Annotated in this window: 54 protein-coding genes; 35 read left to right on the forward strand and 19 right to left on the reverse strand. The window is 34.3% G+C overall.

The annotated features are described in order from the left end of the window. The first annotated feature begins 92 nt into the window (after positions 1 to 92). The 4 genes from ACK3CR_RS06680 (at position 93) to ACK3CR_RS06695 (ending at position 2,589) form a co-directional block, all read left to right on the forward strand. Positions 93 to 503, forward strand: coding sequence for a hypothetical protein (locus tag ACK3CR_RS06680; protein WP_488975086.1), 411 nt, complete (start codon positions 93 to 95; stop codon positions 501 to 503). 568 nt (positions 504 to 1,071) lie between these two features. Next, on the forward strand, positions 1,072 to 1,905 hold the full coding sequence (locus ACK3CR_RS06685; RefSeq protein ID WP_488975087.1) for a helix-turn-helix domain-containing protein: 834 nt from the start codon (positions 1,072 to 1,074) through the stop codon (positions 1,903 to 1,905). Between the two features lie 145 nt (positions 1,906 to 2,050). After that, positions 2,051 to 2,479 carry a MerR family transcriptional regulator gene (locus tag ACK3CR_RS06690; protein WP_488975088.1) on the forward strand — a complete coding sequence of 143 codons (429 nt, stop codon included), beginning with the start codon at positions 2,051 to 2,053 and terminating at the stop codon, positions 2,477 to 2,479. A 38-nt stretch (positions 2,480 to 2,517) separates the two neighbouring features. Next, the gene (locus ACK3CR_RS06695; RefSeq protein ID WP_488975135.1) at positions 2,518 to 2,589 is read left to right on the forward strand and encodes a hypothetical protein; all 72 of its coding nucleotides are present in this window, start codon (positions 2,518 to 2,520) and stop codon (positions 2,587 to 2,589) included. A gap of 292 nt (positions 2,590 to 2,881) precedes the next feature. Here the strand turns inward: ACK3CR_RS06695 and ACK3CR_RS06700 are convergent, their stop codons facing one another. Beyond that, positions 2,882 to 3,217 (reverse strand): SPW repeat protein, encoded by a 336-nt coding sequence (locus ACK3CR_RS06700; protein WP_488975089.1) that lies wholly within the window; start codon positions 3,215 to 3,217, stop codon positions 2,882 to 2,884. Between the two features lie 360 nt (positions 3,218 to 3,577). Then, positions 3,578 to 4,888, reverse strand: coding sequence for an FAD-binding oxidoreductase (locus tag ACK3CR_RS06705; protein ID WP_488975090.1), 1,311 nt, complete (start codon positions 4,886 to 4,888; stop codon positions 3,578 to 3,580). A 998-nt stretch (positions 4,889 to 5,886) separates the two neighbouring features. Here ACK3CR_RS06705 and ACK3CR_RS06710 point away from each other — a divergent pair. Next, positions 5,887 to 6,096: a hypothetical protein gene (locus ACK3CR_RS06710; RefSeq protein WP_488975091.1), complete on the forward strand. Its 210-nt coding sequence runs from the start codon at positions 5,887 to 5,889 to the stop codon at positions 6,094 to 6,096. Between the two features lie 103 nt (positions 6,097 to 6,199). On the opposite strand, the gene ACK3CR_RS06715 is transcribed toward ACK3CR_RS06710, so the two are convergent. The 3 genes from ACK3CR_RS06715 to ACK3CR_RS06725 form a co-directional block, all read right to left on the reverse strand. Next, complete coding sequence (locus tag ACK3CR_RS06715) at positions 6,200 to 6,577, reverse strand: hypothetical protein (protein WP_488975092.1); 378 nt, start codon at positions 6,575 to 6,577, stop codon at positions 6,200 to 6,202. 909 nt (positions 6,578 to 7,486) lie between these two features. Continuing rightward, positions 7,487 to 8,194 carry a vanadium-dependent haloperoxidase gene (locus ACK3CR_RS06720; RefSeq protein WP_488975093.1) on the reverse strand — a complete coding sequence of 236 codons (708 nt, stop codon included), beginning with the start codon at positions 8,192 to 8,194 and terminating at the stop codon, positions 7,487 to 7,489. A gap of 637 nt (positions 8,195 to 8,831) precedes the next feature. Then, positions 8,832 to 8,975 (reverse strand): YjcZ family sporulation protein, encoded by a 144-nt coding sequence (locus tag ACK3CR_RS06725; protein WP_488975136.1) that lies wholly within the window; start codon positions 8,973 to 8,975, stop codon positions 8,832 to 8,834. 565 nt (positions 8,976 to 9,540) lie between these two features. On the opposite strand from ACK3CR_RS06725, the gene ACK3CR_RS06730 reads away from it, so the two are divergent. Together ACK3CR_RS06730 and ACK3CR_RS06735 are read left to right on the forward strand one after the other, a co-directional pair. Next, positions 9,541 to 10,137 carry a DUF6944 family repetitive protein gene (locus ACK3CR_RS06730; RefSeq protein WP_488975094.1) on the forward strand — a complete coding sequence of 199 codons (597 nt, stop codon included), beginning with the start codon at positions 9,541 to 9,543 and terminating at the stop codon, positions 10,135 to 10,137. A gap of 390 nt (positions 10,138 to 10,527) precedes the next feature. Then, positions 10,528 to 10,890, forward strand: coding sequence for a CotD family spore coat protein (locus tag ACK3CR_RS06735; protein WP_488975095.1), 363 nt, complete (start codon positions 10,528 to 10,530; stop codon positions 10,888 to 10,890). 412 nt (positions 10,891 to 11,302) lie between these two features. Here ACK3CR_RS06735 and ACK3CR_RS06740 read toward each other — a convergent pair whose 3' ends face one another. Together ACK3CR_RS06740 and ACK3CR_RS06745 are read right to left on the reverse strand one after the other, a co-directional pair. Continuing rightward, a complete protein-coding gene (locus ACK3CR_RS06740; protein ID WP_488975096.1) occupies positions 11,303 to 11,662 on the reverse strand; it encodes a transporter in 360 nt (119 codons plus the stop codon). Between the two features lie 407 nt (positions 11,663 to 12,069). Next, the gene (locus ACK3CR_RS06745; protein WP_488975097.1) at positions 12,070 to 12,618 is read right to left on the reverse strand and encodes a DUF3967 domain-containing protein; all 549 of its coding nucleotides are present in this window, start codon (positions 12,616 to 12,618) and stop codon (positions 12,070 to 12,072) included. A gap of 207 nt (positions 12,619 to 12,825) precedes the next feature. Between ACK3CR_RS06745 and ACK3CR_RS06750 the strand changes: the two genes are divergently transcribed. From ACK3CR_RS06750 to ACK3CR_RS06765, 4 genes are all read left to right on the forward strand, one after another. Further along, positions 12,826 to 13,149, forward strand: a complete 324-nt coding sequence (locus ACK3CR_RS06750; RefSeq protein WP_488975098.1) for a helix-turn-helix domain-containing protein — start codon at positions 12,826 to 12,828, stop codon at positions 13,147 to 13,149. A gap of 166 nt (positions 13,150 to 13,315) precedes the next feature. Next, a complete protein-coding gene (locus ACK3CR_RS06755; protein WP_488975099.1) occupies positions 13,316 to 13,495 on the forward strand; it encodes a hypothetical protein in 180 nt (59 codons plus the stop codon). Positions 13,496 to 13,869: 374 nt separating this feature from the next. Beyond that, positions 13,870 to 14,181 (forward strand): hypothetical protein, encoded by a 312-nt coding sequence (locus ACK3CR_RS06760; RefSeq protein WP_488975100.1) that lies wholly within the window; start codon positions 13,870 to 13,872, stop codon positions 14,179 to 14,181. A 519-nt stretch (positions 14,182 to 14,700) separates the two neighbouring features. Further along, positions 14,701 to 15,585, forward strand: coding sequence for a hypothetical protein (locus tag ACK3CR_RS06765; RefSeq protein ID WP_488975101.1), 885 nt, complete (start codon positions 14,701 to 14,703; stop codon positions 15,583 to 15,585). Between the two features lie 470 nt (positions 15,586 to 16,055). Here the strand turns inward: ACK3CR_RS06765 and ACK3CR_RS06770 are convergent, their stop codons facing one another. After that, on the reverse strand, positions 16,056 to 16,769 hold the full coding sequence (locus ACK3CR_RS06770) for a glycosyltransferase family 2 protein (protein WP_488975102.1): 714 nt from the start codon (positions 16,767 to 16,769) through the stop codon (positions 16,056 to 16,058). A 298-nt stretch (positions 16,770 to 17,067) separates the two neighbouring features. Here ACK3CR_RS06770 and ACK3CR_RS06775 point away from each other — a divergent pair, with 298 nt between their 5' ends. After that, complete coding sequence (locus tag ACK3CR_RS06775; RefSeq protein WP_488975103.1) at positions 17,068 to 18,138, forward strand: glycosyltransferase family 4 protein; 1,071 nt, start codon at positions 17,068 to 17,070, stop codon at positions 18,136 to 18,138. Between the two features lie 13 nt (positions 18,139 to 18,151). Here the strand turns inward: ACK3CR_RS06775 and ACK3CR_RS06780 are convergent, their stop codons facing one another. The 5 genes from ACK3CR_RS06780 to ACK3CR_RS06800 all read right to left on the reverse strand — a co-directional run bounded on the left by ACK3CR_RS06780 (position 18,152) and on the right by ACK3CR_RS06800 (position 22,919). Continuing rightward, a complete protein-coding gene (locus ACK3CR_RS06780) occupies positions 18,152 to 19,048 on the reverse strand; it encodes an NAD-dependent epimerase/dehydratase family protein (protein ID WP_488975104.1) in 897 nt (298 codons plus the stop codon). Continuing rightward, positions 19,045 to 19,872 carry a dTDP-4-dehydrorhamnose reductase family protein gene (locus ACK3CR_RS06785; protein ID WP_488975105.1) on the reverse strand — a complete coding sequence of 276 codons (828 nt, stop codon included), beginning with the start codon at positions 19,870 to 19,872 and terminating at the stop codon, positions 19,045 to 19,047. Before ACK3CR_RS06785 ends, ACK3CR_RS06780 begins: the two co-directional genes overlap by 4 nt. Continuing rightward, a complete protein-coding gene (locus tag ACK3CR_RS06790; protein ID WP_488975106.1) occupies positions 19,873 to 20,859 on the reverse strand; it encodes a polysaccharide biosynthesis protein in 987 nt (328 codons plus the stop codon). Continuing rightward, positions 20,852 to 21,943 (reverse strand): non-hydrolyzing UDP-N-acetylglucosamine 2-epimerase, encoded by a 1,092-nt coding sequence (gene wecB, locus ACK3CR_RS06795; protein WP_488975107.1) that lies wholly within the window; start codon positions 21,941 to 21,943, stop codon positions 20,852 to 20,854. Before wecB ends, ACK3CR_RS06790 begins: the two co-directional genes overlap by 8 nt. A gap of 289 nt (positions 21,944 to 22,232) precedes the next feature. Beyond that, positions 22,233 to 22,919: a DUF1796 family putative cysteine peptidase gene (locus ACK3CR_RS06800; RefSeq protein WP_488975108.1), complete on the reverse strand. Its 687-nt coding sequence runs from the start codon at positions 22,917 to 22,919 to the stop codon at positions 22,233 to 22,235. A gap of 260 nt (positions 22,920 to 23,179) precedes the next feature. Here ACK3CR_RS06800 and ACK3CR_RS06805 point away from each other — a divergent pair, with 260 nt between their 5' ends. The 4 genes from ACK3CR_RS06805 to ACK3CR_RS06820 all read left to right on the forward strand — a co-directional run bounded on the left by ACK3CR_RS06805 (position 23,180) and on the right by ACK3CR_RS06820 (position 26,586). Further along, on the forward strand, positions 23,180 to 24,409 hold the full coding sequence (locus ACK3CR_RS06805) for a glycosyltransferase family 4 protein (RefSeq protein WP_488975109.1): 1,230 nt from the start codon (positions 23,180 to 23,182) through the stop codon (positions 24,407 to 24,409). A 201-nt stretch (positions 24,410 to 24,610) separates the two neighbouring features. After that, on the forward strand, positions 24,611 to 25,237 hold the full coding sequence (locus ACK3CR_RS06810; RefSeq protein WP_488975110.1) for a DUF1796 family putative cysteine peptidase: 627 nt from the start codon (positions 24,611 to 24,613) through the stop codon (positions 25,235 to 25,237). 238 nt (positions 25,238 to 25,475) lie between these two features. After that, positions 25,476 to 26,276 (forward strand): ParA family protein, encoded by an 801-nt coding sequence (locus tag ACK3CR_RS06815; RefSeq protein ID WP_488975112.1) that lies wholly within the window; start codon positions 25,476 to 25,478, stop codon positions 26,274 to 26,276. Next, a complete protein-coding gene (locus ACK3CR_RS06820; RefSeq protein ID WP_488975113.1) occupies positions 26,242 to 26,586 on the forward strand; it encodes a hypothetical protein in 345 nt (114 codons plus the stop codon). Before ACK3CR_RS06815 ends, ACK3CR_RS06820 begins: the two co-directional genes overlap by 35 nt. Positions 26,587 to 26,984: 398 nt before the next feature. Here the strand turns inward: ACK3CR_RS06820 and ACK3CR_RS06825 are convergent, their stop codons facing one another. Both ACK3CR_RS06825 and ACK3CR_RS06830 read right to left on the reverse strand, forming a co-directional pair. Then, positions 26,985 to 28,145 (reverse strand): S8 family peptidase, encoded by a 1,161-nt coding sequence (locus ACK3CR_RS06825; protein ID WP_488975114.1) that lies wholly within the window; start codon positions 28,143 to 28,145, stop codon positions 26,985 to 26,987. 163 nt (positions 28,146 to 28,308) lie between these two features. Then, positions 28,309 to 28,791, reverse strand: a complete 483-nt coding sequence (locus ACK3CR_RS06830) for a spore coat protein (RefSeq protein WP_488975115.1) — start codon at positions 28,789 to 28,791, stop codon at positions 28,309 to 28,311. Between the two features lie 410 nt (positions 28,792 to 29,201). Here ACK3CR_RS06830 and ACK3CR_RS06835 point away from each other — a divergent pair, with 410 nt between their 5' ends. From ACK3CR_RS06835 to ACK3CR_RS06845, 3 genes are all read left to right on the forward strand, one after another. Next, entirely contained in the window at positions 29,202 to 29,660 is a 459-nt protein-coding gene (locus ACK3CR_RS06835) for a hypothetical protein (RefSeq protein WP_488975116.1), read from the forward strand. Between the two features lies 1 nt (position 29,661). Continuing rightward, positions 29,662 to 29,868, forward strand: coding sequence for a hypothetical protein (locus ACK3CR_RS06840; protein WP_488975117.1), 207 nt, complete (start codon positions 29,662 to 29,664; stop codon positions 29,866 to 29,868). 141 nt (positions 29,869 to 30,009) lie between these two features. Beyond that, positions 30,010 to 30,288 (forward strand): hypothetical protein, encoded by a 279-nt coding sequence (locus tag ACK3CR_RS06845; protein WP_488975118.1) that lies wholly within the window; start codon positions 30,010 to 30,012, stop codon positions 30,286 to 30,288. A gap of 270 nt (positions 30,289 to 30,558) precedes the next feature. On the opposite strand, the gene ACK3CR_RS06850 is transcribed toward ACK3CR_RS06845, so the two are convergent. Next, positions 30,559 to 31,152 (reverse strand): MerR family transcriptional regulator, encoded by a 594-nt coding sequence (locus ACK3CR_RS06850; protein ID WP_488975119.1) that lies wholly within the window; start codon positions 31,150 to 31,152, stop codon positions 30,559 to 30,561. Between the two features lie 236 nt (positions 31,153 to 31,388). Between ACK3CR_RS06850 and ACK3CR_RS06855 the strand changes: the two genes are divergently transcribed. From ACK3CR_RS06855 to ACK3CR_RS06865, 3 genes are all read left to right on the forward strand, one after another. Further along, the gene (locus ACK3CR_RS06855; protein ID WP_488975120.1) at positions 31,389 to 31,973 is read left to right on the forward strand and encodes a recombinase family protein; all 585 of its coding nucleotides are present in this window, start codon (positions 31,389 to 31,391) and stop codon (positions 31,971 to 31,973) included. A gap of 400 nt (positions 31,974 to 32,373) precedes the next feature. Next, positions 32,374 to 32,832, forward strand: a complete 459-nt coding sequence (locus ACK3CR_RS06860; RefSeq protein ID WP_488975121.1) for an AraC family transcriptional regulator — start codon at positions 32,374 to 32,376, stop codon at positions 32,830 to 32,832. Between the two features lie 592 nt (positions 32,833 to 33,424). Then, positions 33,425 to 33,937, forward strand: a complete 513-nt coding sequence (locus ACK3CR_RS06865; protein ID WP_488975122.1) for a DUF3231 family protein — start codon at positions 33,425 to 33,427, stop codon at positions 33,935 to 33,937. A 537-nt stretch (positions 33,938 to 34,474) separates the two neighbouring features. Here ACK3CR_RS06865 and ACK3CR_RS06870 read toward each other — a convergent pair. Then, positions 34,475 to 35,233 carry a YqcI/YcgG family protein gene (locus tag ACK3CR_RS06870; RefSeq protein ID WP_488975123.1) on the reverse strand — a complete coding sequence of 253 codons (759 nt, stop codon included), beginning with the start codon at positions 35,231 to 35,233 and terminating at the stop codon, positions 34,475 to 34,477. Between the two features lie 246 nt (positions 35,234 to 35,479). Here ACK3CR_RS06870 and ACK3CR_RS06875 point away from each other — a divergent pair. Further along, a protein-coding gene (locus ACK3CR_RS06875; protein WP_251459252.1) for an IS3 family transposase occupies positions 35,480 to 36,636 on the forward strand; the annotation gives its coding sequence in 2 pieces (ribosomal slippage) (positions 35,480 to 35,750 and positions 35,750 to 36,636; 1,158 coding nt in all). 143 nt (positions 36,637 to 36,779) lie between these two features. Here the strand turns inward: ACK3CR_RS06875 and ACK3CR_RS06880 are convergent. Next, positions 36,780 to 37,193: a hypothetical protein gene (locus ACK3CR_RS06880; RefSeq protein WP_488975124.1), complete on the reverse strand. Its 414-nt coding sequence runs from the start codon at positions 37,191 to 37,193 to the stop codon at positions 36,780 to 36,782. Positions 37,194 to 37,749: 556 nt separating this feature from the next. Here ACK3CR_RS06880 and ACK3CR_RS06885 point away from each other — a divergent pair. Further along, complete coding sequence (locus ACK3CR_RS06885) at positions 37,750 to 37,908, forward strand: glycine zipper domain-containing protein (RefSeq protein ID WP_488975125.1); 159 nt, start codon at positions 37,750 to 37,752, stop codon at positions 37,906 to 37,908. Positions 37,909 to 38,695: 787 nt separating this feature from the next. Here ACK3CR_RS06885 and ACK3CR_RS06890 read toward each other — a convergent pair. Further along, positions 38,696 to 39,658, reverse strand: coding sequence for a helix-turn-helix transcriptional regulator (locus ACK3CR_RS06890; protein WP_488975126.1), 963 nt, complete (start codon positions 39,656 to 39,658; stop codon positions 38,696 to 38,698). Between the two features lie 111 nt (positions 39,659 to 39,769). Between ACK3CR_RS06890 and ACK3CR_RS06895 the strand changes: the two genes are divergently transcribed. The 11 genes from ACK3CR_RS06895 to ACK3CR_RS06945 all read left to right on the forward strand — a co-directional run bounded on the left by ACK3CR_RS06895 (position 39,770) and on the right by ACK3CR_RS06945 (position 46,631). Continuing rightward, positions 39,770 to 40,249 carry a GyrI-like domain-containing protein gene (locus ACK3CR_RS06895; RefSeq protein ID WP_488975127.1) on the forward strand — a complete coding sequence of 160 codons (480 nt, stop codon included), beginning with the start codon at positions 39,770 to 39,772 and terminating at the stop codon, positions 40,247 to 40,249. Positions 40,250 to 40,271: 22 nt separating this feature from the next. Beyond that, positions 40,272 to 40,736 (forward strand): DUF8821 family protein, encoded by a 465-nt coding sequence (locus tag ACK3CR_RS06900; protein WP_488975128.1) that lies wholly within the window; start codon positions 40,272 to 40,274, stop codon positions 40,734 to 40,736. A 183-nt stretch (positions 40,737 to 40,919) separates the two neighbouring features. After that, on the forward strand, positions 40,920 to 41,393 hold the full coding sequence (locus ACK3CR_RS06905; protein ID WP_411250403.1) for a DoxX family protein: 474 nt from the start codon (positions 40,920 to 40,922) through the stop codon (positions 41,391 to 41,393). Positions 41,394 to 41,586: 193 nt separating this feature from the next. Then, positions 41,587 to 42,015, forward strand: a complete 429-nt coding sequence (locus ACK3CR_RS06910; protein WP_488975129.1) for a hypothetical protein — start codon at positions 41,587 to 41,589, stop codon at positions 42,013 to 42,015. A 592-nt stretch (positions 42,016 to 42,607) separates the two neighbouring features. Then, positions 42,608 to 42,922 (forward strand): PadR family transcriptional regulator, encoded by a 315-nt coding sequence (locus ACK3CR_RS06915; RefSeq protein ID WP_411250399.1) that lies wholly within the window; start codon positions 42,608 to 42,610, stop codon positions 42,920 to 42,922. A gap of 13 nt (positions 42,923 to 42,935) precedes the next feature. After that, positions 42,936 to 43,574 carry a hypothetical protein gene (locus ACK3CR_RS06920; RefSeq protein WP_488975130.1) on the forward strand — a complete coding sequence of 213 codons (639 nt, stop codon included), beginning with the start codon at positions 42,936 to 42,938 and terminating at the stop codon, positions 43,572 to 43,574. 20 nt (positions 43,575 to 43,594) lie between these two features. Next, on the forward strand, positions 43,595 to 44,209 hold the full coding sequence (locus ACK3CR_RS06925) for a DedA family protein (protein ID WP_411250395.1): 615 nt from the start codon (positions 43,595 to 43,597) through the stop codon (positions 44,207 to 44,209). 358 nt (positions 44,210 to 44,567) lie between these two features. Beyond that, entirely contained in the window at positions 44,568 to 44,726 is a 159-nt protein-coding gene (locus tag ACK3CR_RS06930; protein WP_488975131.1) for a glycine zipper domain-containing protein, read from the forward strand. A gap of 694 nt (positions 44,727 to 45,420) precedes the next feature. Further along, positions 45,421 to 45,582 (forward strand): hypothetical protein, encoded by a 162-nt coding sequence (locus tag ACK3CR_RS06935; RefSeq protein ID WP_488975132.1) that lies wholly within the window; start codon positions 45,421 to 45,423, stop codon positions 45,580 to 45,582. Positions 45,583 to 45,700: 118 nt separating this feature from the next. After that, entirely contained in the window at positions 45,701 to 45,856 is a 156-nt protein-coding gene (locus ACK3CR_RS06940) for a hypothetical protein (RefSeq protein WP_488975133.1), read from the forward strand. A gap of 472 nt (positions 45,857 to 46,328) precedes the next feature. Beyond that, a complete protein-coding gene (locus ACK3CR_RS06945; RefSeq protein WP_488975134.1) occupies positions 46,329 to 46,631 on the forward strand; it encodes a hypothetical protein in 303 nt (100 codons plus the stop codon). Positions 46,632 to 46,662 lie beyond the last annotated feature (31 nt).

Here is a 46,662-nt window from a genome sequence, read left to right on the forward strand (position 1 = left end):
TCGAAAATTCATTATGCAGTGGAACAAAACACAAAAACTTTAAACAATTTATATGCGAGTATTGAAAAAGCAGTTGGAGAAATTGAAGAGCTATGAGTACCAAACGACGAATGATTACCTTAGACGAGGAAACGGATCAGTATCTTCAAGACTATATGGCAGAACATAAACTTCGTTTTCCAGGCGAGGCCATTATGGATATTTGTCAAAAGTATCGAGCAGAAGAAAAGAAAGAATGGTCCTTGGAGACGATTAGTGAAATCGTGAGTCAAAACCTTCATGATGTCTTACGAGAAGAATTAAAAAAGATTCGACTCGGTGTGAATCAAACCGATAAGCATGCTCAAGTTTTACTCGAATTGATGAACGGATTGTACTTTCATGAGGGGTATAAAGGTATCGTGACCACAGGTTTAGGAGAACTGGATGAGATCAAGTATGCGCGTGAAGAGGTAGAAAAGCGCATTCAAAAGCAACGACAAAAGCGACTCGATCGAGCGTAGTACTTAAAGAACAATAGAAGAACAGCCTTCAGGCTGTTGGGTGGCTATAGCCTATATGCATCTTGTTATGAATATTGGTTATATTCGTATCTATTTATCTTTTTAATTTGGGTGGCTGATTTGGTTGGTATGGAAAAATGAAGGATAAGAAGGAGTAACAAGTATATGCTATAGCCGTTATGACGGTTATAACGGCTAGTAACGAGGAAGAGAAGAAGTAATTTTTTTTAGAGTTATTTATGACAGGGAAAAATTAACTTGATATCCACTTAGCAAACCATTAAAATAGTAAACAAATAAAAGAACGCAAAATAAAAAGAAGCCATACAGGCCAAGTAATCGGACTGCAATCCTTTTACTTTGGTCGTCTCACCTACACTGAGACAACAGCTGACCTACATAACTTCTTTGTACTACTTTAGTTTTTTATGTGTACATTCTACCGTAAATTTAAAGTAGATTCAAGGGAATATTTTGGCGAACTCTCTTTCTTTTTCGTCGAACAAAGGCGTTGTTGTCCATCTTCGAGACAACAGCGTCTTTTTGTTTGCTAAAAGGAGAGGGAAAAGTGGCTAAAAAAGCTATCGAAATCATAGCAGGCGAAGATACATACAAAAACCTATCAACCTTTGAAAATATTGATCAGTTAAATAAAACAGTACGAGCACACAAAGAAACATTTAATGATGAATTAAATAAAACTCAAATTGCTGTACTGGATCTACTCCATCGTTACTCTGCAAAATACAAAGGTGTATCCTTCTTAACCAAGAACAAAATAGCAGATTTATTAGGGAAAAGCCGTCGCACTATTATTCGTGTATGTAATCGTTTAGAAGAACTTAGTATTATTCGCCAGCATGAAATGAAACGTAGCAGCGATATGCAACAGACATCTAATGCTATTGTAATTCAACCTGTAGATCAACCTGTGGAAAATAACCATAGCATAGCGAGTGACACACAAGAAACTGTTAAAATGTCACACCAAGAAAACAATATCTTTTTAAAACAACTACATAATATAAATACAATACGTAAAGAAGATACATATGAAGAAAGCTATCCATCCTTTATTCCAAATAGCTTTATTACACGTGTTAAACCATTATTTCCTAACGTAAAAGAAGTATATGAGTTATATGGTAAAGTAAGATTAGCACACCTAAAATCTAACCTTGAATGCCCACTAGAAGATTTAGAGACTATTACTATTACGGCTATATCAGATGCTATGTCAGCTCTTAAGCTTCGTCGAATTAAGAAAGGCTATTCTTATGAGGCTCTAAAAGCTTATCTGTATGGAACAGCTCATCGTTTATTCTTGGAAGAAAAACGTCGCGAAAGTGTGCGCAAGGATCCAAGCTTACTTTTCAACTTTTTAAAAACAAGAAAGAGTTAACTAGTTCAACATTTAGAGGAATTAAGTGTAGAGTGGTAGAGGTAAAGAACACAGGCAATTGAGATAGTTTTACGTTTTTTTAAAAGGAGTTAATTCTTTGCTGAAGAACTGTTAACGTATCATGGATATGTCAAGGAGGGGTGATATGTCAAGTGATACAGGGGCAAGAAAAGTTTATTCAGCCAAAGAAGTCTCAGTCCTTTTAGGTATACAAAATACAACAGTCAGAAAGTACTCACAACTATTAGAAAAAGCAGGTTACCATATACATAAAAATGAACTAGGACATAGAGGCTTTTTTGACAAAGATGTTATAGTCTTACGCAAAATCATAGAGTTAACCAAACAACCTGATATGTCGTTAGAAAATGCAATAAACGTAGTTGTATCAACGGATGAAGGGATAGACATATCAAAGTGTGACACGCAAAAATCGAAGTTATATCGGGAGGTACTGGAAGACAATCAAAGGTTGCTTAAGGAGTTCGAAGACTTTAAAAATCAACAATTAGAGTTTAATAAAGAACTGTTACAACAACTAAAAAACGTGATGATTATATTGCAACAAAGTTAGAGCAAAGAGATCAAAGTTTAATCAATACTATAGGGGAAATGCATGACACACAGAAATTAATCGCGACAACAAAGCAACCCAGCAAAAAATGGTGGGAGTTCTGGAAATAGTACTTGCATAAAACCCATGATTTTTATGCACTCTTTTTCTACTGTGTAATAGAAGAAAGATTGCTACATCAATGATGTATAAAATCTTACATAATGAGAAAAGGGGGAGGTTTGAAGTTCTTGCCTTCCAATGAATGGAGGAAAGACCAACTCTATTAAAGATACATTATGTTAACTAAAAGTGAAGATCTTATACATTATAAAAATAGAAAAAACCTATTGTTTAGTGGACAGTAGGTTTTTTCTGTAACGCATATGCTAGTACTTTTGAATAATGCTATTCATTTTACTTTTAACCTACAGCTTCTTCGTTCGAATTAGTTCCTAGGTTCCATAAGCTAAATACAATTGTGATTAAACCAAGAATTACACTTGACCAAACCTCTCCATTTGTTAACGAATAGATAAATGGGAAAATTACAAACCAGACACCAGTAATCACTGAAATCCAATTTTGCCATGAATTCCAACCGGGTTTGTCACTTCCCCACAATGACACGATAATCTGAATGATTCCAAAAATTATGCTTGACCACAAAGCTCCTGATTGATCTGAAAAACCAATAACCCAGGGTGCGATAATAAACCAGACACCAATTAATGCGTTTAAATAACCCCTTGTTTTCACAATTCCACCTCCTCAAAGTTTATGAAATCCTTAAAGATTTCATTATTGAATTATATGCTTAAAAATTATCAAGATTAATCAAAATAAGATTATATGCTGGGGGGGATAAAAAAGAAAAATCAATCCGGGGGAGATGGATTGGTTTTTTTAGAAATATCAGGATTATAGTTCCTGACATTTTATGTCTCTTATTTGTGTTATTACTACCTAGAAGAACTATTATGTTAACTAGATGTGCATAGAGTATACATTCTATAAAATAGAAAAACCTATACGCCTAATTATTAATTTTTTTCTTGCAATTGGGGTGCAGTTCAAAACTCAAAGGGGTTATTTTGTTTTACAAAGCGAATAAACTATTTAACGGGATGGTGGTATGCTTTGTGGGAAACAAAATAAATTTTCGGGATCATATTTCGCCTTTATTTTTCGAAGTCTTGCAAAGTTTGCACCATAATATTCTTTTCCGAAATTTTCAATGTTTTGGTCCGGAACATTAACATATGAACCTGCTACATATGGTTTCATCAGCTGACGTACTCTTTCAACTGATGCAAGATCCGAAGCTTCTTGTGATTTATTTACCCAACTAGCATTCCATTCCGTATAAAACAATGGACGGCGCCAAAAAAAGGCTGTTTCGTCTTTAGGTACTCTACTTATGGCACCACCCCAATTTATAAAAAAGAAATTGGATTCTGTTCCAGTGGCCTCTTCTAAAAATTTCCTCATGATTGAAATGGGTTCTTGAGGCCAAAGTTTATGGCCCCAGGCCGAGGAAAATTTAACACTCTGATCGCTTCTACCAGGGATTGGTTCATCGGGATCTAAGAAATCTATAGCATATGGATAAGGTAATGTTTCTATATCTGTTCGTGTTGGAGTTCCAGTATTTAATAAAGGTTTTAATAATTTAATCAGTTCATCTTTTGGACCCAGGAAAATTCCTTCTGCACGACATAAGCCATTTACTTTGCTGAATATTTCAAGTATGTACCCTAATCGTTCATCTACAAAAGGCGCCCATTTTTGCCAAGCTTTGAATACCGTTGCAGCTTTAGGAGCACGACGAATTTTAAACGTGTATTCGGTATTGTATCCAAAATTACCGCCGCCTCCACCTCTAGAAGCCCATAGTAAGTCCTCATTACAAGATTGATTTGCTTGAATAATATTCCCTTTTGCATCTACCGTTTCCAGTGCAAGAAGGTTATCACTTATAAGGCCAATTGCTCGTGAGAGTACTCCAAATCCACCGCCCGTTGTAATCCCTCCGATTCCAACGGTTGGGCTATCTCCAAACGGAGCCATAAAACCTTCCCGAGCTAATCCTTTTACAAGGGGGCCGACATGCACTCCTGTTTGAACGGTTGCAATTGCCTTTTTTTCATCTATATCTAAATGAATTTTATTCATGTCACTCATATCAATAACAATTCCTTCATTTACTACTGAAAGGTTCTTATCTAGAGCATGGCGACCACTTCTCACACGCAAGGGCACTTTATTCTCACGAGCCCACTTAATAGCATTACTTACATCGTATGCATTTTGTGCAAAAACAAAAACATAAGGATACACATCAACATAAGGGTTCCAATTCTTAATTGCACTGTTATAGCCTGGGTCCCCTTTGAATATTACTCGTCCCGTTAACTTTGTTGATCCCATATATTTCACTCCCAATAAACATTTGATTCCGAATACTAGTACGTGTAGGACTTAGACAAATTATCTACCAACCTAAAAATATGCAAATACAGGCTAAAGATATACCTTTTACAGATTAATACATGTAATGAAAAGGTAACTGCAAGTGCTAAAATTATTGATGGTGATCTTCGGATGGGTTTAAATAATAAAGTTTTCAAATATAAGGAAACGATAAAAACAAACTAAATGGTAGCGAGTTTTAAAATTAAGAAAAAACCCCTATCTGCACAATAGGGGTTTTTTCTATGATAAATCTAGAATGCAAATTTCTTATATAAGAGATTTTACTTCTTATAAGACTCATTATGTTAATTAACTTTGTATAGAGTATTCATATTTCAAATGATGATTTATTGCAAGATCATTTTCGTAAGACACCAAAGAACAGAGAGGTTGCGGAGGGATCTCTCTGTTCTTTGGTGTCTTTTACTGTACTCAACTTCGATGTATTTATGGAGATACTCTCATTATATGTATTACTTTCAAAAATGAACATCTTTCCTGTGATAAATAAAAAAACGCACGGTTTACCTGTGCGGTATGAGGAGTATCTGAAAATTTTAATTCCATTGCTTCTATCCTATGTCACTATGAAAATTATATTGATTAACAATATAAATGATATTCATATAGAAATAGAAAAAAGTATTTCTTTCTTGTCAGTCTCGTACATTTGTAATAACAGGCAGTTTAATTATAACTCTTAGGTAATTTTACGAATTATGTCTAAAAAGGCCATAGACTAGGACAAATTTCTAGTAATTTGAATATATAAGTACTGGAGGGAATGTAAGAGTTTCTTGTAAATCCAATCAATCACCCTCCTTTTAATAAGATTTTCGTATTGTTTAGTGAAATATTTTAAGTGTGTTGATTAAAATATCCACTCAATGATGAAAATCTTTGAATAATCATATTTAGTAATAAAATTTTAAAGGAAAGGACTGTTTTATATTATGGAAAATGGTAACGGACCTATTTTTGAGCTGTTGAGAACATTGAATCCAGGTACAGATGTTGAGGATGTTTTCATTAATGGATTAGAGGAAGCTGTAGATGCTTTTGCAGCTTTTAATCCTGACACAGGAATTGCTACTTTCACAAAAGCAAACGGTGAAGTTCTAGTTGTTGATTACCGTAGAATCGACGCTCTTGAATTTAACTAATAAATAATGTTTGTAAACATTACTAGGGACTCAGGGTTTATCTCTGAGTCTTTGGTAATTAAATTAATAGTTAGACTATGGATATATAGTGAGCTTGTGTAGGTCATATTGTTATTGAATATATTCTATCTGTATTAACGGCTAATACGTTAGAATCCTCAAGAAGAAAAGTCGATATATTATTGAGTAAATTATAATTAATAAAGCGTTCCGTATGAACACTAGTTCCGGAAATATTAATCCTTCTAATTTTTTTTCCTGGAAACAAATTGTACATTAAATGACTCATTGGATTTTTCAAGTTTTTAATCTTTAGGATTTCTTCTATTTGTTCTATGGAAGAGAATGAGTTGTGTTTTTGAATTAAATCATATTGTTTATATAATTGTTCTTGTATTTTGTCTATTTGTTTTTGCTTAGTATAGTAAAAACTCTGGTATCCAGTATTTTTGGGTTTCTCTTGATTAAGCCAGACATTCATCGGGATACTCCTTCACTAAAACAATAAATATAAATACATAATACATAGGTTTATGTGGCAGGATAAATTATTGTGCATGACTTCTTATTTTATATTTTTTGAATTCTGCAAATACGACCCCCGTTCTAAAATAGAACGGGGGTCTTTTGGAAGGTGAAGGGGAAAGAGGGTGTCGTAAGACAGTCAGTCCCTTTCTCCTTCACTTTTAAGTAACCGAAGGGCGGTAGTCGTAACCAGTGAAACTGGCGGAGAGGACAAGGAAACATGGCGAAGCTTTGTTGCGATTTGTCCGACTCTAAAATGATGCGAAGCATTCATTTTCAAGCACAGCGAAGCGGGTATTTGCAACGCAAATACGGTGCTTGTACTAGTAGAATATGTAGCTCAATGAAAAGCGTTTGGACATGTTGAGATAAAAAAAAGCCGTTGGAATTATTAATTCCAACGGCTTTTTTTCCGATAACAAGGATTATGCTAACTAAGTTTTTATGTATTGGTACGACAAGGGTGGTTGTGGTAGGTGTGGGGGTATTTTCCATTTGAGAAGAAGGGAGGAAAACAATATGAATAGCTCCCTTTTTATATAAGTGAAAAGTAAATAAGCGACAAGGGGATTTGTGGCAAATGTAGGGCATACTCCCACAAGATTATAGTAGTTATTGTAATGGAAACACACAAATATAGGCTCAAGTTTTGCAATTATCTTCTGTTTTGCAGAGCATAAGCATACTCCATTAAATGCAAAACTTGAGTCCTATAATAAGGATTATGTTAATTAAATTTGTATATGATACACACTGTTTTTTGAAGGACATACTTATAAAGGTATTATACATGAAAAATTTATATAAACCATTCATATAGTTTAGTAAGAAGGGATAGCATGAAAGGGAAAAAAGAAAGAATGATTTATCCATTATTTTGAGCTCTTAATAGCTGTACTACCATTTCTCCTACTTGTCTACCAAGTTTTAAACCTTCATCATTATCAACTTTAAAATGTACTCCAGCATATAAACGAGATTGAGCGCTTTGTTTCATCAATTGACTCATTGTAGAGGACTCCTGAGGGAAGAAATAATTTATTATTACTTCTGAGCATCCTGCAATTGTTGCATGTGCAGAAGGGTAAGCTGGAAAATGTGGAGTAAATAGAACGCTGGATATATTTCTGTTGTATTGATTTGGACGTGCTACATCCCAGAGATATTTTAAAAACCATGTTATAACACATACGTCATTTATGGAAGCATGAAAATAACCTAATATTTTAGCAGTATATGGGGAACCCATTCTATACTTTTCAGCGAGACTATATATCATAGGGGTAATTTTAGAAGTTAGTTCACCTGTACCCCAGTATCGTGCGATTTGAGCCTGTTGCGATGTTAAGGAAGCCAATGTTTGCTCTACAATCAGCAATTCTCTGTCCCAATCAATAGTCTCAGGGTTTCTAATGTTCCAATTGATACGGCGCTGAAATGGATCTAAGAAATTGTTATTTTCTTCTCTTTTTATAAAAAACATAGGCCAATATCCTGCTTCAGGTGAGCCTTTAGGAAGGGCTTGTTCCCCTGGATAGGGATGTTCTGTCCATCTTCTATAAGGTGTCCGCATAAACTCCAACTCCCTACGTAATATTCCTTTTGTTTCTTATGACTAAGTATAGAGAGATATGACAATTCATTGGAGTGTACTATGTTAACTAACCTCGGGAAACATTGCTTGTATGATTGTCCCTATGTAAAAAAACGTTGAAATCTTTATATCCAACAGCTTTCCTTCTGATAACACTCATTATGGTAATTGGAAATATATATAGTTTTCATGCAGGATATGTTGCTAATTAAGAATTATTTTTGCTTGTACTAATAACTAAAAATAGTTATTAGTACAAGTATATTTTTTAAAAAAACGTATAATAAATTACAACTCATTTCTCATTTTAGGAGTGGTAATTTATGAATTGGAATGAATTTATGTTTGGTAAACGTAATAAGAGAGATCAATATTATGAAGAAGAAAAATATGAGGATAAATACGAAGATGAATATGAGGAATGTGAGGAATAAATGTTGCTATAGAAGAATTGTTTGTGTACGTGTCACTATATAAAAATCCGTTGGAACTAGTGATTACAACGGATTTTATTTCCGATAACAAAAATTATGTTAACTAATAATGTATATGGTATACAGTTTAAAAAGAGAAAAAACTCCTGTTCTTAGATCAGGAGTTTTTGAAGGTGGATGGATTATCCCTTATAACCGGAGAAAGCACATGCACCAATAATGATTAGTAAAATAAACAGTACTACTATAATCGCGAAATTATCACATCCACCATGGTGATCACCACATCCATATCCATAAGCGGGAGCAGTATATCCGGGAGACATAGCAGGTGAGAAAGGGACATTTTCTCCAGAAGCAAATGGTGCGTTTACGTTATTATACATTTTCACAACTTCCTTTCGTTTGTAAAGTTCGGTGATTATCTATATTAGTAGTTATAGCTATCAGTGTAGAAGTCACCCCTTCAATAACAAGGACGAACTCCACGACAGCAAAGAGTACGAGGGTGAAGATAAGGCTGTGGATAGTAGTGTGATTGTTGTCTATAAAAAGTATCACCATGATGAAATTGTTAAAAATTGTTAGAGGTTACTTTAGGTTGATAATAATTGGACAAGCTAATTTTTCTTTTTGCTTTTCCCTAATACACTACTATATGTTTGAAGGAATAATGGATATGGACTTATACCTAGGAAAATAAGCCTGATTTTAGGTATTCAAACTAAGAGTGCATATTGTATGCAGTTTCAAGACGGAAAAAATTGTATGAAGCGATGTTTGGTAACATCTTGAATGGTGTTCACATAATATAAGTAACTTATTTGTACATTTAGAAGCCTTTAGTTTTTTTGATGAATAACAGTACCTAATTGACAGGATAGATTGTAAATGGATAATCAATTAAAAGAAATCTTTGGAGCATGGTTAGCAGCTATTGGAACAGTTACTTCTGCTGTTGGAAGTACTCCATCTTTATTTATAAAAAAAGATTTGAGAAATGACTTGAATTTGTGGGGAAATGTACTACAAGGTGTAGGCAATGCTGTTGCTGCTGATGGACAAGGAGAGTTGTCCCTTGAAACGATAGGAAATGAACTTCAATCAGTTGGTAATATAACAGTAATAGCTGGTCTTGTTATAGATTTCAAAGATGAAGTTCAGCAACGATTGATTATTGATGGAAATTTGATTCAAGCTTTAGGTGGAGTTACTGCTCTAGGAAATGAGCTTGAAGATGCTTTAGATAAAAATGAAATTTATAACATTATAGGTAACCTATTACAATCTATAGGCAATTCATTGCAAGCTTTAAGTGGTGCATATAAATTAAAATCTAGTAGTTATAACAAGGAGGAAGAGAGAGACCAGGAAGAAAACGGAGAATCATTAGATGTTATTGGGAGTTGGATACAAGCAATTGGATCAGTTATTTCTCTCATTGGACAGATACATGAAGAAAGTGAAGAACAGAATAACAATGATTAAGAAACTCGAAAAGTCATCAATCAGACAGCCATTCTTTTGTAAATTAAAAAGTGGTCGTGTTTTTACACTTAAACAAATATATAGATACCGGGAACTAAGTATGTATATTGTTTAAAACCTAAATAAATCTACTGATTAATCCAGTAGGTTTCTCTTTTGAATATAGTATTTCAAGCATTGGTATTATTCTATTTAATCCTCAAATATATTTTTTTACTTTAGCATCTTTATTTTTTTGTCGTGTTTTTTAAGTACGCCTGCAAGATTAGTAATTTTTACGTTATCCATCTAGAGTGTTATAGTGAAATAGCATATTTACATTTTTTAGGTTCTTTGATTAGGACAAGTTTTTTATTTTTCATATATTGTTTATGAAAGGAGGAATGACTAATGGGAACAAGAAAAGGTAAAAAGAAAGCTAATAATTCCTATCCTTTTATGAATGATAAGGTTTTGGATAACCAGGATTTAGGTAATAATCAAAATACTTTCAGAGAAATTGCTGGTGAGGAGAGAACAGTAGTGGATCCAGAAGAAACTATCGTAAATACTACAACTACTCGCCATACTATTAGACACATTCGTCCAATTAACATTGTAAACGTTAATCGAAATGTTTATAGAGTAGAAAATTACTATCCAGTAACGGAAGATTTTGTGGATGAAAATGTTGTTGAGCACTTTGAGTGTGGAAATGACCCAGATGATTCTTCAAATTGTAAACGTGTAAAACGCTCTCAAGAAAAAGAATAGAAAAGTTTCGATAAACTTTCTTTATACTGCTGTATCCAAACCACCTTGTATATTTTAAGGAACGTTGTCCTTATCTTTATATCCAGAGTGAGCATAATGTTAAGTTCGGTACAGTATGCATGGATTGTATGAAACTTAACATTATGCTTCTTTGATTTTAAAATTCCTTTTTACATAACAAGACGGTTATCTTAGCATCTAATTGTTTAGGTGTATGAGGGAATGTTTAGTAACATCTTGGATAATTTGATCATAATAGAAGAAATGATTTATTATAATAGGCTCGTTCCCCTTTTTTATAGATTTCTAGAATGTTTATTATGTGAACTGGAATTGTATATCGAGTGTACAAATAGAAAAAGAAACATCCTTTTGGAATGAAGAGATGTTTCTTTTTCTATTTGTTATGTTTTTAAAAACAACTAAACGATACAATTTGTCGTGTATCAATGCCAAAAACACTCCAAAATCGTCCATTCCATCTGAAACCAGCGACTGATCTAGGTCCCACAAAAACAGGGAAGAACCAGAAGCTAGAACCATTCCTAAGCCATATAAATGTATTTCGGAATAAACATAATGAAATAGCACCTGGATCTACAGCAAAAGGTGTAGCAGTTTGCTGTGTTGGTGTGAATGTTGGTGGAGGAGCTGTTGGGGCTTGTTGTGGATTAAATGTAGGGAATCCTCCTGGCGGCCTAGGTGGTGTCGAAGGAAATTGAGGGCCTAAGAATCGTTCATATGGATAGAAATCAGTATAATATGTGTCCATTTTGCTTTCATCTCCTAATCCTAATCACTATTTCATAATATATGGGGAATTTAACTAAATTGTTTGGGCGAAAGTATGGATAATTTGCTTTTAAGGTACTTACAAAGAGATACATTGAAAAGGGGAATTGGATGGATATGTTGTTACGAAATATGAGAAGGGATAACATTTATAATGTGTTGATGTTGCTGCGGTTATCTTGAAAAGAACGTTCAGATGAGATTGATTAAGGGGGATGTTGAGAAGATTCAAGTAGACCAGGAGACCATTTCCTTTGTAGAGGATTATATTTGATTATACAAAGCGTGAAAAGGTTGTCGAGGAAACCCTAATTTGTATAAGGTGTTATAACAGTTATAACTGTTATAAAAGAGTCCACTTCATTTTCTGGAGTAGACTCTTTTATCTTAAGGTATCAATCGTTTCCACCATTTCTTTTTACCTTTTTCGTTTGAAATACTAGTTGCTATTTCTTGTTGTGATTCTTGCATTTTTTTTAATGTTGCCGTTAGTGTTTCATCTCTATGATTTAAACTATTTGTTATGTAATCTTGTTGTTTTTGAAGTTGTTCTTTGAAATCTTTCTGCTGTTCTTGGATTATCTGATGTTGATCATGTACTAACTTCTTTAATTCGTTTAGTTCAGTTATAACTGTCATAACTTGTTTGTTTATAACAGTTACATCTTTGTTTTCAGGAGTTATATGAGTTATAACTCTATCTTGAATAAGCTCCTTCACTGCTTTTGATACGGTCATACCTTTTTCATTTTTCAAGACTATGAGCTCTTTAAACAAGTTTATATCATCTTGTGAAAATAATAGTTGTCCTTGTTGATTACGATTGAAGTTATAACCTTGTTCTTCAAAAATTAAATAATATTTTTTGGCAGTAGAAGTAGTTACCCCTATAGCTTTAGCCAAACCATCTACTTTTTCATAAAACTCTGTATACATAATAGTCATAACCCCCAATTTATGTAGAGTTATAACTATTATAACACTGACCCTATGTTAAGATTTCTAGTTTTTTATAATAAAAAATTAGTTCGCAACCATTAGTTGCGTGAGTATAAACTAATGTCTGCTCGTTTGATATCAATTTTTCTATTATATTTGATATATAAGATTCAATAACTATTAAGTGGAATAGGTGGAAAAATTATGAATTTATCATCTAATTTAAAGAAAAAACGAGAAGAAAAAAACCTCTCTCAAGAGGATGTAGCTACAGTATTAAATATATCTAGACAGTCAATTTCTAAATGGGAGAATGGAAACTGTTATCCTGATTTAGATAATCTAATTAAATTAAGTGATTTATATAATATATCTCTAGATGAACTGATTAGAGGAGACAAAAGTTTTCAGGAAAAGATTATTATAAAGGAAACTGAAGGTAAAGCGTATAGATGGCCCTGGTGGATTATATTTCCTATCTTTGGTATGTTATATGGTCTAGTTACTATGATTATAGATCATTTCTAATTTATTGCAGTTATAAAAGTTATAACCCTACTAGTATTATATTTTGTATAAAATATATAAGTAAATTGCAGCATCCAATCTTTTTATAAAGATTGGATGCTCGTCCCTTTCATTTTCATTTTTTTTTAATAGAATATAGTAATTCTATTAATAGGGGGTGGATAATATGCTTAATGATATCATTGCAATTATTGGGGTTGTGATAACATCTATCACCTCTCTCCTTAATGGACTGATTGCTCCAATTGGTAGTATTACAACTGGAGCAATCAATGCGGTACTCGCATTCGTTGCAACGCTCGTAGGGGCTCTTGTTACCTTGCTGAATTCTCTTGTTACTGCATAAAGTTTAAAAAATATCTAATTATTAGGTGAAAAAACTCTTTAAGGTACTTCTTGGTTAAAAGAGGTAAGGGAAGTTTATATTATTATATATATTTGAGAAGGTTAAGAAATTTTAATTCTTAACCTTCTTTTATTTTTATAATGTAGATTATATAAAAGCTATTATATTTACAGGTTTATTGGCTTTTTATGTGTAATTTAATGATAAAAATGCAAGTCTATTTCCCTAATTTTTATATAACAATATTAGCCCGAAGGCTAAAAACATAATAAATTCACCCTATTTTTAAGAAACAGTTATATTAGTACAAGCACAAATCTATTATCGGCATAGTAATAACATGTAATTAAATCTATTCCAAGGAGGAAAACTATATGAGTTGGGATGACGTGATCTTTCATAAATGTAACGATGATAGAAGAAAACATGAAGATAATTTTGGAAGAAATAGAAACAATAATGAAGATAAAGAACAAGATAATAACAATGATTTAAATTTCACGGGAAAAGGAAGAAAAGTTTTATTTGGTTTGACAATTGGAGCTAGAGTAAATGTTTCCTTAATCAATGGTATTGTAATTGAGGGTGTTTTTCAAGGGATTGTAGATCATTTTGCTCTATTCCTTGAGGATGATGAATTAATAAGAGTAAACTTAAAAGATATTGTATCTGTATCAGTTGTTTGAAGGGCATTGAACGACCCCATTGAGGAATAGTCGGCGCTTTTATGCTATTCCTATAAAGTTGCCTACTATGAACAACCTGTAGATTATATAATCTACAGGTTGTTTTCCTTATATAGATAAATTTCTGTATATAACTAAAGGGCAAATTTTATAGCATGTAGCTAAGTTACTCATCCACATATATTCTCTAAATCATTCGACATATGAAAAATTTACCTTGTAATCTACCCCATAACCATTTAAAATAGGTATCAAATAAATGAACGGACAATAAAAAGAGAGCCTAGACTATAGTGGTGAGGCGGCAACCTCCCTACTACGGTCGATGTGAAACAGCCACATCAACACTAATCCAGACTCTCTTGAAAACACATTTTTTGTATGTTGCTATTTTACAATGTACAGGGATGTTTTTCAAGAGTGAATTCTCGGTTTTTTCGTCTAATGTTGGAAGACGTTGTTGATGCACACATCGATAGCGTCTTTTTCTTGTTCCGAAACCAAAGGAGAGCAACTATTATGGCGAAAAGTAAAATTGATGTAGTGATTGACAAAATTGACAAATCCGAATATGCAACATTTCAATCCATGGAGGAGTTACGCGAAGCTGTAAATATACATGTACATACAATCCAAGATAGTAATCTACGTCCAAGCACGAAACGAAAGTTAATCAATTTATTAGATTACTTGCGTGATCACTCACGTGTTTATTTTGGTCTTTCTTTTAAAAGAAGGAGCATTATTGCTGAACACTTTGGCGTCAACAAAGCCGATACAGTAGGTGAATGGCTTAAACGACTTTCTGATATGGGAATCGTACGTATTATACCAACCAAACGATCACGCGACATGAAACAAACAGTTAATTTAGTGCAAATCTTACCTCCGTCACAACCGACAAATGGAGATAAACAGGCACAAGAAGAAGAGAAAATCGAGCACCATGAAGACAATACTCTTATTAAGACAAATAATAAAGATCATAGTATACGTAAAGAGGATACATACGAGGAAGTTTATCCATCATACATACCTCATAAATTTATTATACGTGTAAAACCATTGTTCCCTAACGTAAAGAAAGTATATGAGCTATTTGGTAAAGTAAGATTAGCTTACTTAAAGTCTACGGTTGAGAAACCTTTAGAAGATTTAGAGTCTATTACTCTTACAGCTATTTCTGATGCTCTGTCTGCTTTAAAGTTGCGTCGTATAAAGAAAGGTTATTCTTATGAGGCTTTAAAAGGTTATCTATATGGAACGGCTCATCGTCTATTCCTAGAAGAGAAACGTCGTGAGAGTGTACGCCAAAATCCAGATTTACTCATGAATTTTTTAGATCAACACTCTAGAAAAAGTGATATAGTAAGGAAATTAGAAACCCTAAGTACAACATGGTAATACAATTTCTTATTGTTAAAGAGTCTTGAGTTGTCCCTAAACTTAGGTTGATGACTTGAACACTTGGTTGGCTGCGTAAACAATGTCATTAATAATAATAGTTGATATGCTACTATCATTATCATCACCTACTTTTACAGGTAGGATCCTTGCAGGCGTAACGATACCAACTATGGCTATTATTTTTACAAGGGGCTAAGAAAACCGTGAAAAGCTAATTTATAACTCTTTCTCATGATTTCACGGCTCATATAAAGGTTTCTAGATGCTTGTTTTTCTTCCATAATGGTTTGGCGTCGTATTATTTGTAGAATAGCTCAGAGGAAGCTTAATGAACTTTTAAAAGGATATGAGGTTTGAAATTTCATTGAAATTCAGATTATGGGAGATATATTTAGAGTTATTTTCTATAAAAGATAATATGGTAGCAAATTTTTGAATACTTTACTTTGGCATTTAAGACTAAATCTTCATAAATGACGCGTAATATACTCTTTGAGAAGAGGTCTATACTTGCTCTCAATACTTGAGATTTCCTGCTGCATTTCTAGTTGATGTTTATAGGTTCCAGATTCTTTATGAATTCTAAATTTAGTGAGTTCTTCATCTAAATAATATATTTTATAGCCCTTTATCAATAACCGAACCCACATTTCGTAATCTTGCGTATAACGTAGATTAGGATTGAAATAACCAGCCTGCTCAAATATCCCCTTTTTTATAATCACTGTACATCCGTTAATCGCATTATAATTTAGAAAGGCTCTATAAACATCTTCATTATTAGAGAAAACTGGCCGTGTCCAGTGATCAATAGGTTGACTCGTTTCATCCATATAGTTATAGTTTGTAAAACTAGCTTCGACTTTTTCCTTCATCATAAAATTTATCTGTTTAGCAACCTTGTCAGGCAGAAAATAATCATCAGCACTTAACCATGCAATATACTCTCCTGTAGCTGAACGTATGCCCTCATTTAAAGCTGTTGCCGTCCCTCCATTCTCTTTTCTTATATAAACAATGTTTTCCTGAAAAGGAGTTAATTTCTCCTTAAATTCAGTTGATCCATCATCTACAACAATAATTTCTATATTGGGGTAGGTTTGATTTAGGGCACTTTCAATAGCTTGATCTACATAGGAACAATTATAAAAAGGAATGATTATCGAAACTTTTGGGTTCATCTATCTTTCCACCTTTAATATAAATAAATCGTGTTACACTCAATCTTTGATCAAGCCTCACGTTATTAATTAAGGTATGCACTATCTATTTTATGTGATAGGGATAATAACTTAAAAACTTTAAATACCTAATGACTAGGGGAATATTCTAAAACATATCCCTTATCAAATAATTATCCATAAAAAACCTTTTTATCTTGTATAAATGTTTCGAAAAACCTTTGTCAGATTGATTTGTTTTTCATTATATAAAATGAATGGAGAATTTCAGCAAAGGGTTATGTAGAAGGAGGATAATATGAATATACTGTTTGTCTATTATGTACCCAGTGGGGGAGTAGAGACGCTTAATCGTCAAAGAGGTTCTGCTCTCAAAAAAGTAAATATAAATTGTCATTTTCTCTACTATCGCAAAGAGAGAGACTTAGTAAATGATCATGATGCACCTACCTTTATTACAAATGACGATGATGAAATAAGGGCAATACTGCATGAGGGTAATTATGATGCTATCATTATTATCTCCGATTATAAATCCCTCTTAAGGTTCCGTAATTTAGGATATAAGGGTAAATTAATCTTAGAGATACAAGGATATGGTCCTAAGGATATAGCAAGGTCAGAGCTTAAAAAAGCCATCCCTTATGTTGTAAATTACGGGAATGGCTTATTAAATCCTAAAACGCCTCATATTGAAGAGATTTTTGATGAATTTTATCCTGATTTTCCTAAGTTTAGTTTTAACAATTGTTTTGATTCCAATCGTTTTTCTTATCAGGAATCTCCTACTCATCATCCTATCATCGCTTGGATTGGTAGAATTGAAGATAATAAAAACTGGAGGGAATTTCTGCATATTGGGCATCAATTGATTCATCTTTATAGTCCTAATCTAAAATTGTATATGTTTGAGGACCCCACATTATCTACCCCTAGAGAAAGACTTGCTTTTCAAAAGTTACTGCACCAATTGAAATTGCAGCAAAACCTTACTATTCACTCTAATGTTCCTCATAATAAAATGCCTAAATATTTCTCGGAAATTGGAGAATCAGGTGGTTTTCTTTGTTCCACTTCAAAGGTAGAAGGAGCACCATATGCCCTTTTAGAAGCTATGAGTTGTAAGTGCCCTGTCTTAACAACAGATTCTGATGGGGTGAAAAGTTCCATTATTCATAATCACACAGGCCTATATTATACGCTCGGAAACATTGGTGAAGCTGTTAGGGAAGCTGAGAAGTTAATGAAAAATCAGAAGTTAAGGGAGTCTATTCGTGCAAATGCGCTTCTCCATCTTAAAGAGAACTTTAGTCCAGAGCAATATTGTAACAACTTTAGTGAAATGCTAGCTTCATTAAAGGTAAAGTGAAAGATTATTTTCATCATTTTTGGCGATAGAAATCTAGAATATCTTTTAAGGATAAGGAAAACGGAATTCCTTGTTCCCAGCCTAGGTCGTTAAGTTTTCGGGATTTCATTTCAATAAATGATTCTAATTTTTCACTTGATTTGGATTTCACGTTAAAATCAATAGCTGTAAGAGCTTTGAAAGTCTCCGTAACCTCATCTAGGGATTTGCTTTTGCCTGAAGTAACTTCATATGTTTCTTGAGGTTTCCCTTTTATTAAAAGAGTTTCATAAGCTCTTACAGCATCTCTAACATCAAGAAAATCTCTTCGATCATACAAGTTATTCACTTCAAGCACTGGCTCTGCTTTATTTTCTTCCATTTCTACAATTCTTTGAGCAAAAATAGAACATACCCCATTTGATAAGCCTGGACCTATCAAATTAGAAGGTTTAGCAATAACAATGTCCATGTGATATAAAGAGGCCCATGACTGTGCAATGAGTACTTGGAGAGTTTTACTTAAACTGTAGGGGTGAGAGAGGGTAGATAACTGGTTAAGATCAAATTGAAGAGCAGAGCCTACAATCACTGATTTACAGGAAGGTGCATGTTGGCGGATAGCTTCAAGTAAATAGGCTGTAGCTAAGGAATTGATTTCTAAAGAGGAGATTGGATCATCCCATGATTGCCCAACGTGATTTTGTCCAGCTAAATGAAGGACATATTGGGGCCTGACTTTTTGGATTAGGCTCCCTATCCCTTTTTTATTCGTAAGTTCACAGTATTCAACATGAACATTTTTAGGAAGAGAGGCTGTTTTCCTTGCTACAGCTGTGACATTAAATCCTCTTTTAATAAAATGATAACAAGCATGTATCCCTGTAAATCCTGTAGCTCCTGTAATCAATAAATTTCCTTGCGGATTCATGACTTTTGCATCCACTCTCGTAATGATATCAACATTTCTTCATAACTTGGGACTATATATTCGAAATCTGTTCTGGTACTCTTGATAGTTCGATCAAGAACAATATCTTGATCACGAACAATTTTCACATTATTTTTCTGAAAAACATCTTGTATTAACATGAGTAACTCATACTTTGAAACTTTTTTACTGGAACCTAAGTGGTAAAGCCCTGTAACCCCATGATGAATCATTTCCTCAATAGCTTTAGCAAGTTCAAGGGTTGTGACACCATTCCATAAGACCTTCTCATATCCTTTTATTTCCCCTGATTGGTTCATAAACCATAAAAATAGGCCAATTCCCTCTTCTTTTAACTCCGGCCCTATAATGGACGTACGAATGGTTAAATGTTTATCATTTATAATTTCCCCTAATTGTTTGGATTGTGCATAAACTGAAGTTCCATCGGGGATTTGATCTTCTGTGTAGTCCCCTTCTAATCCTGAAAATACACAATCCGTACTAATCTGAATCAGTTTTCCGTTATGACGTTCAGCTAATTTAGCCAATTGGTGAGGCAATAAGCTGTTTACTTGAAATGCTAGTAAAGGATTGTTGTTAGCTAGCTCATTTAAGAGGCCAATACAGTTGATGATAATGTCAGGTTTTGTGAGTTCGATGACCTCTTCTACCCTTTTAACATTCGTAACATCTAAATAGATACCAGCTTCATCATTTGGGTCCCTAGATGTATAAAGGACTTCATAATGTTCTTTTTGCATAAAATAAGCCGTTATAACATGCCCTGCCATTCCCTTCCCACCAAGGATTAGTAATTTCATTTAAATAAATCCACCCTTCTGCAACATCTCTCTAATCTCGTCTTTACTCATTGTCCCTGTGCTAGAATTATAATTTTTCAGATTGGCAGATTTATATTGGGAATAGTGTTCCTTCAATCCTTCAATGTGAATAGAGGGGAGGATAACAAAGTATTCATCATCATAGTTAACAGTCGATTCACTCTCATATGCTGACAAGAGTAACTCGTGTATCTTTTCTCCAGGTCGAACTCCAAGCACTTCAATTTCAACGTTTTTCTTGCCGGCAGCTTCCATTAGGACATAAGCAAGGTCAATGATTTTGCAGGTCGGCATTTTCATGACGAAGATCTCTCCACCAACGCTCTCTTCAGTAGCTTTAAATACCAATTCAATGGCATCCTGAACCGTAAAGAAAAAGCGTGTCATATTTAAATCTGTAATTCCGACCTTATTTTTTTGTGAAATCTGTTTTTTAAATACATAAATAACACTACCGTTTGTTCCTAGAACATTTCCGCCTCGTATACAAACAAATCTTGTGTCTGTTTTTAAGGTATTAGCATGAATAATAAGTTTTTCTCCCATGGCTTTTGATAATCCATAGAAGTTGGATGGATCTGAGGCTTTATCTGTAGAAATATAAATGACTTTATGGACTTTACAAGCTATTGCTGCTTCTATGACATTTTGCGTTCCAATTACATTTGTTTTTAAGGCTTCAAGAGGTTGATCCTCACATACAGGAACATGTTTTAAAGCAGCTAGATGGAAAACATAATCAACGTCTTGACAGGACTCAAGTAAGATATCTTTCTCCTTTATATCCCCAATAATGAAACGTAATTTTGGATGATTGTCGAATTCCTGTTTCATGATAAATTGATTAGATTCATTTCTTGAAAAAACTCTAATTTCTTTTGGATTATATGTTAACAGTTGCCTAACCAATTCATGTCCCCATGAACCAGTTCCCCCTGTTACCAAAATAGTCTGGTTTTTAAACAATTCTCATTCCTCCTAGTAATATCTTAATGACCTTATCAGAAACATCGCTATGATTATATCCCTCAGGGTAAGCCCATGTTTTAGGGCTATTCATCATGACATGAACACAACTGATAATCTGGTTCTTATTAATTCCAGATAACATATTACTTCCACATTCAATGGTTTCTGGTCGTTCTGTTGTCTTTCGAATAGTTACAGTAGGCACATGAAATAAACAACATTCTTCCTGAACGGTCCCACTATCTGTTAAAACACAAAGCGCATTTTTTTCTAACTTAGCAAAATCAAAGAAACCGAATGGTTCATGGAATTCCACCAACGAATGAGTCTTTAGATTAGGGGTATTCTGAATTCTAGATTTCGTACGGGGGTGTATACTGCATATCACCTTTTGTTGGTAGCATTGGGCTACCATATTGATTCCTTCCATAATCTCTATTAAACGATCTTCATAATCTACATTTTCAGCTCGATGGATAGTAACGAGAAAATAATCTTCTTTTTTTAATAGGAGTTTTTGAAGAATACTACTTTGTTCAATTTCACTGTTGAATGCCTCTAATACCTCGTAGATGGGGTTTCCCGATACGACAATTCGATTTTTAGGCACTCCTTCTTTAATTAAATTCTCTTTACTTTGAGGAGTATAGGGCAAATTGAAACTTGAAATAGCGTCAATCACACGCCGATTTTTCTCTTCTGGTACTTCAAGATCGAAGCAACGATTTCCAGCTTCCATATGAATAACAGGGATTCCCATTCTTTCAGCTAAAATAGCGCTCAAACCACTATTGGTATCCCCTAAGACTAGGACTTTGTCTGGTTTTTCCTTTGAGAAGATCACTTCTAGCTCCTCATACATCGTAGCTAGTTGTTTTCCTAAGGATTGCTGCTGATTTGATAGTATATAATCTGGATTTCTAATATTTAATTGTTGAAAGAAGACAGTACTTAAAGTGAGGGTGAAGTTCTGGCCTGTGTGTACTAAAATGTGCTTGTCAGCATAATTATCTAGTTTTTTTATAATAAGACTTAGGCGGATAATTTCGGGACGTGTCCCTAAGATGGTCATGATTTTCATTAGCTACTCTCCTTCCTTACAAGTAAATCCCCACTACTTTCCTTGCTTTTATCGTTGGTTTTTCATTCTATAAACTATGCTTTCAACTTTGTGTTGCTATAGGTCTCTCTATTAAATCTTTCGTTAATCAGACTTCATGTTAGAAAAGAATAGGAACAATTTCTCTAATAAAGGAAGGATAAATATTCTAAATAAAAGGAGAGTGATGGACTCTCCTTTTCTGGGATGAAAAGTTTGGTTAATGTTCCTTTTCTTTATTTGTCATAGTAAGTGGAATTTATAAAGTGATTTATTTCCATTTACCAGTTAAGGTTAGTCCTTGAAGAGCATAATCCCACACTCTATTATCATTTGGATTATCAAGAGGAACTTGAATGGAGGCAATTCCATCTATTCCCCAATCCATTGGACGAATTTCTTGTAGTCCCGGTACTGGGTTAAGGATTAGTATATTAAACTTCCCTGGTACCATTTCAGATAAGACAGATTTCAGTTCCATAGCCTCAGTAGGGTTTGTAACCCCCCACCTAATGAATAAAATAGAAGAACTATTTGTAATTTTTTCGAGGAATCGATTTATACGATGATTCAGTTTTACTTTATAAGAAGGATAAAGTACCTTCCAATCTTGATTAGGGATGACTGGGAAATCATGAACTGAAACAATATTAGAATAAGTATCTTCTATAAAGTGCGCATTAACAGGTTCAGTTCCCCCCTCTGGTGGGAAAATAGCATTCCCATCATCAAGAAAGTGAGCATATCCTTCCGTCCATCTCATGTTTTTAAGTTCCATAAATCCTTGAAATCTATTTTTTAATAATCTACTCACATCAGGGAGTGAATTAGATATAACCCAATCAAGTGGGAATGAAAATCTCCTTAGATTATGTCGTCTTAAATGAAGAGAAGGTCCACACCAAGAGCCTAATCCAACCATTAAATCATAGGATCCTTTAATATCCTCAAATTTCACTTCTATCACTCCTTTCCTTACTATATAAAATGTTAGATTAAGGGATTTTGATTGGACAAAGTGATAGGTGATTTTATGGAATTAGCATAGAAATGTTATTTGTATACTGAGTAATCAGTTTGAATTATGATTTTCAGATAAGACATTAGAATATTTCCTTATAATAAGGCAGTCGTCTATACCATAGATAGATTATCCAAATACTGATGTAAGAAGATAGAATTAATCTAGTTCAAGAACTAATAAAGGGAGAGGAAGATATGAAAATTCTGCTTGCTACGTATTGGGAAGTCCCGCATTTGGGGGGGGTATGGAATTACATGGGGCAGCTAAAAAGAAAGTTGGAGGCACTAGGTCATGAAGTGGATTTACTTGGTTATGGGGAGAACAGTAACTATATTCATCTCGTGAATGAGGATCGTAAAATAAATAGAAATCAATTACTCCCTTTGGTCTATGCAAATTTAGCTAAACAACCTGTTCCAGCAAATCACGCCGATGCATTAGTAAGATATTGTGATATTTCAAGACGTGTCTATGAGTTAGGCGTAAGTCATCTCGGCCTAGAAAAATACGATATTATTCATACTCAAGATGTTTATTCTACTGCGTGTATTAATCGAATTAGAGGAAAGAAAACGCCTTTAGTAGCTACTCTTCATGGATGTGTTGCCCATGAGATGAAGCATCACATTATGAATAATATGAGTATAACCCCTACATCTTCTGTGGCTTGTTCATATTTTGATGATCTTGAACATGAAGGATCCATATCTGCTGAAATTACGATTGTCGCAAATAATTGGTTAAAACGTATTTTAACAGATGAATTTCATACTCCAAGTAATCAAATACAAGTGTTTCACTATGGCTATGATACAAATGCTTTCTTAGAGAGAATGGAAGAAACAAAATCACCTGTTCAACGTCCCAACGATAAAGCTGTCATCCTTTATACGGGTCGCCTCATTGAACTCAAAGGAGTTAACCATCTTATCTCAGCATTAGCTCGATTAAAAAAATTACGGAAAGATTGGATCTGTTGGATTGCAGGAGAAGGAGACGATCAAGATGCATTTTATGCTCAAAGTAAATCATTAGGATTAGAGAATGATATCATCTTTCTAGGAAGACGGAACGATATACCGTACCTATTATCTCAATCCGATATCCTTGTTCTTCCAAGTCTTATTGAAAACCAACCCCTTTCTGTCATTGAGGCTCAGATTACTGGAAAACCAGTTATTGTGAGTGATACAGGAGGATTACCTGAAATGGTCCAACATGGCGTAACAGGACTAATTTATCCAAAAGGAAATATAGAAAAACTAAGTAATAATATCAATCTATTGTTACAACATAAGGCTTATCGAGAGACATTAGGAAACAATGCAAGGAAATGGGGGATGAATCACTGGTCCCTAGATCAAGGAGTGGAAAATGTGGTAAAGGTGTATGAACAAGCAATTTTTAAAAGAAAGAATAACTAGGAGAGAATTTATTGTAATTAAATCGTTTTTATCTTTAATTTTAGGAGTTTTTAGTTATCCCCCCTGTCATTCTGCCTCTCTATTGCATTTAATATACTATACAAAATCATTGTATACCCTTACTCAGTTTGAGACTCAAACCAAGACACAATTTAGACTGGTCATATAATAAAATTCCCCCTATTTTAAGGAGAATAGAATATGAATCTAGACGGTATTAAAGGCAACTACGATGCTATTTTTAGTTTAGGAGATTTATGCTTGGCAGCGCTTCAACTTAGAAAAAATAATTTGAGGCCTTTTGCAGGAGTTTTGGATTGGGTATCCTCCCCTTCCCTATCCAACGTCAATTATCTTCTGAGGCATAGGTTTGTGGGCTTTATGGAGCTTAAAAATCTAAAGGCCGTATCCTATATTTCTGATTTAGATATTCTTGTGGTGGATGAGGCTCATAATATCGCTTTTAACCATGATTTTAAAACAGATAAAAACACACTTTCTTATTTAGGTGGGTTTCCAGAAGTGAAGGCGAAATATAATAGGAGGATTATTCGTTTTTTAGAAAAAGTATCTACGGGAAAAAAAATTCTCTTTATTAGAACAGAAGCAACGCTTCCTGAGGCAACCGAACTTGAGGCCACATTATCAAAAATAGTTAAACATGATTTTCGAGTTCTTATTGTTAACCATGCTAATGTCAACAATATAACGGAATTAAATTGGCCTTTAGAGAAGGTGTGTGCAATTGAACTTCCAAACCATGATAAATGGTTCGGAAATGATCATTACTGGAAAACGATATTTGAAGGTATTCATATCTCAAAATAATAGAGTAAACTTTACTTCCTTTTACTTTTTAAAAATAGTCTGTATAAGACTTTAAATGGATCTATATAATACGATTAATTATAAAATGATATATATATTAACACATATGTTAATATATATATCATTTTATAATTTGATGTATACATTATTTTCAATATTAATTAATATGTTTGCATTGTTGTTAATAATGTATTTATAATAAAGATATTGTTATTAATTATAGATAGAAGGTGATAATGTGACGGCTAAAATCGTTACTTTTGGTATTTCTAAAGGTGGCTGTTCTAAGTCTACTTCTAGTGGAATTACAGCTTATTTATTAAGTAAAAAAGAAAAGGTTCTTTGCATAGATATGGATGGACAAGGAAATCTAACTTCTTTTCTGACTGGTGAGTTTGATATTTGTAATGTATTTGAGGAACAAACCATTTTAGAAGCTATTAAAGATGAAGATGTACGTCCTTACATTGTTAAAATTAATGAAAACTTAGATTTAGTTCCATCAAATGATTTCCTAGCTACGCTCCCTCACCTAATGTATCAGGAAGGGAAAGGATTAGATGCCCTCACCAAAGCCTTGAATCCTATTATGGAGCGATACGATTGGATTATTATCGATACTCCCCCATCCTTATCAGAACAAACAGTTATGCCCCTTAGTACATATTCAGAAGCAGGTAGTTATTCAGTGGTAATGTTTGATGGATCTATGTTCTGCTATTATGCAATTCCTAAATTTTTAGAAATTGTAGAGGAAGCGAAAAGGCGATACAACCCAACCTTAGAAGTTGCAGGAATTCTTTTTGCGATTATTGATCCAAGGGCAAAAGAAATTCAATCTATGAAAGAATTAATTGACGAAGAATATAAAGGTCTACGATTTAAAACTTCTATAAAGAGAAAAGCTTCAACTAGACGTCTTCCAATTAACGGTTTTGAAGGTAATCAAGAATTAGGACAAGCTTTAGAATATTATAGATTGTTTGTAAGGGAGTTGAAAAAGCGTGTCAGACAAAGACAACTTGAAAAACAAGATTAAAAGACCTACAGCTGCAGGGCAGTTTTTCAATCAATACGAAGATCGCTCTAAAAAGGAAGAAGAGAAAGTCACGAATATAGAAAATAAAGCTTCAAATGATGAAGAATATTTTAAAGATTTAGCTCAGGGAAAAAAGCCATCTAAAGAAACTAAGAAGAGCAACAAGGTATTTACTTCTTTTTATATGGATGCAGATTTAGCCAAAGTTATTGAAAATAAAATTGTAAAGAACGGAAAGAAAGGCGACAAATCAAAATTTATTAATCTTGCGCTTAGAAGGTTGTTAGAAGAATACGATGCTTTTAAATAACATATACAATGACATATATATTGTTGTATATGTTAAAAATGATATTAACTAATAAAAAAGCTATCTATATTCAAGCATTAATTCATCTCTTAGTAGCTACAATCACTCAATTTAACATTCAATAAGAAAACTTGGAAGCACTCAAACCTTCCAAGCTTTCTTATGTCTAACTCTAATATAATAACTGGATCTTTTATCTCCATTTAATGTGGAATGTTAGATAGTAGCATTTTATATAAGGGAGGAAAAAAAGTATCTATAAATTCTTTAATTGTAATTATTTATCATTTAGAACTGTGTTCTAAATGATAAATAATCCAGAAAAAATAATATAAGAAACTAGAAGCCCGTATGTAACAGAGAAGCCTATTATCATTCATAGACTTCTCTGTCTCCCATTATGTTTGTCGTACAGCTCTATTGGCGTTTACTCTTCCATAAACCCAAAACGTACCTGTGCCTGGTACCGGATCTGAAGTATTTTGGATAATGCTTCGAATTTGGATGTTACTTCTTCCTTGTGCTGCTAATAAAGCCGCCAAACCTGCTACATGTGGGCAGGCCATAGAAGTACCACTAAGGTAAGAATAGTAACTATTTGGATACGTAGATAAGATATTAGAACCTGGGGCAGCTACATCAACCCATGTTCCATAGTTTGAGAAGCTAGATCTCTGATCATTTTCATCTGTTGAAGCAACAGATAAGACGTTTTGATATACTGCAGGATAAGTAAGCAAGTTGGCGCCGTTATTTCCTGCGGCAGCTACCGCTACAGATCCTCGGTTTATAGCATAATCTATGGCATTTCTTATTGTTACAGAATCTTGGGTTGTCCCTAAACTTAAGTTAATAACTTGAGCGCCTTGGTTGGCTGCGTAAACAATACCATTAGCGATATTAGTTGATATACCACTACCATTATCAGCAAGTGCTTTTACAGGTAAGATTCTTGCAGATGGGGCAATACCAGCAATCCCTAAATTGTTATTGGTAGCTGCTGCTGCAATCCCAGCTACATGTGTACCATGGCCATTAACATCCGTTACATTTGAGTTACCGTTCACAAAGTTATACCCAGGCAATAATTTATTAACTAAATCAGGATGATTCGTCTGCACCCCAGTGTCAACAATAGCAATACGAATGTTACTATTACTTGTTGTAACATCCCAGGCAGCTGGTGCACTAATCTTTTGTGGACCATACTGATATGCATAGAATGCATCATTTTGAGTAAGAAAAGCTTCTACTGTATAGTTTGGCTCAACGTATTCTACTTCATCTAATGTACTGTATAACTTCATCATTTTACTAGTAGTGTATTTAGATTCTAGTAATTGGAACCCTAGATCATTATTTTGTTCTAGCATTGTGCATTGATTAGTAGTATGAATCTGATCTATGATGTCCTGTGTTACACCATCTTTAAACTTCACAATCATTTGGTTTTCTTTAAAAGTGCCAGGCGTTGATGGATCCTCAGATATCCATTGAACGATCAGGATTAAAATAGCTGATACAATAATAGATAATATAAGCAATATCCAACTTAACATAGTATACCTCCTAATGAATAGACGAGTTATTCATAGCGTATTCGTTATTCTTTTAAGAGGATTGGACAGACAGACAAGTTGTGATAAAAATAATAGGTTTGTCTATTACTTTGAAACATAAAAAAGAGGAAGACACCTAGCGGTGTCTTCCTCTTTTTTATGTTTATAGGATATCGATTTGAACAAGAAGTGCAAGGAGTACTTGGAGCATTACTTGGATGGAAATAGCTATATCTGAATCCTGAGTTGACACTGTAACCTGTTGTGAACCTTCAATTAGGATTTTTTGACGATTTAATTGGCTAATAGAGGATTTTTGCAATAATCTTTGGGTAATATCTTCTGCTTGAACTTCATCAACAATAGCAATGTTGATTACAAGAGCGATTGCCACTTCTAGTGCAACTTGTAGGGATAGAGCAATTTGTGAATCAGTTGTTGTTACCTCAATTTCACAGGAATCCCTAATAATAATTAGTTCATCTGAACCTTGACCAATGTCACTTTTCTGTACTCCATCTTGAAAGATTCCATCAGCATCAAATCCACAACTTCCACATTTGCTATCACAGCAATTTTTGTCTTTTTTGTCAAATTTGTCAAATTTGTCAAAACGATCACTGAACGGTTTTGAACGTGTATTCATGAACATCTTCTCCTTTTTAAGTTTTGAGAGTTTTATATTGTTTTTCTCTCCTTATTTAGAAAGAAGATGAGAATTCGATAAAAGATAGGTTGTTTGCAAATGCTTAATGCCTACTATTATAGGGCATTTACGACTCATCTTTTTCCTAAACAGTCCTTATAGCTTATGTTTCATACTGTTGAAGTGATTAGACGAGTTGCCCATATTTTATAAAATACTTACGATTGTGACACAAAATGGACTGGTTAGAAGCCCTTTTTTAAGGTATTTAGTGTGCTTATCCATATCATATCCTCTAGCATTGAATATTCTATTACATAGTCTAAATAGAAAGGGATGATTGAAAAGTGGCTAGACAAATTAACTTAGGTAGTTCATCAACTGATCTGTTGACCAACCTCAATGGATTATTGTTCGACGATTTACTAGGACCTGTACTAGGAACTGACTCTCCACTTAACCTTCAAGACGAACTACAAACTTTATTAGATGCATTGTCTTTAGATAATATTGATGATTTTCTTACAGGATTGGAACAAATATTACTCTCCGTATCTGGATTAGCAACAGACACAGTAACGGCTATCTTAAATATTGTGGGAGAAATTTTAAACTTACTTGCTTCTTTAGTGCCTGACTTACCAGATGTGCCAGGATTACCTAATCCTGATGGTATATTAGGAAGCCTTGTAGACTTAGTGGGTACACAAGTTGCTATAACGGTAACTAACGAGCTGGTAGGGACTGTACAAGGTGAATTACTGTTTGTCGGAAATGACTATGCAGTAGTACAAGAAGCTGATGGCGGATTAACTTACATTCTTCCTGATGCAATTCAATCAGTGGGAATGTTAGGGGGTGGAGTATAAAATGAACTTTGATGCATCATTAATTTCCGAATTAAACAAGCAACTAGGTCGTTTTGTTGAAATCTTCACTGATTCTGGGCTTCCGATTAGTGGAGTACTATACAACGTGGAAGATGACATGCTTGAAATTACACAAATGACTCCAGGATATGGTTCAATGATTCCAACAATGATACCCTTATCTGCAGTAAATGCTATACGCGTTTAAAAAGAATGGGTGGATCTTCTACAGGATCTGCCTTTTTCTATGTAAAAAAATCATTTTATAGAGCATATGTCCGTTGCATTTTAGAGAATATATCATAGGTTGTATTAGCATGAATAAATTATGAAGGTGAGGTAACTAACGTTGAGTAAAGAAAACCGTGAGAAGTTAACAGCTTTATCAAATAACCTTCTTGGCCTTTTTGTTGCAGACTTGTTTAAGGATAAAAAAGTTAAAGAAATTCCGGAAGAGAAAAAAGCTCAGCTTAGAGCTCTAGTAGAAGATTTAAAGGCTCAAACTGATGCATTCTTAAAGGATCAAAAGACGACTGAAACTGCTGAGGGTACACCAACTAAAAAAACTGGAGATAGTCCATTAAGAGCTGCAGTTAAGAAACGTAAAGAAGAAAAAGGAACAAAGTAAGCTAGTTTAACAACATAAAAAGAGTGCATAAAACCTAGGATTTTCATGCACTCTTTTTGTGTGGAAAGATTCCAGAAATCTTGTTTAACCAACGATGGATTATGTTAACTAAGTTTATATATCGTATACATAATCAAGTTAAGATTTATTAACTGAAATATCTGTAGAAAGCAGGATATAGCACCGTTATAGCGGCGTATTGGAAATATTATTTGTAGAAATATGCTTCTTTTCAAATGTGGTAACTAGATAAAAGTAAGGTTTCTTTGTTTATCGTCCGAACAGGCGAGCAAGGAAGCCTTTCTTTTGTTGCGCTTCTATCTTTTCTTGTGTAGCGGCAATTAATTTTTGTGTTTCATCATTTTCCTTCTTTAGTGCTTGCATACCTCTTATTGCTTCCATAAATTTTTTACTTCTATTTATTGATCGTTCCTCTTGTTTTGCTAACTGCTGTTGAATAAATTTATATCTTTCCTCCAGGCGGTCAGCTAATACTTTTATGAATTCTGTTTGCTTTTGAACAGTCTCTTTTAATTCTTTTATATCGTTGCTATAGCGCCCCTCTATTCCTTCGTCCATCATAGCGGGCACCGATACAGATTTACCTTGAAGCATTGATACAACTTGCTTTGCTGCCTTTTCTAACGTTATATCGCTTTTATCTTTGGCTTGAATTATCCTTCTTATCGCCATAATGTCCGTATCGGTATATTGTCTATGACCATTACTATTCTTAGAGAACTTCCAACCCACTTTTTCAAGTTGGACTGCATACTTACGTAATGTTGATTCTCTTATATCGAGCATAGCACACAAATCACCAGGGGAGTAATAGACCTCTATTCTATTTTGCCCGTGCGACATAATATACACCTCCCTTTTAATTTTATGTTCTTCACTTCGCTATAGCGCTATGTCACTCCTCTTTGCGATAACAAATAACCCTCCCAATAGGGTAGACCCTATTGGGAAGGTAGAATATAGAGAATAAAAAACAAGGGAGTAAGAGTTTATACTCTCCCAATAGACTTGTCCCATAATTGATATATAATTAAGAGTATAAAATAAGAATTTATACTTCAAAAAGGAGTTAATAATATATGATTTATGGATATGCTCGTGTTTCAAGTAAAGAACAAAACTTGGATAGACAATTGAAACAATTAAATGATTCTGGTTGCGATAAGATTTTTGAAGAAAAAATTAGTGGAGCTACTACCGAACGTCTAGAACTACAAAACATGCTTTCTATTCTTCAACCTGGAGATAAAATTATAGTCTCTGATTTAACTCGCATTTCAAGAAGCAGCAAAGATTTATTTAAGTTAATTGAGATTATTAAGAAAAAGGGAGCTGCTTTAAAAAGTTTAAAAGATACATGGCTTGATATGACAGAAGACAATCCTTATTCAACTTTCCTTTTGACCGTTATGGCGGGGGTTAACCAACTGGAGAGAGATATAACGAGAATGAGACAAAAAGAAGGCATTGCTATTGCAAAAGATAAAGGGCGCTATGTCGGTAGGATGAAGAAGTATCATGATAAACATGCAGGTATGAATCATGCTATTGAACTTTATCAAGCAGGGAAGCATACAATCAAAGAAATTAGTGAAATTACAAATGTAAGTAAAAGTTCACTTTATAGAAAGTTAGCTACTTTAAAAGATAGACAATCTATATAGCCATACTTAATGTTATTGTAGTCTAAATTATAAAATGATTAATTGGCCAGCTTATGCTTAATAAATTCTAGGTCGCTTTATACCTTAACTTTTGCATAAAAAAATCAATTATTTATGCAAATATTTCTGTCTGTTTAAGCCGTAGAATGCTTTCATATATATCATGCATTAAAAGATGAATAAAAGAGTTAGAGGAAATAAAAATGAACCCTTATATACAAGGATTCATTAGAGTGCTTGGTTCCTAGAGGATGTATTATGTAAACTAAATGTGTATAGAGTATGCAAAATGAATAGATGGTAAAATTTTTAAATTTTTAAAAATTTTAGGTGATTATTTTTTTTAATCATGATACCTTTTTCATTGTAGTAAATATTGATGAAAAAGGAGCGAAGTTATATGAATATTAGGATCGATAACTTACCAACTTCCCGAATTGCATATGTGAGAAAAGTTGGTCCATATGGTCCCCATAACGTTGAAGTGATGGAAAAGTTAAAAAGCTGGGCTAAAAGGAACGGTCTGTTTAATAAAACAGCAATTATACTTGGTATTCCACGAGATAATCCTGAAGTGACCTCTCCAGAAAATTGTCGCTATGATGCTGGTATCGTCATTTCAAACGATTATCAAATTGATGATGTTGTTAGCGAAGGTGAATTACCAGGAGGTCAGTACGCTATCTATAAAGTTAAGCACACAGCAGAAGAAATTCAAAAAGCATTGGATACCATTTTTTCTGATTTGTTAAACAAAGGTTATGAAATTGATTCGAAGCCAATTTTCGAACGATATAGTGGTGAAGCTGATGATAATGATTATTGTGACATTTGTGTACCTATAAAACCAAAAGAATAATAGTCTCAGATCCTATTCTGCAATTTATTTTGTTTAAGTCAAAGTTAATAAGACCTCTTAATTTATAAGAGGTCTTATTATGTTTTCCTATAAGATGGATTACGTTAACTGAAAATGCATATAGTATTCACCTTATATTACAAAACAAAGGGGTAGGGGAAGAACCTCTCTGTTTTTCACTACGGCTCAAGTTAGTGAATTTATGGAATCCCTCTATCATATGTATTGTTCTAAAAACTTGCTACCCACTCTCTTGAAGTAAGTACTTGCTCCTGGTAAAACCTCATAGGGTTCGACAATTCTGTATGACTATGGATAAGTAGTTGTGATGAGAGCCACCATTTATGATTTCTCCATCAATTTCAAAAAAACTACCCTATACAGGTAGTTTTTTTAGGGTTAATAACAAGGATATAGTGGATGATGCTCACCTACACATCTTGGTTAGTTTGCTTAAAATATGAAATTATATTCTTTGATGAACCAAATTTCGATATAAGTGGAAGAATAATGAAAAGAGATTTGGAGATATTACACATGTGCATAGCAAGAAAGGTGGCACACTATCATGAATTTTATAAGGAGGATAACAATGGGTATTTTAAGTGGAAATCCTACAGATGAACCGATGCATTATGGTGAAGTATTTGGAACATGGTCATATCTTTCCACCTCAAAGGGGTTAGTGTCTGGCTATCAAACATTTCTAAATCATGTAGGAGACAAGGATCTACATAAGTTGGTACAAGAGACAATCGAACAGTGTCAACAAGAAATGAAAGGTATAGAAACATTGTTAAAAGAAAATGGAGTTGGTTTACCACCAACCCCACCAGAACGTCCTGAAGCTTGTTTAGATGATATACCTGTAGGTGCACGTGTTCAAGATCCGGAAATTGCAGCCGCCATTTCAATGAATATAGCTGCTGGTCTAATTGCTTGTAGTCAACTGATTGGACAGTCTATTCGTGAAGATATTGCAGCCATGTTTGCACAAATTCATATGCAAAAAGTAGCTCTTGGAGGAAAGTTTCTAAGACTTAATAAAGAAAAAGGCTGGTTAATTCCCCCTCCTCTTCATAAGTCTAAAAATACAGATTGTTAACGATTAGCTTTTCCAAAAAGCTTACCTTAAATAATGAAAAAGGTGTCTCTTAGCAAATAAGGACACTTTTTTCATTTCCGATAATCTTCATTATGTTAACTACAAATGTATAAGTTATACAACGTATAAAATAGAAAAACCTACTGATCCCGAACAGTAGGTTTTTTGTTACAAAATTATCGGTCGTGGGGTGATACTTCATGTATCTTGAGTAGTTTGCTCAATAAAGTATTAATTATTCTATATTACAACATAGAAACAGAGAGGTTGGAGTAGACCTCTCTGTTTTTTACCATGGCTCAATTTTGGTGAATTTATGAAATTTCCTTTTATTATATGAACTGTGTTTAGAATTGCTATTACTTACATCTATAACAAACATTATAAGAATGAAAAACCTACTGTCTAGGGTATCCAGATGACAGTAGGCTTTTTCTACAACATATTTGGCAACATTTCTTTACGATGCCAATGGAGAGCATCGTGAATAGTTTGCTCAAAGCTTTGAAGTTTTACTCCTAAAAATGACTGATAATCCTAATTTTTATTTTCTTTATCCATTAAACTGTTCAAGAATGGGCATTGAGGTAACTCTGTATCATCATTATCTCGTAAAAAATATTGTTTCCATTCATAATTATCCGCATTTCCATAACTATTTAAAGAAGAATGTATAGATATATCATCATATTTATCAATTCTTCTTCTTATTTGTTCCTTAATCTTTCTAGCGTACTTTTCATTTTTATTAAATTCCTGAAGAACCCAACGTGGGGTAATGGCCATCATCATATAAGGAAAGTTTCTACTATTTCTCTTTTCATGTTTAGGAGTAGCACAATACATGAAATACTGTTCTCCATGAAAGCAGTACTCCCAAGTATGGTCTGAAGGATCTTTTGGAATATGGGTAGGCCAATCGATTTCATCTAGCTCATTTAAATGGTTGAGCTGTTTCCAAAATAATAGTTCAAAATCCTCTATAATGCTGCTCTCGATAAGATGTTCGGGTGTATCAAAAAATATAATCAGGGTTGTATACTTTCCATACTTTCTGCAGTTTATCGTGAACTCTTTTAGTAAACTAGCTAGTTCTAGAGAGGTTTGATAATTTTTCGGATTTCCTACAAACCCATATCTGAGATGTCCCATTGAAAAAGATTGGGTAGCTGGAATACAGGGAAAGAGATGTTCTTTATCTTTCATTTTGTCACTAAAAGCATTTAGTGCATCCTCTTGCCAGGGCAAGAGATTTGCATCGGAAACATCCTTACTACCTTGAATTAATTTTGTCATACAATAGCCTCCTTGCCTCATTAGACTATTGCAAAAAAGTTGCATAGGTGAATGTCCTATTAATGATTAGGCACTGTTCTTATAGCGAAGATTATGTAAACTGTAAATGAGGATCTTAGACAGTGTAAAAAGAGAAAAACCTACTGCCTTTTGGGACTGACCCCATAAAGTGAGACAAATACAAAACACCTTTAAGTTAAAAAACGGGTATGTAGTACCTAACAATAACTTGGAGGTGTTTTTTCTATGGGAAAAAGAGTGAGCTATCCAGTAGAAGTGAAATTAAAAGCAATTGAAATGAGATTGGCAGGAGTACCGGTCAAAGAAGTTATGGAAACGTTACAGATCCGCAACCATACACAACTCAAAACATGGATGAGGTGGCATAGAAATGGAGAATCCTATCGCCTGGCACAGCCCGTTGGGCAAACATACACCCATCGAAAAGGGCCTCATTCTCAAGATACTCCATCAAAGTTACAAGCTGAAAATCAATATTTAAAACAACAGATTGAAGTCTTAAAAAAGTACAAAGAGTTGGAAAGGGAGTGGTACCAGAAGTTGTATTGAAGTTAGTAGAGGAATTAAAAGAGAAACTGCCTATCTCTCAAATCTGTCAGTGCCTGGGTATTCCTCGATCCACTTATTATCGTTGGAAGAAAAATGAGCAAGGAGAAGAAACAAAGGGAAAGAAATGGATAGAACGAAAAGTTGGTGAGCAGTGCCGTAAACATAAATTTCGATATGGCTATCGAAAAATTACAGCGTTACTCAATCAAACGATGCATATCAACCATAAAGTAGTGCAGCGTGTTATGCAGAAATACGGTTGGCAATGTCGTGTGAAAAGGAAAAAACGGAAACAAACAGGACAACCTTATCAGGTTGCAGAAAACGTGTTAAACCGTAATTTCCGAGCAGAGCGCCCTTTTCAAAAGCTGGTTACCGATATTACCTACTTGCCTTTTGGACCTAAACAGTTGTATCTTTCAAGTATTCAAGATTTATTTAATGGTGAAATCATTGCGTATTCAGTGAGTGATTGTCAAAACGTAGAGTTTGTTTTAGATACATTAAGTCAACTCCCTCCTTTACCTGAGGGATGTACGTTGCATAGCGACCAAGGTTCGGTTTACACATCATATGCGTATCAACGAAAAGTCAAAGAAAGAGGCATCATCATGAGTATGTCCCGCAAAGGGACACCTGCAGATAATGCCTCCATTGAATCGTTTCATTCCAGTCTAAAGTCTGAAACGTTTTACCTCGACGAGTTAACATGTACTACGACTGCCATCGTAGAACAAACTGTCGAAAGCTACATTACTTATTATAACCATATCCGTATTCAAACGAAACTAAACAACCAGTCACCGGTACAATACCGACAACTGGCTGTTTAAAAGGTGTTTTGATCCCTGTCTCAAAAACGGGGGTCAGTCCCTTTTTCCAGTAGGTTTTTCTTTGGTAAATACGTTATTATATCTAAAAAGATTTAGAATCTATAAATTATTACATATCATTTCTAAATCCAACGTATGAATGATTATGTAAGCGGTATTCTTGCATTGCAATCAAAGTTAGGTGTGAATTGTCCAATTTTTTCCAGAGGAATAGTTAAAGGTGTTGGAAATTGAAAAAATGGAGCAGTTACCATCTTAATATTAACAGGGAATAGAGTGACAGTTCCTTGTTCCACAGCATAAACCGTACCACAAAATATAGGCCTAAACGCTTGACCGAATAAGTTAAGCTGATCTGACTCTGTGACAATTAAAATTGATTCTCCAATTAACCCTTGTAATTCCTCAAATAAAGGATCTTCTACATCAGCTACATCAACACGCACGGGTGCTTCAAGGATTCGTGCTTCTTTTTTATCCTTCTTATTTTGATTATTGTGCCTTTCACCAAAACTGTATTTTTTGTTTTTATTATTTTTCCCATTTTCAAATGACATAAAATTCCTCCTTTTGTTTTAAATCGTACCGAATATAAACGGGAAGCTATAAAACAGTCTTGTTCCCTTTCTATTGAGATGTATGAAGGATAGGACTTGTTTAATTCAATTAAATGTATATAAAAGAATGATATGGTATTAAAAATATAAGGTATAAGGAGCTTGGATAAAGACAAGGTACAGGTAGTATTTTTTGTCCTATGGAACGCTAACGCTCAAAAAATCTCCACCTTTTTCTCCTTGTCTTTATCCATTTTGCAGTCTTCGTTTATTTTGCCGAACGACCGATAAACTGATGAAATACATGTTAAGATCATTCGACTTCTTTAAGTATAGATTGCAAAACCGCATTATCATCCGCACTAAATTATTTACCTTATTCTATATAAAGTGACGATGGTGAGACCTTGGGGCTAGCCCCAAACCCCAGCCTTCACTCCCGATTCCTGATGAAGAGGGAAAACCCTAATTCATGTAAAGATAAAGGGAATCGTTTAGATTTGTAGAATGTGATGTGAATAGTTATATAGCATATATATAGATAAGGGGCGATTCTTTGTCTAATAATGGGGAAAGTATCGGTATTGGATTATGTTTTGGTGTTGCATTTGGACTCGTTGTAGGTTTGGTAATGGACAATATTGGTTTAGGAATTGCGTTAGGTATTTCAATTGGAATCATGGTTGGAATCGGTATTAGTAAAAAAAAGAAGTAATATTAGAAGGGATGACATAAAAGACTCTTTTTTCACCTCCCAATGGGGTTTTTTTATTTGGTGAATAATAATTTGGGGGGGCAACACATGCTATGAGGGTCATATAAGGTAGTCCTTAGTGACATTTGTTGATGTTAACTGGATTGATTAAGCAGAGGGGACCTCTCCATTCTCCCTCTGCTTTTTCTATTGCCATAAAATGCATCATAGAAAGATGAGGAAAGTATAGGCGTCTGTCAACGGTAAATCGCAAGACCGAAAGGTCGAGAATTTAAGGAGTTGATAGACTCACCGCACCCGAACCCTCTTGGCATTGAACAAACCTTGTTTGTTCCTGCCAACCGGCGCGGGAGCCCCCTCAAAACTTGAGGGGGTTGGGGGAGTTTTTAAGGGGATCCAACGGCCTTTCGTTGGTCGTTGTTTGGGGGCGACACCCCAAGATCTTTTTCATGCGTAAGCATGAATACGGCATAGCCGTACAGGCCTCGCAGAGCACACACTTTTGGAACAAAAGTATAGTGTTTTATACTGGATAACCTTTCAGTTAACAGTTCTATTAATAATAAAAAGGATCTTCGATTGAAGATCCTTTTTCAATGCCGATAATAAGGATTATGTTAACTAGTTTTTTATAGAGTATACATTTGATTCTCTGGATTTTATTGAACTAAAGAGTACAGTTTAGTTCAATAAAGGCGAATTTATTTATTCTTGAATGATGAGTGAAAACCCCTTCAGAAAAGTTGAAGGGGTTTTAGTTGGGTTTGTTTTTTGGAAAAAATTATGCTTATGGATAGTATAAGCATAATCTCTCTTGTATAACTTCTAGGACTTCTTCTGGTATTTCCCTGACCTTGATATCCCCACCTAGGAAAAGTAACCAATTTGTTATTTCGTTCAATTCCTCGGGCTTATTAACATTGATATAAGTCTTTAGAATGGCTGTGGTTTGGTAAGGATTCGTATAGGAAATTGAAGATTTTAATGGATGGTATTTTTTAAACTGGGCAATTGCTTTTGGACCAAGTTCAAAGACAAGGTTGCTTACTTCTTCCTGTTCACTTAGTTTTTCTAATATCTTTTTCTTACTTAATCTTTTTTTCGCCGGGGAGGGTTTGACATTAGTGAGTTGGTCGACAGAAAAAATCTGCTTCTTTTCTTCCTTTAAGTCAAAGCCTTCGATCAGCCAAACGCTTTTTTCATGATAAAGGTGCAAAAGATAGATTGAATAAGTCTTTATTATTTTCTCTTCTTCGACGGTAACTAATAAATATCTATCCAAAAGAAGAATCTGGATGAGTTTTTCTAACATGGGGTGGGGGAGGTCCGACAGATCAAGTAGATCGGGATTATAGGGATTGGTCCCTGCAAAAAGCAAGATTTGATTTAAAAGAACAAGATCATCTTGCTGGTTTTGTGAAATGAGGCCAAGTAATTTTTCAGCTAAAGACTGACGACTCTTTAAATAGGGGAGTTGTTGATTTCTTGTGGCCATAAAGGCAATAAAAAGAGCTTTGACCTCATTATCGGTAAAGCGAACATCGGGTAGGACAGAGTTGTGCATGACAAAATAGCCTCCATCCCTTCCAACTTCAGCGACAAGTGGCATCCCCATCGCCTCAATTTCTTTGATATCTCTGATAGCTGTCGAACGAGAGATATTAAATTCTCGCATGATTTCAGAAATTGTAAAGTGGGAGCGATTGTTGATATACCGCATGATGATATTAATTCGTTCAACTTTTTTCATCAGAACTCCTAAACAGTACCATTTTTTGACATGATTTAAGACTATTATAAACTTATCAAGTGAAGATAACAAACTCATTTGATAAATTTTAAAAAAAGGAAGGTTTTAAATATGACAAATTATACTCTACAAGAAAAAGATAGCTTTACCGTTTTAGGTTTTGGAACTGAGCTTAAGAGTGATTACACAGACTATGCTGGCATAAACAAGGAAAAGTCAGACTTTTGGCAGGCATTCAGCCAAGATGGAAGACTTGACGCTTTAAAAGCTATAGCTACAAATGACTACGTTTTTGCTGTGAACGAGGCGGTAAATAACAAGATGATGCATTATGCTGGCGTCATGACAGAGGCATCGGCATCAGAAGAGGCCAGAGTGATTCAATTTCCTAAGGGGGAATACCTAGTTGTGAAAGGGGAAGGGAAGACGGCTGAAGAATTGAATAATAAACTTTCTGGCATTGCCTTTGGTCAAGTATTGCCAGAAGCAAAGAATTTTGCCTATGTTGGTGGACCAAATGCAACAGTTGAGATGGGGCAGCAAAACGGCTTAGTTTTTGGTGAAATGTGGATTCCTGTTGTTAGGAAATAAAGAGATAACTGGAGGGGTGGAAATGTCTTATATCGTTGATTTTAAAAATGTGTCTACGGTTGATTTAGAATCTTCACCTGTAGTAGAAGCGCTTGCTGGTTTACGTGCTAATGAAGCCCGTTACTTTATGAACAAATACAAGCATGAATTTACGGTTGTACCAGCTAGCGAAAGCCAGGAGACACTTGATTATGTGAACCGAATTTTGAAAGAAGAACGTGATATTAAGTTTGCGGCCAAACCTTTAGAAACTTCGCGTTTTCAAGTGGAAAATATCAAATTTGCCTACGTATTTTATGAGGACGGTCTTGTGGTAAACGTCATGTATACGGTTGATGACCCTAAGAAGCGGGCCATTGGTTTTAAGCTTTCTGAGGGGATGGAGGTACCAAAGGAGTTAGAAGGGAAGTTTAAGTTTTCTAGGCAGAAGTCTAAACTAGCTGGAACAATTCGGGGCTCGTTTTTTGTGATTAAAGGAGAATATTAAAGTAAGCAAAAGCGCAAGTTGAGGAATTCAGCCATTTTTGTATTTGGTCATTCTTTTTCTTCATTGAAATTAGTGAAAGCTATTTTCTCTCTAGGTAAAAAATAGCTTTCACTCGCTTAAAGGTGTCGTTTTGAATACAAATCTAGTGAAGAGTTTGTAAGAAATTATTGCATATTTAAATCAATGATTAAAGGAAGGGATCAAAAGATGAAAACAAAAGGAAAAATGATTGCTTATTGGACAGTCACATCACTACTCGCAGTATCAATTTTGTTAAGTGGTATTGGTCAACTGATGAAATTAGGAGGAAATATCGAGTTAGTAAAGAATATCGGTTACCCGTTATACATCATGAACATTCTTGGGATTTGGAAAATACTTGGAGTCATTGCTATCGTCTTTCCAGGTTTTCCTCGGCTTAAAGAATGGGCTCACGCTGGTATCTTCTTTTTAATGACTGGTGCGGCTTTATCTCATGTGTTTGCTAATGATTATGGTGATTACGGGTTTCATATTATCCTTCCGCTTTTCTATGCTATACTCAATATCGCTTCATGGGCGCTGAGACCAGAAAGCCGCATACTTGGTAATACTGAAAAACGTGGGCAAAAACAAAGTCTAGTATTCAATGATACGGTGACCCCAAGGACAAAATAGGAGACGAAATTAAATTAAGTGAAAAAGATTTTGAATTAGTTTCTAAGGCTTTTTTTACTGAAAACGAAAATAAGTATTTATCAGTTGTCCTTTGGCTTTACGTTACTTTGATCCGATTTCTCTCGGGCTCTTATTTGGTCCGTTGATAATTCTTTGTTAACACTACAACTAAGTAGAATAAAGGGGTAAGATAATGAAAATGGAATCTGTGATCAGCCGTATCCAGCAAGCACGTTCCAAAAATGCGGTTGAATTATTAATCCAAGCAATAGAAGAGTTGAATCTCATTGATGCGTGTGTGGAGGAGATTGATGAAAAAAAGGGTGAGTATATGATCATCACCCTTTCTGGGAAGTCTATCGTTGTAATGACAGCATTATTCACACCCGATTCTCCCAATTCAAAAAACATACTACAGGTTCATGCTTACCCGCTAAAGAGTCTAGAATCATTTATAATTGAATTTCATCAACCGGATCTTATAGAAAGTTTGGTTCGAAACGATAGGAAATTCACACTTAATTTGATTGATCGAAGTGTAGGAGTTCATATTAAAAAGGACGATCCAAGAACAGATGACTTGAATCATCTCATTAACAGCATCAAAAATATCATTAGTTGAATCCAAACCGCCCATGTGAATACGTGGTTTTCTCAAGATTTGAATATCAAATAAAACACCCAACCGGCTGCTTAACGTACAGGTAGTCAGCTGAATTGTGTCTAAAATATGTCTAAACGTGTATTTTTCTTCTTTTGGTAAGATGACCTCGGAATGTTGGCGATACCCCTTATGGTTTTTTCAGATTTCATTTCTTCTCTCAATTGCCTTTATAAAACGTTAAATAAAAAGTACCGCACAAAAGATCTAATCCAATAGCAAATCCTATTCCAAGTGTTGATTTAAAATAAAGATTGATAATTTGTAAAAAAGTTCGATAATTTAAAACAAAGTTCGATAAAACCCTGTATTAATAGGTTTTTTCTTTTGCCCCTTAAACTTCAGGTGTATTATTCAATTAAAGGGCCAGATTATGGAGCAACAACTTTAATGGAGATGGAAATTTAATATAGCATACGATTGAAATCAGCATTTTATTGCTGGTTTTTTTCTTTAAGTGTTAAATCTAAAAGTACCTTGTAATTTTAAGTAATATAACTTATGATAATATAGTACTTAATAATGTTATGTAGTTAGTTGGGGGTGTATAGCTTTGAATAAGGAATTATTAAAAGGAAATATTGATCTTCTAATTCTTTCTGTTGTGAAAGAAAAAAAGAGTTATGGCTATGAAATTTCAAAAATAATAAAAGAAAAAACAGAAGGAGAATTTGAAATTCAAGAGGCTACACTATATTTATCTTTGAAAAGATTAGAGAAACAAGGTGCAATATCGTCATCATGGGGGAAAGAGAGCCATGGAGGACGACGCAAATACTATTCTGTTACAGATGAAGGCCTACAATTATTGGATAGTCTAATAAATGATTGGAGAAAAGTCACTGAAATGGTTAAAAGATTTATTTAAAGGAGGAAGAATCATGAGTAGATATTTAAGAAAAATATTTAGTCTTGAAGATATAAAATATAGCTGGATACTATTACTTTCAGCATTTCTTTTTGGTATTACAAATTTTATTGATCAGTTGTATTCAGGTGATCCAATTTGGGTACTTATTAGTTACTGGTTTTCGATTGCAATTGCCGTTCTTTGGGGAGCACTAAATTATATTAGTCATATTCGAATGAACAGTTTGTATAAGAAACAAGATGATATAAGATTGTATGTTAACCAATTAGCTATGAATGAGGAAGACAAGTTAGAATTACAAACTTATTTAGAAGATTATGTTCATGATTTGATACAGCAAGGTAACAGCGAAGTAGACGCTACAAGGGAAGCAATCAATCAATTCAAGGTCAAAGAGTTTTTAAATTTATCTAAAAACTCTTTGTTCTTCAATTTACATGCCCATTATTATTTAGTTGGTTGGACAATTGTATCCATTTTAGCTTCTATTGTAGTCTGGGCACTAGATGTTGCGATATTTCCTTATTCATTAATTACGCTCACTTTAGAAATTACTTTTATTGTTTATGCATTTGGGCTTTTTGGAATGTTTATCTTGTATAAAATTATTGATACTACGATTTATCGAAAGTTTAAAGATTTATTTTAATAGTAGAAGGAGAATTTGAAATGGAAACTTGGATTACTAATATAATGGAACAATTCGGATATATGGGTATTTTCTTATTGATTACAATAGAGAATTTATTTCCTCCAATACCGTCAGAGGTTATCCTAACATTTGGAGGATTCATGACTACTCATACATCCCTAAGTGTCTTCGGGGTGATAGTGGCTTCAACAATTGGATCAGTGGTAGGGGCAATCGTTCTTTATGGAATAGGGTTACTTATTGATGTAAATAGAATAGAAAAAATTATTGAAAAGTGGGGAGGTATTCTAAGATTAACCAAAAAGGATGTTCGTAAAGCAAATGAATGGTTTTCTAAATATGGAGTGTGGGCAGTATTCTTTTGTCGCTTTATTCCTTTAATTAGAAGTTTAATCTCCTTGCCGGCTGGAATGGCTCATATGAATTTTGGAGTATTTCTGATATTAACAACTTTAGGAACGTTAATATGGAATTTTGCCCTTGTTAATATAGGTGCTGCAGTTGGAGGGTCGTGGGAAACGATAGTAGGCTATATGGATATATACTCAAATATAGCGTATGCAGTGATAGCGTTACTATTTCTAGTGCTTGTTATTTTGTTTATCAGAAAACGAATAGTATTGAATAAGTAAGTAATCTTTTAGCGAAGGATTAAAGTCGTAATAATAAAACATCTTCAGCAAAAGGGCGCGATTATTGAGCAACACTGGTAGAAAATGATCAAACTTTTTTATAAAAATCGTCCTCGTGAAATATTTAAAGAGCCTGTTTTGATCAATCTTTTTTTCAAAAGCAGGCTCTTTTATATTTGGAAAATCAACATAATAAGACGTGTTTTCAATCAAACTTTTTTATAACCCAACAGCCTCACTCCCGATACCTGATGAAGGGGGAAAACTCTAATTCATGTAAAGATAAAGGGAATCGTTTAGATTTGTAGAATGTGATGTGAATAGTTATATAGCATATATATAGATAAGGGGCGATTCTTTGTCTAATAATGGAGAGAGTATCGGTATTGGATTATGTTTTGGTGTTGCATTTGGACTCGTTTTAGGTTTGGTAATGGACAATATTGGTTTAGGAATTGCGTTAGGTATTTCAATTGGAATCGTGGTTGGAATCGGTATTAGTAAAAAAAAGAAGTAATATTAGAAGGGATGACATAAAAGACTCTTTTTTCACCTCCCAAGGGGTTTTTTTATTTGGTGAATAATAATTTGGGAGGCAATACATGCTATGAGGATCATATAAGGTAGTCCTTAGTGACATTTGTTGATGTTAACTGGATTGATTAAGCAGAGGGGACCTCTCCATTCTCCCTCTGCTTTTTCTATTGCCATAAGATACATCATAAAAAGATGAGGAAAGTATAGGTGTCTGTCAACGGTAAATCGCAAGACCGAAAGGTCGAGAATTTAAGGAGTTGATAGACTCACTGCACCCGAACCCTCTTGGCATTGAACAAACTTTGTTTGTTCCTGCCAACCGGCGAGGGAGCCCCCTCAAAACGTGAGGGGGTTGGGGGAGTTTTTAAGGGGATCCAACGTCCTTACGTTGGTCGGCGTTTGGGGGCGACACCCCAAGGCCTTCTTCATGCGGTAGCATGAATACGGCATAGCCGTACAGGCCTCGCAGAGCACACACTTTTGGAACAAAAGTATAGTGTGTTATATTAAATATTTTTTAAATTTAAATTTGCGAATAAATAATAAGAAAAGTTTACTGTTTACATTGTCATATTTCTTTTGCTGAAAGTTATTGACTGTGGAATTTACATCCACTAAACTAGATATAAGTCACTCATTTGAGTGACTTATATTCGAAGAGAATGAGGATTGGTATGACGAAAACAGCACCTGGATTTAAGCGATTGAATGCAGATATCCCAGAAGAATTGTTTAAAGAATTTGCAAAGAGATGTATTGAAGAAGGGATTAGTAAGAAAGATTATTTGGTTCGTCTTCTAGAGAAAGAACTCTACAACGATTCCAAGGAAAAGTAATAATGTATGTAAATAGAAGAAAGGGCACTTTCTCGACCAGGAAAGCACCCCTTGTAGAACTATTAGGCAAATAATATTATAACATGGGTTGCCCTCAAAAAAATAGGAGGGTTCAATCATGGAAGAAACTGAAAAGTTATTGATTAGCATTGAAAATGTATTACGTATTGCTAATGAATTAGTCGATGAAATGGCAGACTTACACGTCATAAAAGAAGATTATATTCGATTAAAGGAACAACTCTTTTTGAACCAATTTACGCAAGCCGAATGAAAAGTTTTTGAGTTCTCTCTGGATTAATGTAATGTTCGTGAGACAGCAAAGATTTTACATAGAGAGGAAGAAACCAGGAAAATTAGAGGGAAAATATTACACAAGTTAGAGGTTTCTTCAGTGAAATCAGCCATTGATTTGTACGAAAAAGTGGCTCATAGTTGTACACCTATCTCCTCATTTTTTAATGATGGAACGGGTCAAGAACGTATACGTTTCTCGTAAAATTTGAGGGGACGTTGAAGGGACGTATATACTCATGAGGTCGACAATGAAGGGACGCTGAGGGGACTTCATATTGACAGTAGCTCAACAGTATATCAACAGCAGGTCGGCAGAGTGGTAATTTTCGTGATATCACACTTTTTAAGGTGAGAATGACGTTCTGCTGGGCTTTGCCCAGCCTATCATCCTCCGATGATAGCAAAAACCCCTTATGCTCTTCTAACTTTATAGAGCAGTGCATACCAAAATGAGAGGATGGAACAGAAAAGTGGATATTTTATTACGAGATATTGATCCGGTAGCGATAAAAAAGATTGATGAACTTGCAAAGGAAAAAGGAGTTTCACGGCAATATTTTTTAAAAGGTCAGATAGAAACGTTGGCGTTTTTTCAAGAACAAACTACACGTGAAATGCATTTAACAAATCTGATTGATAAGAACCTTTTGTTCATGTCGAAAATTCATTATGCAGTGGAACAAAACACAAAAACTTTAAACAATTTATATGCGAGTATTGAAAAAGCAGTTGGAGAAATTGAAGAGCTATGAGTACCAAACGACGAATGATTACCTTAGACGA

It is taken from the genome of Priestia sp. TRM10 (assembly GCF_057808375.1).

Coding starts and splice junctions, on each gene's coding strand:
- ACK3CR_RS06765 (WP_488975101.1), top strand. CDS start 14,701: ATGGCGAAAAGTAAAATTGATGTAGTGATTGACAAAATTGACAAATCC.
- ACK3CR_RS06870 (WP_488975123.1), bottom strand. CDS start 35,233: ATGACAAAATTAATTCAAGGTAGTAAGGATGTTTCCGATGCAAATCTC.
- ACK3CR_RS06920 (WP_488975130.1), top strand. CDS start 42,936: ATGAGTAGATATTTAAGAAAAATATTTAGTCTTGAAGATATAAAATAT.
- ACK3CR_RS06730 (WP_488975094.1), top strand. CDS start 9,541: ATGGATAATCAATTAAAAGAAATCTTTGGAGCATGGTTAGCAGCTATT.
- ACK3CR_RS06740 (WP_488975096.1), bottom strand. CDS start 11,662: ATGGACACATATTATACTGATTTCTATCCATATGAACGATTCTTAGGC.
- ACK3CR_RS06720 (WP_488975093.1), bottom strand. CDS start 8,194: ATGCGGACACCTTATAGAAGATGGACAGAACATCCCTATCCAGGGGAA.
- ACK3CR_RS06910 (WP_488975129.1), top strand. CDS start 41,587: ATGAAAATGGAATCTGTGATCAGCCGTATCCAGCAAGCACGTTCCAAA.
- ACK3CR_RS06710 (WP_488975091.1), top strand. CDS start 5,887: ATGGAAAATGGTAACGGACCTATTTTTGAGCTGTTGAGAACATTGAAT.
- ACK3CR_RS06805 (WP_488975109.1), top strand. CDS start 23,180: ATGAAAATTCTGCTTGCTACGTATTGGGAAGTCCCGCATTTGGGGGGG.
- ACK3CR_RS06890 (WP_488975126.1), bottom strand. CDS start 39,658: ATGAAAAAAGTTGAACGAATTAATATCATCATGCGGTATATCAACAAT.
- ACK3CR_RS06940 (WP_488975133.1), top strand. CDS start 45,701: ATGGAAGAAACTGAAAAGTTATTGATTAGCATTGAAAATGTATTACGT.
- ACK3CR_RS06860 (WP_488975121.1), top strand. CDS start 32,374: ATGAATATTAGGATCGATAACTTACCAACTTCCCGAATTGCATATGTG.
- ACK3CR_RS06810 (WP_488975110.1), top strand. CDS start 24,611: ATGAATCTAGACGGTATTAAAGGCAACTACGATGCTATTTTTAGTTTA.
- ACK3CR_RS06680 (WP_488975086.1), top strand. CDS start 93: ATGAGTACCAAACGACGAATGATTACCTTAGACGAGGAAACGGATCAG.
- ACK3CR_RS06715 (WP_488975092.1), bottom strand. CDS start 6,577: ATGAATGTCTGGCTTAATCAAGAGAAACCCAAAAATACTGGATACCAG.
- ACK3CR_RS06900 (WP_488975128.1), top strand. CDS start 40,272: ATGTCTTATATCGTTGATTTTAAAAATGTGTCTACGGTTGATTTAGAA.
- ACK3CR_RS06725 (WP_488975136.1), bottom strand. CDS start 8,975: ATGTCTCCCGGATATACTGCTCCCGCTTATGGATATGGATGTGGTGAT.
- ACK3CR_RS06935 (WP_488975132.1), top strand. CDS start 45,421: ATGACGAAAACAGCACCTGGATTTAAGCGATTGAATGCAGATATCCCA.
- ACK3CR_RS06780 (WP_488975104.1), bottom strand. CDS start 19,048: ATGAATCCGCAAGGAAATTTATTGATTACAGGAGCTACAGGATTTACA.
- ACK3CR_RS06785 (WP_488975105.1), bottom strand. CDS start 19,872: ATGAAATTACTAATCCTTGGTGGGAAGGGAATGGCAGGGCATGTTATA.
- ACK3CR_RS06945 (WP_488975134.1), top strand. CDS start 46,329: ATGAGAGGATGGAACAGAAAAGTGGATATTTTATTACGAGATATTGAT.
- ACK3CR_RS06855 (WP_488975120.1), top strand. CDS start 31,389: ATGATTTATGGATATGCTCGTGTTTCAAGTAAAGAACAAAACTTGGAT.
- ACK3CR_RS06770 (WP_488975102.1), bottom strand. CDS start 16,769: ATGAACCCAAAAGTTTCGATAATCATTCCTTTTTATAATTGTTCCTAT.
- ACK3CR_RS06865 (WP_488975122.1), top strand. CDS start 33,425: ATGGGTATTTTAAGTGGAAATCCTACAGATGAACCGATGCATTATGGT.
- ACK3CR_RS06840 (WP_488975117.1), top strand. CDS start 29,662: ATGAACTTTGATGCATCATTAATTTCCGAATTAAACAAGCAACTAGGT.
- ACK3CR_RS06705 (WP_488975090.1), bottom strand. CDS start 4,888: ATGGGATCAACAAAGTTAACGGGACGAGTAATATTCAAAGGGGACCCA.
- ACK3CR_RS06895 (WP_488975127.1), top strand. CDS start 39,770: ATGACAAATTATACTCTACAAGAAAAAGATAGCTTTACCGTTTTAGGT.
- ACK3CR_RS06750 (WP_488975098.1), top strand. CDS start 12,826: ATGAATTTATCATCTAATTTAAAGAAAAAACGAGAAGAAAAAAACCTC.
- ACK3CR_RS06755 (WP_488975099.1), top strand. CDS start 13,316: ATGCTTAATGATATCATTGCAATTATTGGGGTTGTGATAACATCTATC.
- ACK3CR_RS06830 (WP_488975115.1), bottom strand. CDS start 28,791: ATGAATACACGTTCAAAACCGTTCAGTGATCGTTTTGACAAATTTGAC.
- ACK3CR_RS06850 (WP_488975119.1), bottom strand. CDS start 31,152: ATGTCGCACGGGCAAAATAGAATAGAGGTCTATTACTCCCCTGGTGAT.
- ACK3CR_RS06760 (WP_488975100.1), top strand. CDS start 13,870: ATGAGTTGGGATGACGTGATCTTTCATAAATGTAACGATGATAGAAGA.
- wecB (WP_488975107.1), bottom strand. CDS start 21,943: ATGAAAATCATGACCATCTTAGGGACACGTCCCGAAATTATCCGCCTA.
- ACK3CR_RS06735 (WP_488975095.1), top strand. CDS start 10,528: ATGGGAACAAGAAAAGGTAAAAAGAAAGCTAATAATTCCTATCCTTTT.
- ACK3CR_RS06925 (WP_411250395.1), top strand. CDS start 43,595: ATGGAAACTTGGATTACTAATATAATGGAACAATTCGGATATATGGGT.
- ACK3CR_RS06690 (WP_488975088.1), top strand. CDS start 2,051: ATGTCAAGTGATACAGGGGCAAGAAAAGTTTATTCAGCCAAAGAAGTC.
- ACK3CR_RS06745 (WP_488975097.1), bottom strand. CDS start 12,618: ATGTATACAGAGTTTTATGAAAAAGTAGATGGTTTGGCTAAAGCTATA.
- ACK3CR_RS06775 (WP_488975103.1), top strand. CDS start 17,068: ATGAATATACTGTTTGTCTATTATGTACCCAGTGGGGGAGTAGAGACG.
- ACK3CR_RS06825 (WP_488975114.1), bottom strand. CDS start 28,145: ATGTTAAGTTGGATATTGCTTATATTATCTATTATTGTATCAGCTATT.
- ACK3CR_RS06905 (WP_411250403.1), top strand. CDS start 40,920: ATGATTAAAGGAAGGGATCAAAAGATGAAAACAAAAGGAAAAATGATT.
- ACK3CR_RS06880 (WP_488975124.1), bottom strand. CDS start 37,193: ATGTCATTTGAAAATGGGAAAAATAATAAAAACAAAAAATACAGTTTT.